Source organism: Streptomyces sp. NBC_01450 (assembly GCF_036227505.1).
Classification (GTDB): Bacteria; Actinomycetota; Actinomycetes; order Streptomycetales; family Streptomycetaceae; genus Streptomyces.
In genome coordinates, this window is record NZ_CP109480.1 from 1660184 (window position 1) to 1717040 (window position 56857).

51 protein-coding genes and 1 pseudogene (2 of these 52 cut by a window edge) are annotated in these 56857 nt (G+C 70.3%); 23 read left to right on the plus strand and 29 right to left on the minus strand.

Features of this window, described 5'->3' with window-relative positions; translation table 11 throughout:
• Positions 1-1342, plus strand: partial view of a dipeptidase gene (locus OG568_RS07535; protein ID WP_266632457.1) — the 3' portion only. It extends 14 nt beyond the left edge of the window; only the last 1342 of its 1356 coding nucleotides appear in the window; the start codon falls outside the window, past its left edge; the stop codon is at positions 1340-1342.
• Positions 1343-1426: 84 nt separating this feature from the next.
• Positions 1427-2491 carry a protein kinase family protein gene (locus tag OG568_RS07540; RefSeq protein WP_329530823.1) on the plus strand — a complete coding sequence of 355 codons (1065 nt, stop codon included), beginning with the start codon at positions 1427-1429 and terminating at the stop codon, positions 2489-2491.
• Between the two features lie 59 nt (positions 2492-2550).
• Here the strand turns inward: OG568_RS07540 and OG568_RS07545 are convergent, their stop codons facing one another.
• The 5 genes from OG568_RS07545 to OG568_RS07565 form a co-directional block, all read right to left on the minus strand.
• Positions 2551-3591: an NUDIX hydrolase gene (locus tag OG568_RS07545; protein ID WP_266588730.1), complete on the minus strand. Its 1041-nt coding sequence runs from the start codon at positions 3589-3591 to the stop codon at positions 2551-2553.
• 146 nt (positions 3592-3737) lie between these two features.
• Positions 3738-3932 carry a hypothetical protein gene (locus OG568_RS07550; protein WP_266588729.1) on the minus strand — a complete coding sequence of 65 codons (195 nt, stop codon included), beginning with the start codon at positions 3930-3932 and terminating at the stop codon, positions 3738-3740.
• A gap of 55 nt (positions 3933-3987) precedes the next feature.
• The gene (locus tag OG568_RS07555) at positions 3988-4917 is read right to left on the minus strand and encodes a carbohydrate ABC transporter permease (protein ID WP_329530824.1); all 930 of its coding nucleotides are present in this window, start codon (positions 4915-4917) and stop codon (positions 3988-3990) included.
• A complete protein-coding gene (locus tag OG568_RS07560; RefSeq protein WP_329530825.1) occupies positions 4914-5828 on the minus strand; it encodes a carbohydrate ABC transporter permease in 915 nt (304 codons plus the stop codon). Before OG568_RS07560 ends, OG568_RS07555 begins: the two co-directional genes overlap by 4 nt.
• A 21-nt stretch (positions 5829-5849) precedes the next feature.
• Positions 5850-7118 carry an ABC transporter substrate-binding protein gene (locus OG568_RS07565; RefSeq protein WP_329536293.1) on the minus strand — a complete coding sequence of 423 codons (1269 nt, stop codon included), beginning with the start codon at positions 7116-7118 and terminating at the stop codon, positions 5850-5852.
• A 267-nt stretch (positions 7119-7385) separates the two neighbouring features.
• Here OG568_RS07565 and OG568_RS07570 point away from each other — a divergent pair, with 267 nt between their 5' ends.
• Complete coding sequence (locus OG568_RS07570) at positions 7386-9416, plus strand: NPCBM/NEW2 domain-containing protein (protein WP_329530826.1); 2031 nt, start codon at positions 7386-7388, stop codon at positions 9414-9416.
• Positions 9417-9502: 86 nt separating this feature from the next.
• On the opposite strand, the gene OG568_RS07575 is transcribed toward OG568_RS07570, so the two are convergent.
• Positions 9503-10462, minus strand: a complete 960-nt coding sequence (locus OG568_RS07575; protein WP_266588725.1) for an ROK family protein — start codon at positions 10460-10462, stop codon at positions 9503-9505.
• A 199-nt stretch (positions 10463-10661) separates the two neighbouring features.
• Here OG568_RS07575 and OG568_RS07580 point away from each other — a divergent pair, with 199 nt between their 5' ends.
• The gene (locus tag OG568_RS07580) at positions 10662-11726 is read left to right on the plus strand and encodes a LacI family DNA-binding transcriptional regulator (protein ID WP_329530827.1); all 1065 of its coding nucleotides are present in this window, start codon (positions 10662-10664) and stop codon (positions 11724-11726) included.
• A 148-nt stretch (positions 11727-11874) separates the two neighbouring features.
• Here OG568_RS07580 and OG568_RS07585 read toward each other — a convergent pair whose 3' ends face one another.
• A complete protein-coding gene (locus OG568_RS07585; protein ID WP_329530828.1) occupies positions 11875-13179 on the minus strand; it encodes a DUF6986 family protein in 1305 nt (434 codons plus the stop codon).
• Between the two features lie 183 nt (positions 13180-13362).
• Between OG568_RS07585 and OG568_RS07590 the strand changes: the two genes are divergently transcribed.
• Complete coding sequence (locus OG568_RS07590) at positions 13363-14253, plus strand: endonuclease/exonuclease/phosphatase family protein (protein WP_329530829.1); 891 nt, start codon at positions 13363-13365, stop codon at positions 14251-14253.
• A 62-nt stretch (positions 14254-14315) separates the two neighbouring features.
• On the opposite strand, the gene OG568_RS07595 is transcribed toward OG568_RS07590, so the two are convergent.
• The 4 genes from OG568_RS07595 to OG568_RS07610 form a co-directional block, all read right to left on the minus strand.
• Positions 14316-15278 carry an electron transfer flavoprotein subunit alpha/FixB family protein gene (locus tag OG568_RS07595; RefSeq protein WP_266426946.1) on the minus strand — a complete coding sequence of 321 codons (963 nt, stop codon included), beginning with the start codon at positions 15276-15278 and terminating at the stop codon, positions 14316-14318.
• Positions 15279-15354: 76 nt separating this feature from the next.
• Positions 15355-16140 (minus strand): electron transfer flavoprotein subunit beta/FixA family protein, encoded by a 786-nt coding sequence (locus tag OG568_RS07600; RefSeq protein WP_329530830.1) that lies wholly within the window; start codon positions 16138-16140, stop codon positions 15355-15357.
• A 219-nt stretch (positions 16141-16359) separates the two neighbouring features.
• Complete coding sequence (locus tag OG568_RS07605) at positions 16360-16890, minus strand: flavin reductase family protein (RefSeq protein ID WP_266588722.1); 531 nt, start codon at positions 16888-16890, stop codon at positions 16360-16362.
• 206 nt (positions 16891-17096) lie between these two features.
• On the minus strand, positions 17097-17510 hold the full coding sequence (locus tag OG568_RS07610) for a TlpA family protein disulfide reductase (RefSeq protein ID WP_329536294.1): 414 nt from the start codon (positions 17508-17510) through the stop codon (positions 17097-17099).
• Between the two features lie 75 nt (positions 17511-17585).
• Between OG568_RS07610 and OG568_RS07615 the strand changes: the two genes are divergently transcribed.
• Both OG568_RS07615 and OG568_RS07620 read left to right on the plus strand, forming a co-directional pair.
• Entirely contained in the window at positions 17586-18002 is a 417-nt protein-coding gene (locus tag OG568_RS07615; RefSeq protein WP_266426955.1) for a DUF4395 domain-containing protein, read from the plus strand.
• Between the two features lie 185 nt (positions 18003-18187).
• A complete protein-coding gene (locus tag OG568_RS07620; protein WP_266426957.1) occupies positions 18188-18916 on the plus strand; it encodes a lysophospholipid acyltransferase family protein in 729 nt (242 codons plus the stop codon).
• Between the two features lie 4 nt (positions 18917-18920).
• On the opposite strand, the gene OG568_RS07625 is transcribed toward OG568_RS07620, so the two are convergent.
• The 5 genes from OG568_RS07625 to OG568_RS07645 form a co-directional block, all read right to left on the minus strand.
• The gene (locus OG568_RS07625) at positions 18921-19613 is read right to left on the minus strand and encodes a B3/B4 domain-containing protein (protein WP_329530831.1); all 693 of its coding nucleotides are present in this window, start codon (positions 19611-19613) and stop codon (positions 18921-18923) included.
• 22 nt (positions 19614-19635) lie between these two features.
• Complete coding sequence (locus OG568_RS07630; protein WP_329530832.1) at positions 19636-20208, minus strand: transglutaminase family protein; 573 nt, start codon at positions 20206-20208, stop codon at positions 19636-19638.
• A gap of 84 nt (positions 20209-20292) precedes the next feature.
• Entirely contained in the window at positions 20293-21366 is a 1074-nt protein-coding gene (locus OG568_RS07635) for a threonine aldolase family protein (protein ID WP_266426966.1), read from the minus strand.
• Positions 21363-22121, minus strand: coding sequence for an SDR family oxidoreductase (locus tag OG568_RS07640; protein WP_329530833.1), 759 nt, complete (start codon positions 22119-22121; stop codon positions 21363-21365). Before OG568_RS07640 ends, OG568_RS07635 begins: the two co-directional genes overlap by 4 nt.
• Before the next feature lie 35 nt (positions 22122-22156).
• A complete protein-coding gene (locus OG568_RS07645; protein ID WP_329530834.1) occupies positions 22157-23554 on the minus strand; it encodes a DUF6421 family protein in 1398 nt (465 codons plus the stop codon).
• 426 nt (positions 23555-23980) lie between these two features.
• Between OG568_RS07645 and OG568_RS07650 the strand changes: the two genes are divergently transcribed.
• Positions 23981-24664, plus strand: coding sequence for a glycerophosphodiester phosphodiesterase (locus OG568_RS07650; protein ID WP_266426975.1), 684 nt, complete (start codon positions 23981-23983; stop codon positions 24662-24664).
• 15 nt (positions 24665-24679) lie between these two features.
• Here OG568_RS07650 and OG568_RS07655 read toward each other — a convergent pair whose 3' ends face one another.
• Entirely contained in the window at positions 24680-25222 is a 543-nt protein-coding gene (locus OG568_RS07655; protein WP_329530835.1) for a GNAT family N-acetyltransferase, read from the minus strand.
• Between the two features lie 83 nt (positions 25223-25305).
• Between OG568_RS07655 and OG568_RS07660 the strand changes: the two genes are divergently transcribed.
• The gene (locus OG568_RS07660; RefSeq protein ID WP_329530836.1) at positions 25306-25698 is read left to right on the plus strand and encodes a VOC family protein; all 393 of its coding nucleotides are present in this window, start codon (positions 25306-25308) and stop codon (positions 25696-25698) included.
• 92 nt (positions 25699-25790) lie between these two features.
• A complete protein-coding gene (locus OG568_RS07665; protein ID WP_329530837.1) occupies positions 25791-26555 on the plus strand; it encodes a VOC family protein in 765 nt (254 codons plus the stop codon).
• 19 nt (positions 26556-26574) lie between these two features.
• Here the strand turns inward: OG568_RS07665 and OG568_RS07670 are convergent, their stop codons facing one another.
• The 3 genes from OG568_RS07670 to OG568_RS07680 all read right to left on the minus strand — a co-directional run bounded on the left by OG568_RS07670 (position 26575) and on the right by OG568_RS07680 (position 31915).
• Positions 26575-29139, minus strand: coding sequence for a cellulosome protein (locus OG568_RS07670; protein ID WP_329530838.1), 2565 nt, complete (start codon positions 29137-29139; stop codon positions 26575-26577).
• A 140-nt stretch (positions 29140-29279) separates the two neighbouring features.
• Complete coding sequence (locus OG568_RS07675; protein ID WP_266591618.1) at positions 29280-29771, minus strand: MarR family winged helix-turn-helix transcriptional regulator; 492 nt, start codon at positions 29769-29771, stop codon at positions 29280-29282.
• A 473-nt stretch (positions 29772-30244) separates the two neighbouring features.
• Positions 30245-31915 carry an FUSC family protein gene (locus tag OG568_RS07680; RefSeq protein ID WP_329530839.1) on the minus strand — a complete coding sequence of 557 codons (1671 nt, stop codon included), beginning with the start codon at positions 31913-31915 and terminating at the stop codon, positions 30245-30247.
• 198 nt (positions 31916-32113) lie between these two features.
• Here OG568_RS07680 and OG568_RS07685 point away from each other — a divergent pair, with 198 nt between their 5' ends.
• From OG568_RS07685 to OG568_RS07695, 3 genes are all read left to right on the plus strand, one after another.
• Positions 32114-32677, plus strand: coding sequence for a DUF5134 domain-containing protein (locus OG568_RS07685; RefSeq protein WP_329530840.1), 564 nt, complete (start codon positions 32114-32116; stop codon positions 32675-32677).
• A gap of 98 nt (positions 32678-32775) precedes the next feature.
• On the plus strand, positions 32776-33711 hold the full coding sequence (locus OG568_RS07690) for a M56 family metallopeptidase (RefSeq protein ID WP_266426996.1): 936 nt from the start codon (positions 32776-32778) through the stop codon (positions 33709-33711).
• 94 nt (positions 33712-33805) lie between these two features.
• A complete protein-coding gene (locus OG568_RS07695) occupies positions 33806-34501 on the plus strand; it encodes an HAD family hydrolase (protein WP_329530841.1) in 696 nt (231 codons plus the stop codon).
• A gap of 73 nt (positions 34502-34574) precedes the next feature.
• Here the strand turns inward: OG568_RS07695 and OG568_RS07700 are convergent, their stop codons facing one another.
• Positions 34575-34820: a DUF2630 family protein gene (locus OG568_RS07700; protein WP_266654180.1), complete on the minus strand. Its 246-nt coding sequence runs from the start codon at positions 34818-34820 to the stop codon at positions 34575-34577.
• 279 nt (positions 34821-35099) lie between these two features.
• Between OG568_RS07700 and OG568_RS07705 the strand changes: the two genes are divergently transcribed.
• The gene (locus tag OG568_RS07705; RefSeq protein ID WP_329361405.1) at positions 35100-35324 is read left to right on the plus strand and encodes a hypothetical protein; all 225 of its coding nucleotides are present in this window, start codon (positions 35100-35102) and stop codon (positions 35322-35324) included.
• A gap of 186 nt (positions 35325-35510) precedes the next feature.
• Positions 35511-36215 carry a TetR/AcrR family transcriptional regulator gene (locus OG568_RS07710; protein WP_266588707.1) on the plus strand — a complete coding sequence of 235 codons (705 nt, stop codon included), beginning with the start codon at positions 35511-35513 and terminating at the stop codon, positions 36213-36215.
• Here the strand turns inward: OG568_RS07710 and OG568_RS07715 are convergent.
• Positions 36203-37705, minus strand: coding sequence for an LVIVD repeat-containing protein (locus OG568_RS07715; RefSeq protein ID WP_329530842.1), 1503 nt, complete (start codon positions 37703-37705; stop codon positions 36203-36205). The two genes, OG568_RS07710 and OG568_RS07715, sit on opposite strands and share 13 nt — an antisense overlap.
• Positions 37706-37898: 193 nt before the next feature.
• Here OG568_RS07715 and OG568_RS07720 point away from each other — a divergent pair, with 193 nt between their 5' ends.
• The 3 genes from OG568_RS07720 (at position 37899) to OG568_RS07730 (ending at position 41700) form a co-directional block, all read left to right on the plus strand.
• Positions 37899-38579: a DUF305 domain-containing protein gene (locus tag OG568_RS07720; RefSeq protein ID WP_329530843.1), complete on the plus strand. Its 681-nt coding sequence runs from the start codon at positions 37899-37901 to the stop codon at positions 38577-38579.
• Positions 38580-38771: 192 nt separating this feature from the next.
• Positions 38772-40130 carry an FAD-dependent oxidoreductase gene (locus tag OG568_RS07725; protein ID WP_329530844.1) on the plus strand — a complete coding sequence of 453 codons (1359 nt, stop codon included), beginning with the start codon at positions 38772-38774 and terminating at the stop codon, positions 40128-40130.
• A 220-nt stretch (positions 40131-40350) separates the two neighbouring features.
• Positions 40351-41700 carry a nucleobase:cation symporter-2 family protein gene (locus OG568_RS07730; RefSeq protein ID WP_329530845.1) on the plus strand — a complete coding sequence of 450 codons (1350 nt, stop codon included), beginning with the start codon at positions 40351-40353 and terminating at the stop codon, positions 41698-41700.
• Positions 41701-41714: 14 nt separating this feature from the next.
• On the opposite strand, the pseudogene OG568_RS07735 reads toward OG568_RS07730, so the two are convergent.
• Together OG568_RS07735 and OG568_RS07740 are read right to left on the minus strand one after the other, a co-directional pair.
• Positions 41715-41819 (minus strand): annotated as a pseudogene (locus OG568_RS07735) (transcriptional regulator); the annotation flags it as partial.
• A 100-nt stretch (positions 41820-41919) separates the two neighbouring features.
• The gene (locus OG568_RS07740; RefSeq protein ID WP_329530846.1) at positions 41920-42477 is read right to left on the minus strand and encodes a DUF1062 domain-containing protein; all 558 of its coding nucleotides are present in this window, start codon (positions 42475-42477) and stop codon (positions 41920-41922) included.
• 496 nt (positions 42478-42973) lie between these two features.
• Between OG568_RS07740 and OG568_RS07745 the strand changes: the two genes are divergently transcribed.
• Complete coding sequence (locus tag OG568_RS07745) at positions 42974-43669, plus strand: hypothetical protein (protein WP_329530847.1); 696 nt, start codon at positions 42974-42976, stop codon at positions 43667-43669.
• Here the strand turns inward: OG568_RS07745 and efeB are convergent.
• Positions 43600-44883 carry an iron uptake transporter deferrochelatase/peroxidase subunit gene (gene efeB, locus OG568_RS07750; RefSeq protein ID WP_329530848.1) on the minus strand — a complete coding sequence of 428 codons (1284 nt, stop codon included), beginning with the start codon at positions 44881-44883 and terminating at the stop codon, positions 43600-43602. The two genes, OG568_RS07745 and efeB, sit on opposite strands and share 70 nt — an antisense overlap.
• Before the next feature lie 118 nt (positions 44884-45001).
• Positions 45002-47371: an iron uptake transporter permease EfeU gene (efeU, locus tag OG568_RS07755; protein ID WP_329530849.1), complete on the minus strand. Its 2370-nt coding sequence runs from the start codon at positions 47369-47371 to the stop codon at positions 45002-45004.
• 568 nt (positions 47372-47939) lie between these two features.
• Here efeU and OG568_RS07760 point away from each other — a divergent pair.
• The 3 genes from OG568_RS07760 to OG568_RS07770 all read left to right on the plus strand — a co-directional run bounded on the left by OG568_RS07760 (position 47940) and on the right by OG568_RS07770 (position 52487).
• Positions 47940-49865: a phosphatidylglycerol lysyltransferase domain-containing protein gene (locus OG568_RS07760; RefSeq protein WP_443077575.1), complete on the plus strand. Its 1926-nt coding sequence runs from the start codon at positions 47940-47942 to the stop codon at positions 49863-49865.
• Between the two features lie 109 nt (positions 49866-49974).
• Positions 49975-51333, plus strand: a complete 1359-nt coding sequence (locus tag OG568_RS07765; protein WP_329530850.1) for a histidine-type phosphatase — start codon at positions 49975-49977, stop codon at positions 51331-51333.
• Positions 51334-51461: 128 nt separating this feature from the next.
• Positions 51462-52487, plus strand: a complete 1026-nt coding sequence (locus OG568_RS07770; protein WP_329530851.1) for a sporulation protein — start codon at positions 51462-51464, stop codon at positions 52485-52487.
• Between the two features lie 63 nt (positions 52488-52550).
• On the opposite strand, the gene tatA is transcribed toward OG568_RS07770, so the two are convergent.
• The 3 genes from tatA to OG568_RS07785 all read right to left on the minus strand — a co-directional run bounded on the left by tatA (position 52551) and on the right by OG568_RS07785 (position 56052).
• On the minus strand, positions 52551-52829 hold the full coding sequence (gene tatA, locus OG568_RS07775) for a Sec-independent protein translocase subunit TatA (RefSeq protein WP_266431789.1): 279 nt from the start codon (positions 52827-52829) through the stop codon (positions 52551-52553).
• Between the two features lie 155 nt (positions 52830-52984).
• Positions 52985-55363: an FtsX-like permease family protein gene (locus tag OG568_RS07780; protein WP_329530852.1), complete on the minus strand. Its 2379-nt coding sequence runs from the start codon at positions 55361-55363 to the stop codon at positions 52985-52987.
• Positions 55360-56052, minus strand: a complete 693-nt coding sequence (locus tag OG568_RS07785) for an ABC transporter ATP-binding protein (RefSeq protein ID WP_329530853.1) — start codon at positions 56050-56052, stop codon at positions 55360-55362. Before OG568_RS07785 ends, OG568_RS07780 begins: the two co-directional genes overlap by 4 nt.
• 223 nt (positions 56053-56275) lie before the next feature.
• Here OG568_RS07785 and OG568_RS07790 point away from each other — a divergent pair, with 223 nt between their 5' ends.
• Positions 56276-56857, plus strand: the start of a protein-coding gene (locus OG568_RS07790) for a sensor histidine kinase (protein ID WP_329530854.1). 849 nt of this gene lie beyond the right edge of the window; only the first 582 of its 1431 coding nucleotides appear in the window; it begins with the start codon at positions 56276-56278; its stop codon lies off the right edge, out of view.

A 56857-nucleotide genomic window follows, 5' to 3' on the forward strand; every position in this document is an offset into this window, starting at 1 on the left:
GGTCGCCGAGACCGTCGCCTCGCTCATGCCCAGGGCGCAGGCGGAGCTCACCGAGCTGGTGGCCTTCAAGTCGGTGGCGGACTTCGACCAGTTCCCCAGGAGCGAGAGCGAGGGCGCCGCGAACTGGGTCGCCGACGCGCTGCGCGCCGAGGGTTTCCTGGACGTGGCGCTGCTGGACACCCCGGACGGCACGCAGTCGGTGTACGGCTTCCTGCCCGGGCCCGAGGGCGCCAAGACCGTGCTGCTGTACGCGCACTACGACGTGCAGCCGCCGCTGGACGAGGCGGCCTGGACGACCCCGCCGTTCGAGCTGACGGAGCGCGACGGCCGCTGGTACGGGCGCGGTACCGCCGACTGCAAGGGCGGGTTCATCATGCACCTGCTCGCGCTGCGGGCGCTGAAGGCGAACGGTGGCGTTCCGGTGGGCGTCAAGGTGATCGTCGAGGGGTCGGAGGAGCAGGGTACGGGCGGTCTGGAGCGGTACGCCGAGGAGCACCCGGAGCTGCTGACCGCCGACACCATCGTCATCGGCGACGTCGGCAACTTCCGGCTGGGTCTGCCGACGGTCACCGCGACCTTGCGCGGGATGACGCTCGTACGGGTGCGGATCGACACCCTGGAGGGCAACCTGCACTCGGGCCAGTTCGGCGGGGCGGCGCCCGACGCGCTGGGCGCGCTGATCCGCGTACTGGACTCGCTGCGCGCGGAGGACGGTTCGACGACCGTCGACGGGCTGACCGGGGACGCGCGCTGGGACGGGCTTCAGTACGAGGAGGAGGCGTTCCGCAAGGATGCCAAGGTGCTGGACGGGGTCGAGCTGATCGGCTCCGGCACGGTCGCCGACCGCATCTGGGCGCGTCCGGCCGTCACCGTGCTCGGCATCGACTGCCCGCCGGTCGTCGGTGCCACCCCGTCGGTGCAGGCGGGCGCGCGGGCGCTGGTGAGCCTGCGGGTGCCGCCGGGCGTGGACGCGGTCGAGGCGACCAAGCTGCTGCAGGCCCATCTGGAGGCGCACACGCCGTGGGGCGCGCGGGTGAGCACCGAACAGATCGGCCAGGGCCAGCCGTTCCGCGCCGACACCTCCAGCCCGGCGTACACGGCGATGGCCGAGGCGATGGCCGTCGCCTACCCGGGCGAGGAGATGCAGTCGGCGGGCCAGGGCGGCTCCATCCCGCTGTGCAACACCCTCGCCTCGCTCTACCCGCAGGCGGAGATCCTCCTCATCGGGCTGAGTGAGCCAGAGGCGCAGATCCACGCCGTGAACGAGAGCGTCTCCCCGGACGAGCTGGAGCGCCTCTCGGTCACGGAGGCGCTGTTCCTCCAGAAGTACGCGGCGAGCTGACCACCCGGCCGGGAGCACGGGCCGAGAGGGTCCTCGCCACACGGCGTGGGCCCTCTCCGCGTGCCGGGGCGGTAGCTTGGCCCGGTGGACAGCCCTGAAGCGACAAGCGCGTTACGTGCCGGGACGTACGGCGACGTCTCCACCGCACTCGCCCTGTACGGCGATCACGAGCTGGCGGAGCTCGTCGCCGGCGCGACGCCGCTCGGCCGGGGCATCGGGGGGAGATCGGCGCTGCTCGACGTCGACGGGACGCCCGTCTTCGTGAAGCGGGTACCGCTCACCGAGCGGGAGTCGCTGCCGGAGAACGTCCGGTCCACGGCGAATCTCTTCGGTCTGCCGATGTTCTGCCAGTACCCCATCGGCGGGCCGGGATTCGGTGCCTGGCGCGAGTTGGCCGTGCACACGATGACGACGAACTGGGTGCTGTCCGACCGGTTCGAAGGCTTTCCGCTGATGTACCACTGGCGGGTGCTGCCCGACGAGGTACAGCCGCTGCCCGAGGAACTGGCCGAGGTGGACGGAGTCGTGGCCTACTGGGACGGCTCTTCGCAGGTACGCGACCGGATCGAGGCCCTGCGCGACGCCACGGCGAGCGTCGCGCTGTTCCTGGAGTACTTCCCGCACAACGTCCACGACTGGCTGGGCGCCCGGGTACGGGACGACGAGCAGGCCCTCTCCCTGGTGACACGGGAGCTGGACGCGGGCGTCTCCTTCATGAACGCGCGCGGGCTCCTGCACTTCGACGCGCACTTCGAGAACATCCTCACCGACGGCCACCGGCTCTACTTCGCCGACTACGGCCTCTCGCTCTCCTCCCGCTTCCGTCTGTCCGGCGAGGAACGCGAGTTCTTCGACCGGCACGCGTCCTACGACCGGGTCTACACGGTGACGTATCTGGTGAACTGGCTGGCCGCCGCCCTCTACGGATACGGCAGGGACGAGCGGCAGGCGTTCGTGCGTGCCTGCGCCGAGGGTGAGCGGCCCCAGGGCGTTCCCCCGGCCGCCGCCGCCCTGCTCACCCGCCACGCGCCCCTCGCCGCCGCGATGGGGGAGTTCAACCGCAGGCTCCGGGGGGAGAGCCGGCGGACCCCGTTCCCGGGCGACGAGTTGCGCCGCTTCGGTCAGAGCAGTTCGACCGTCTTCGCGTAGTGACGGGCGACCGGGTTCCCGCCGCCCGTACTCGGGCCCCCGGCCGTCCGCCATCGACATCACCCGAGAGGTGTCCCGGCCTCCAGATAGAGCGCGGCGCCACGCTCCCGCGCCCGCAGGGCCCAGCGCAGCCGCTCGTAGCGCACCGGCGGCAGCAGGTCCGCCGCCTCCTGTTCGGTCACGAAGCGCCAGGCGCGCAGTTCGGGGCCGGGGAGCAGCAGCCGGCGGGCCTCGGCGGAGTCGAGGCGGCCTCCGTCGAAGAGGAGGCGCAGACCGCCGTAGCCGGGGGGTGCGGGCGGCTCCCAGTCCACCACCAGCAGGCCGGGGACGTCCTCGAGCCGTATGCCGGTCTCCTCGGCGACCTCGCGCATGCCCGCGCGCGCGGGAGCCTCCCCCGGTTCGACTACGCCGCCGGGAAACTCCCAGCCCGCCTTGTAGGTGGGATCGACGAGCAGCACCCGGTCCTCCTCGTCGAAGAGGAGGACTCCGGCGGCGACGGTCTCGGAGGTCGGTTCGGGGGTCTGCACGATGTCGCACGCGGACGCGTCACCGGTGCGTACGGCTTCGGCGATACGCAGTGCGCTGTCGTACGGGGTGAGGTCGCTGGTGTCGACGGGGTGGGCGTCGGCGGTGAGCCAGGAGGCGAGCGCCGCACGGTAGGGCTCGATGTGGTCGTAGGACCACTGGCGCACACGTATCTCCCCGTCGGGGAGGCCCTCGGGTATCTCCCGGTCGGCTATACGCGCCCGCAGGATCGTTTCCGCCGGGGCGAGGAGGACATGGCGTACTTCGATCCGGCGCGAGGCGAGGCCGCCGAAGATCTCGTCACGGTACTCCTGGCGCAGTAGGGTCATGGGAACCACGAGAACGCCGCCGAGCTCCGCGAGCAGGGCGGCCGCGGTGTCGACCACCAGGCGCCGCCAGATCGGCAGGTCCTGGAAGTCGCCGACCTCGGCGAGGCGTTTGGCGGGCAGCAGGTGCGTGAGTTCGCCGCCGATCACCTCGGGGTCGAAGAGCGTGCTGTTCGGGATCAGGTCGATCAGTTCCCGTGCGGTGGTGGTCTTCCCCGCACCGAACGCACCGTTGATCCAGACGATCACGGTTCCCCCTCTTCTGTTGGCCCCCTGTGGCTTGCCCGCTTCACCCTGCCACGGAAACCAGCCGCTGATGAAAGAGCCGACGGCGTGGCGCCGGTGCCCCGTCCCAAAAAAGGGGGGGCACCGGCGCCGCGTGTCCGCCCCGCGCCTCAGCCGTTCTGGCCGAGCGCGGTGTCGTCCACGCCCAGGTTGTCGCTGCTGAGCGTGTGGTCGAGGCTGCTGAGCGTGTCCTTGACGGGCAGGTCGCCCAGGGAGTCGCCGTCGACGGCGTGGGACGGGGTGATCGCCGCGACGACGAACCCGGTGGCGAGGGAGGCGATGGCGAGCATGCTGCGCTTCTTCATGCCCGGTTCAACTCCGAATGCGGCAAGGAGTCACGGGTGGCGAGTGACGCCCTGATCAGCCCTTGGTGGACCCCAGTGTCAGGCCCGCGACGAAGTGCCGTTGCAGGAGCAGGAAGACCAGGATCGTGGGGAGGGCGACCAGGACGGAGCCCGCGGCCAGCAGGTTGTAGTCCGTGAAGAACTGGCCGCGGAGGTTGTTGAGGGATGACGTGACCGGGAGCTTGTCGGGGTTGGAGATGAAGATCAGGGCCCAGAGGAAGTCGTTGTAGATCCAGGTGAACTCGAGGGTACCGAGGGCCGCGAGGGCCGGGCGGCACAGCGGGAGCGTGATGCGCCAGAACTGGGTCCACACGCCCGCGCCGTCGACGATCGCGGCCTCGAGGATCTCCTGCGGCAGCGTCCTCATGAAATTGGCCAGCACGAAGACGCAGAAGCCCATCTGGAAGCCGATGTTGACGATGATGACGGCCCAGTAGGAGTCGTACATCGTCAGCGAGTCGGACATCCACCACGGCAGCGGGATCTTGTTGAACAGGACGTACAGCGGGGTGACGATGACCTGTTGGGGCAGCAGGTTGCCCGCGGTGAAGAACATCAGCAGGACCAGGCCTCCGCGCAGCTTCAGCCGGGACACGGCGAAGGCCACGAACGAGGCGAGGAAGAGGGTCACCAGGACGGCGGGCATGGCGATGAGCAGGGTGTTGGTGAAGTACTTGCCCATACCGGATTCGCTGTAGGCGCGGCGGTAGTACTCGAAGGACAGGTGCTTCGGGAAGGAGAAGTAGCCGTTCTGCGCCGTCTCCTCGTAGGGCCGCAGCGAGGCGTAGACGGCGAGCAGGAGCGGCGCGAGGAAGGCGAGCGAGACGCCCATCAGGAAGATGTGGACGCCGAAGCGTCCGGGACGCGGCCGGCGACGGGGAGCGGGCGTCTCGTCCGGAACGGGAGCCGGGCGCACGGGGGCACCGGTGCGGATGTCGGCGGTCATCGTTCGCGCGCACCTCGCAGCTCTTGGACCAGGAACGTCACGATGAACCCCAGGGAGACGGTGAGCAGGACGACCGCGATGGCGGAGCCGAATCCGATCCGGCTGGCTTCCCCGATGATGTTGTCGGTGATCAGGACGGAGAGCAGTTCCAGGCCATTGCGGCCCTTGTTGACCGCGTAGACGATGTCGAACGCGCGCAGCGCCTCAATGACGGTGATGACACCGACGATGACGTTGACCGGGCGCAGCGTCGGGAAGACGACGCGGAAGAAGGTCTGGCGGGCGTTGGCGCCGTCGATCGCTGCGGCTTCCTTCAGCTGCGGGTCGACGGACTTGAGTCCGGCGAGGTAGAGGATCATGACGTATCCCGTGTGCCGCCAGCTCGCCGCGATCATCATCATCCAGATGTTGAGGTGCGCGTCGCCGAGCCAGTCGACCGGGTTCTCGTGGTTGTCGAGGATCGTGTTGACCACGCCCTGGTCGGTGCCGAGGATCAGCTGGGCGATGAAGCCGACGATGGCGAGCGAGAGCACGACCGGCAGGTAGATCACGGACTGGTAGAAGCGGCTGAAGCGCACTCCGCGGTCGATGAGCACGGCGAGGAACAGTCCGAACGGGGTGGCGATCAGGCCGAGGAAGAGCAGCCACAGGACGTTGTGGCGGACGGCGGGCCAGAACGCCGGGTAGTTCTCGAAGAGGTTCTTGTAGTTGTCGCCGCCGGCCCAGTGGACGTCGCCGACGCCGTCCCAGGAGGTGAAGGAGAGCCCGATGGAGGCGAGGGCCGGGCCCCAGACGATGACGATGTCGAGCAGGACGGGTATACCGAGGAGCACGCCGAGGACGACGGCGTCGCGGCGGGAGAACCGCCGCAGCCGTCGTCGCCCGGCGCGCCGTGGGATGTTGAGCGCCACGGAACGTCTTCCCCCAGATGTTCAGCCGACAGGCGACGAGAAGATGGTCTTCTTCTGTCGTTCGATGCTGTTGCAGAGACCGTCGACGTCCTTCGGGTTGCCGATGAAGTCCTGGATCGCCTTAATCATCACGGTCGAGGCGAAGTCCGGACGGGTGTCGCGGTCCATGAACTGCGAGATCTGCTTGGCGCCGGAGACGAGCTGGGCCGACTTCTTCTGCAGGGCGCTGTACTTGGCGGTGTCGGCGCCGTCGTTGACGGCCACGTTGTTGGGGTCGAGGGCGAGATAGGTGTTCTCGGCGGTGGGGGTGCCCAGCCAGGTCAGCAGGGCCTTGGCGCCGGTGAGGTTCTTCGACTTCTTGGCGACCAGGAATCCGTCGATGGGCGCTTCCACGGCGTCCTGCGCGTACTGGGGGTCGATCTCGGGGAAGGCGAAGAAGTCGATGTCGTCGCGTTCGTTCTCGGGGAACTGGGTGCCCGGGTGCGGCATTCCGAAGACCGCCATCCCCGTCTTGCGCTGCTGCAGGCTCTGCCCGGCCTCCTCCCAGGTCCGGCCGAGGGCGCCCTTCTGGTAGTACGGCATGACCTCGCGCCAGGTGTCGAAGACGTTCTTGACCTTGGTGTCGGTCCAGGACTCCGTGCCGGCCATCAGGGACTTGTGGAAGTCGTATCCGTTCAGCCGCATGTTGATGTAGTCGAAGGTGCCCATCGCGGGCCAGCCGTCCTTGTCGCAGAAGGCGACGGGCGTCCCGTCCTTCGACATCCGCTTGGCCAGCGCGATGAAGTCGTCCCAGGTCTTGGGCTGTTGGTAGCCCTTGGACTGGAAGAGGCTCTTGCGGTGGAAAACGGCCCACGGATAGTAGTAGTACGGCACGAAGTACTGCTTGCCGGAGTGGGTGGACTGCTCCTTCAGGGCGTCCGAGAATCCGGTGAAGCCGCTCCACACGTCGCTGATCTCGTGCAGGAGCCCCTTCTCCGCGAAGTACTGCATGCGATACCCCGCGAACCACATGAAGACGTCGTCGGGCGTGCCCTGGAGATAGCGGTTGATGTTCTCCTGGAAGTCGTTGTGGTCCTTGGTGTTGACCTTGACCTTCTTGCCGGACTTCTTCTCGTACGCCGAGAAGGCCGCAGCGTACGCCTCCTTGGGGACGGGGTCCGAGGCGTTGGACCCCACAGTGACTTCGTTCTTGTTTCCGCCGGGTCCGTCGCCGCACGCGGACAGCAGGGCGGGGAGCGTGAGCGCGCCGGCCCCGACGGCCGTACCGCGCAAGAGATTTCGCCGGGACATCCGATGACCTGACGTGCCTTCGGGCATGACGGTCCCCTTCAACGATGACTGTGCCATGTCCCCCTCCTCGGGGTGCCACCCAACACAACCGAACGCGAGGCTTGGATCTCACTCCCATGTCGGAGTGTCGTCAAGGGTTCTGACGGGATATCGAACAACCGTTACCACTTCTCTTCCAACAGAGTTGGACAGGTCCTAACGTAAGCGCGCACCCTTGTCGCGGACATGAAGTCATCCTATCTTTCGCGAGTTCGGAGGAACGTAACGATGCGTCACCTTCACACCCGCACAACCCGCCGAAGAGTGGTCGGAGCACTCACGACGGCCCTGTTGTGTACGACCGCCCTGGCCGCCCCGGAGGCCCTGGCCGCCCCCACCCCCACCGAAGCCCCCGCGACCCCGGCCCTGGCCGGCGGCCTCGCGCTCACCCCTCCGATGGGATTCAACAACTGGAACTCCACCCACTGCCGTGCCGAGTTCAACGAGAGCATGGTCAAGGGGATCGCGGACCTCTTCGTGGAGAAGGGTCTCAAGGACGCCGGGTACCAGTACGTCAATCTGGACGACTGCTGGGCCCTGCCGAAGCGGAACGCCGACGGCAAGCTGGTGCCCGACCCGGCGCGCTTCCCGAACGGGATCAAGGCGGTCGCCGACTATGTGCACGCCAAGGGGCTCAAGCTCGGCATCTACACCAGCGCGGGCACGAAGACGTGCGACAGCGTCGGGTTCCCGGGGGCCCTCGGCCACGAGTACAGCGACGCCCGACAGTTCGCGGACTGGGGCGTCGACTACCTCAAGTACGACAACTGCAACAACCAGGGCGTGGACGCCAAGCTGCGCTACACGACCATGCGGGACGCGCTGAAGGCGACCGGGCGGCCCATCGTCTACAGCCTCTGCGAATGGGGCCAGAACAAGCCCTGGGAGTGGGCTTCGGACGTCGGACATCTGTGGCGCACGACCGGTGACATCAGCGACAACTGGGGCTCGATGCTGTCGATCCTCAAGCAGAACCTGCCCCTCGCCCCGTACGCCGGTCCCGGTCACTGGAACGACCCGGACATGCTGGAGGTCGGCAACGGCGGCATGACCGACACCGAGTACCGCTCGCACTTCTCGATGTGGTCGGTCATGGCGGCTCCGCTCCTCATCGGTTCGGACCTGCGCAAGGCGTCCCCGGCCACCTTCGACATCCTCGACAACAAGGAAGTCATCGCGGTCGACCAGGACCCGCTGGGCAAGCAGGGGACCGTGCTCTCCTCCGAGGGCGGACGCTGGGTCGTCGTCAAAGAGATGAAGGACGGCAGCCGGGCGGTGGCACTGTTCAACGAGACCGGCAGCGCCCAGCACATCGCCACGACCGCGCGGGCCGTGGGGCTGCCGGCCGCCCCCGCCTACACCCTGCGCGACCTGTGGCAGCGCCGGAGCTACAACACCGCGGGCGCCATCTCCGCCACCGTCCCCGCACACGGCACCGTCCTCGTCCGCGTCTCGGCCGACCGCCACTGGGCCAAGAACCCGCCCGCCGTCGAACTCGGCCTGGACGGCAGCCAGCTGGTCGAGGCGGGCAAGCCGGTCTCCCTGACGTCGAACGTCACCGACCTCGGCCGTACGTCCGCGAGGCGCGTCTCGGTGGCGCTGAGCGGGCCGACGGGATGGACGGTCGCGACCACCTCACCGACCACGGCGGGCACGGTACGCACGGGACGTTCCCTGCGTACGAAGTGGCGGGTCACCGCATCCGAAGGCACGGCCCCGGGATCGTACGACCTGACGCTCAAGGCCACGTACCGCTCACCGACCGGGACGCACGCCACGAGCGTGCTCCCGCTGACGGTGTCGGTGGTGACGGCTCCCCCGTCGGGCGTCTCCTACCTCGGCGACCTGCCCTGGTTGTCGACGACCAATGGATTCGGGCCGGTCGAGCGCAACACCAGCAACGGCGAGAGCGCCGCGGGTGACGGTCATCCGATCACTCTCGGCGGAGTCGTCTACGCCAAGGGGCTCGGTGCGCACGCCCCGAGCGCCGTCGAGTACTACACCGGCAAACGGTGCCGGACCGTCACCGCGGACGTCGGCGTCGACGACGAGAAGGGCGCCAACGGTACGGTCGCGTTCGAGATCTGGGCGGACGGCACGTTGGTCGCCTCGACCGGGGTCCTCACCAACGCGATGCCGGCCCAGCCGGTCTCGGCCGACGTGACCGGCGCCGAGGTGGTCCGCCTCGTGGTCACCGACGGCGGCGACGGTGTCGACTCGGACCACGCGGACTGGGCGAACGCCCGGCTGACCTGCTGATCGGTGCGCCGAGCCGGGGGTCTCCTCCGGCTCGGCAGCGGGCGGCGACCCGGCCCCGACCGATCAACCGCGGCCCGGGGTGACTCTCAGCCCGCGACCCGCTCCGCGGTCGCGCTCGGCTGCCTGCTGAGTGCGGCGGCCGCCGCACCGACCAGACCCGCGTCCGTGCCCATCAGCGCGGGCGCCACGGTCAGCCGTTGCACGAAGGACAGGGTGGCGTAGTCGGCCAGCGCCTTGCGGAGCGGGGCGAAGAGCACGTCTCCTGCCTTGCCCACTCCCCCGCCGATGACGGCGATGTCGATCTCGACGAGGGTCGCGGTCGCCGCGATGCCCGCCGCCAGCGCCTTCGCCGCGCGTTCGAACGAGGCCACCGCCACCGGGTCGCCCTCGCGCGCCGCGGCGGCCACCGCGGCCGCCGAGGTGTCGCCGTCGGGCCCCGGCTGCCAGCCGCCCTCCAGCGCCCGCCGCGCGATGTTCGGACCGCTCGCGATGCGCTCCACGCAACCGCGCGAACCGCACGGGCAGGAGTCACCGTCGAGGTCCACGCTGATGTGCCCGATGTGGCCCGCGTTGCCCGTGGGGCCGGGGTGCAGCTGACCGTTCAGGACCAGCCCGCCACCGACACCCGTCGAGACCACCATGCACAGCGCGTTGTCGTGGCCGCGCGCGGCACCCTGCCAGTGCTCGGCGGCGGTGATGGCCACCCCGTCGCCGATCAGCTCGACCGGCAGGCCCCCGGTCGCCGCACGGACCCGTTCGACGAGCGGGTAGTCGCGCCAGCCCGGCACGTTCACCGGGCTCACCGTGCCCGCGGAGGCGTCCACCGGTCCCGCGCTGCCGATGCCGACGGTCCCCGCACGGCCCCACAGCGGTGACCCGGTCAGCTCGCCGAGCACCTCCTCGACGGCCCCCATCACGGTGTCGCCGTCCTCCCGCGCGGGCGTCGCGCGCTGCGCGCGCAGAAGGATGCGGCCGTGGTCGTCCACCAGCGCTCCGGCGATCTTGGTGCCGCCGATGTCGAGCGCGGCCACGAGGTCGGTGTGCATCAGTGTCAGTTCTCCCGGTGAACCTGGTGAAAGGGGCAGACCGGTCTCGCGGTGGGGGGCGCAGGCCGGAGAATGCGGTGGACAGTGTCTCCCGCATCTGACAACGTTGTCCAGGCTCTATGCTCGACGCCACATCCTCATACACCCCCATGGACCGCCGCACCCCCGTGGACAACAGGACCCGTGGACGACGGGAACCGTGGACGACAGGACAGGACAGCGCATCGTGGCAGAGACCGCCCGCCGACCCGAGAACCGCTACGGCAACCGTCCGACCATGAAGGATGTGGCGGCACGAGCCGGGGTGGGCCTCAAGACGGTCTCGCGAGTCGTCAATGGTGAGCCCGGCGTCACTCCGGACACCGAACGCCGCGTCCAGGAGGCCATCGACGCGCTGGGCTTCCGCCGCAACGACAGCGCCCGGGTCCTGCGCAAGGGCCGCACCGCGAGCATCGGCCTCGTCCTGGAGGACCTCGCCGACCCCTTCTACGGCCCCCTCAGCCGCGCGGTCGAGGAGGTGGCCCGCGCCCACGGCGCGCTGCTCATCAACGGCTCCAGCGCCGAGGACCCGGACCGCGAACAGGAGCTGGCCCTCGCCCTGTGCGCACGCCGCGTGGACGGGCTGGTGATCATCCCGGCCGGTGACGACCACCGCTATCTGGAGCCCGAGATCAAGGCGGGCGTCGCCACGGTGTTCGTGGACCGCCCGGCGGGCCAGATCGACGCCGACGTGGTGCTGTCCGACAGCTTCGGCGGGGCCCGCGACGGCGTCGCCCATCTGATCGCCCACGGCCACCGCCGGATCGGCTTCATCGGCGACATGCCGCGTATCCACACCGCCGCCGAACGGCTGCGCGGCTACCGGGCGGCCATGGAGGAGGCGGGCATACCCGTCGAGGACGACTGGATGTCCCTGGGCGTCACCGACCCACAGCGGGTGCGCAGGGCGGCCGAGGACATGCTGTCCGGCCCCTCCCCCGTCACCGCGGTCTTCGCCGGCAACAACCGCGTCACCGTCACGGTCGTCCGTGTCATCGCCGAGCGCGGCCGCCCGGTCGCCCTCGTCGGCTTCGACGACATCGAGCTCGCCGACCTCCTCGAGCCCGGCGTCACCGTCGTCGCCCAGGACGCCGCCGCCCTCGGCCGTACCGCCGCCGAGCGCCTCTTCCGCCAGCTGGAGGGCACCCTCATCACCCCGGAACGCATCGAACTCCCGACCCGTCTGATCACCCGCGGCTCGGGCGAACTGCCGCCCGCGGACTGAGCCGTGGCCGAGCCGGACCCGCGCTCGCCCCTCGCCGGGTCGGCGCGGCTGCGCGAGTTGTTCGGGGAGAAGCCGGAGGAGTTCTGCGCGCGGGCTCGCGGCGGAGCCGCACAGTGTCACAGCCCCGCGCCCCTAAAAGCAGGGAGCTTCACTTCCCCGAGATGCTCAGGTCGCCGCGCCTCGGCACAGCGAAACCCTCCAGGTCCGCCCTCGTCAGACCCGTCACCCTCGCCACCTCCGCGATATCCAGGGCTCCGCAGTCCAGGCCGCGCAGGAGGTAGCCGCTGAGGGCCTTGGCGGTGGCGGGCTCGTCCATGACGTCGCCGTCGGTGTGGCTGGCGTAGCGCGCGAGGCGGGCAGCGGCCTGTTCGAAGCCCTCGCGGTAGAAGGCGAAGACGGCGGCGTAGCGGGTCGGGATGTGGCCGGGGTGCATGTCCCAGCCCTGGTAGTAGGCGCGGGCCAGGGCTCGGCGGGTGAGTCCGTAGTGGAGGCGCCAGGCGTCGTGGACCTTCTCGGTGGGGCCGATCGGCAGGACGTTGGTGGAGCCGTCCGAGACGCGTACGCCGGTGCCCGCGGCGGCGACCTGCATGATCGCCTTGGCATGGTCGGCGGCCGGGTGGTCGCTGGCCTGGTAGGCGGCGCTGACGCCGAGGCAGGCGCTGTAGTCGAAGGTGCCGTAGTGCAGACCGGTGGCGCGGCCCTCGGCGGCCTGGATCATCCGGGCGACGGTCGCGGTGCCGTCGGTCGCGAGGATGGACTGGCTGGTCTCGATCTGGATCTCGAAGCCGATGCGGCCGGGCTCCAGGCCGCGTGCCTTCTCGAACTCCTCCAGGAGCCGGACCATCGCCGTGACCTGCTCGGCGTACGTCACCTTCGGCAGGGTCAGCACGAGCCCTCCGGGCAGGCCTCCCGCCTCCATCAGTCCCGTCAGGAAGATGTCGAGCGTACGGATGCCCCGGTCTCGTACCGGCGCCTCCATGCACTTCATGCGGATGCCCATGTACGGGGCGGCCGTACCGTTCTCGTACGCCTCCGCGATCAGCCGGGCCGCGCGGGCCGCCGCCTCGTCCTCCTCGGCGTCCGGGCGCGGGCCGTAGCCGTCCTCGAAGTCGACGCGCAGGTCCTCGACGGGTTCGCGCTCCAGCTTGGCCCGTACGCGGTCGTACACGGGCTCGGCGAGGTCGTCGGTGAGGCCGAGGACTGCGGCGAAGGACGCGGCGTCGGGGGCGTGTTCGTCGAGGGCCGCGAGGGCCCGGTCGCCCCAGGAGCGGAGGGTGTCGGCGGCGAACACGTCGCCGGGGACGTACACGGTGTGGACGGGCTGCCGGGTGCCGGGGTCTCCTGGGTAACGCCGCGTCAGCTCGGCGTCGACCGGGGCGAGGGAGGCACTGATCTCCTCGCTGACGGCGCCCGCGAGGCTCATCGCCACGTGCTCCTGCCGGCCCTGACCCATCCCACACCCTCCAGCTTTCCGCTCCACGGAATCAACAATCCGTAGAGTGAAGTTATCCATGGTGCTTCCCGGTGGTCAACACCTGTCCGCGGCCTGGTCCGTCGGGGGCACTCCTGCCCCACGCCTTCTTTCGCGTCACGGGGCACACCCCTCATGCTGGCCCCGAGGGGGAGGGGATCACACATGTCGAACACCCACAGAGTGACCCGGCGCATGGGCCTGCGGACGGTGGTGGCCGCCGCGGTCGCCATACCCCTGCTCACCACGGCGTCCGCATCCGCCAGCCGGCGCGGTGGCCACCGTCTGGAGGTCATGACGTTCAACCTGCGCTTCGCGAGCACCGCCGAGCCCAACAGCTGGGCCGTGCGCCGCCCGGTGATGCGCGAGTTGTTACGCCAGGAGTCGCCCCACGTCATCGGCACCCAGGAGGGCGTCTACCAGCAACTGCGTGACGTCGAGTCCGACCTCGGACCGCACTACGACTGGATCGGCACGGGCCGCAAGGGCGGCAGCCATGACGAGTCGGTGGCGATCTTCTTCGACACCCGCCGGCTGGCCCCGGTCGAGCACGACAGCTTCTGGCTCTCCGACACCCCCGAGCTGATCGGCTCGAACACCTGGGGCGCCGCCTTCCCCCGCATCGTCACCTGGGTCCGCTTCCGCGACCTGCGGGACGCGCGGGAGTTCTACGCCCTCAACACCCATCTGGACCACGCGAGTCAGTACGCGCGCATGCGTGCCGCCAGTCTGATTTCCGAACGCATCGCACGCTTCGACCGCGCTCTGCCGCTCGTCGTGACCGGCGACTTCAATGCCGTCGCCCACCAGAACCCGGTGTACGCGGCGATGCTGGGCGCCGGGCTCGTCGACACCTGGGACACGGCGGCCGAACGCGGCACGCTCTACGGGACCTTCCACGGCTACCAGCCGTTGACGCCGGACGGCGACCGCATCGACTGGATCCTGGTCGGACCCAGGGTGCGCGTGCACCGGGCGGCCCTCAACACCTTCTCGGTGGACGGCCAGTTCCCCAGCGACCATCTGCCCGTGCAGGCCTCACTGAGCCTGACATGAGCGAGGCCCCCGTGACCGCGCGGGCGGTCACGGGGGCCTCGTACGGCCGGAGCCGGACTCGATCAGCCCTTGCGGGTCTTGATCTCCTCGGTGAGCTGCGGGACGACCTCGAAGAGGTCACCGACCACGCCGTAGTCGACCAGGTCGAAGATGGGCGCCTCGGCGTCCTTGTTGATCGCCACGATCGTCTTCGACGTCTGCATACCGGCGCGGTGCTGGATCGCGCCGGAGATGCCGGAGGCGATGTACAGCTGCGGCGAGACGGACTTGCCGGTCTGGCCGACCTGGTTGGTGTGCGGGTACCAGCCGGCGTCCACCGCGGCACGCGAGGCGCCCACGGCCGCGCCGAGGGAGTCGGCGAGCGCCTCGATGATCGAGAAGTTCTCGGCGCCGTTGACGCCACGGCCGCCGGAGACCACGATCGCGGCCTCGGTCAGCTCGGGGCGGCCGGTCGACTCGCGCGGGGTACGCGCGGTGACCTTGGTGCCGGTGGCCTTCTCGGAGAAGGAGACCGCGAGGGCCTCGACGGCGCCCGCGGCCGGGGCGGCCTCCACGGCGGCCGAGTTCGGCTTGACCGTGATGACCGGGGTGCCCTTGGCGACACGGGACTTGGTGGTGAAGGAGGCGGCGAACGCGGACTGCGTGGCCACCGGGCCCTCGTCGCCGGCCTCGATGTCGACGGCGTCGGTGATGATGCCGGAGCCGATGCGGACCGCGAGACGGGCCGCGATCTCCTTGCCCTCGGCGGAGGACGGGACGAGCACGGCGGCCGGGGAGACGGCCTCGTACGCGGCCTGCAGGGCGTCCACCTTCGGGACGACCAGGTAGTCGGCGTACTCGGCGGCGTCGTGCGTGAGGACCTTGACCGCACCGTGCTCGGCGAGCGCGGCGGCGGTGGCCTCGGCGCCGGAGCCGAGGGCGACGGCGACGGGCTCACCGATGCGGCGGGCCAGCGTCAGCAGCTCCAGGGTGGGCTTGCGGACGGCGCCGTCCACGTGGTCGACGTAGACGAGAACTTCAGCCATGGGACTTCTTCTCTCCTGCTTACGAAAGATGAGGGGCGGTCAGCGAGTGGAGGTTCGACGAGCCTCGAACGGGCCTTTAGATGAACTTCTGGCCCGCGAGGAACTCGGCGAGCTGCTTGCCGCCCTCGCCCTCGTCCTTGACGATCGTGCCGGCGGTGCGCGCCGGGCGCTCGGTCGCGGAGTCGACCTTGGTCCAGGCGCCCTCGAGACCGACCTCGTCCGCCTCGATCTCCAGGTCCTCCAGGTCCCAGGACTCCACCGGCTTCTTCTTGGCGGCCATGATGCCCTTGAAGGACGGGTAGCGCGCCTCACCCGACTGGTCGGTCACCGACACGACCGCCGGGAGGGAGGCCTCCAGCTGCTCGGAGGCGCTGTCGCCGTCACGACGGCCCTTGACGACCCCGTCCTCGACGGAGACCTCGGAGAGCAGGGTGACCTGCGGGACGCCCAGGCGCTCGGCCAGCAGGGCGGGGACGATACCGGCGGTGCCGTCCGTCGAGGCCATGCCGGAGATGACCAGGTCGTAGCCCGCCTTCTCGATCGCCTTCGCGAGCACCAGCGACGTACCGATCGCGTCGGTGCCGTGCAGGTCGTCGTCCTCGACGTGGATGGCCTTGTCCGCACCCATGGAAAGCGCCTTGCGCAGCGCGTCCTTGGCATCCTCGGGGCCGACGGTCAGCACGGTGATCTCGGCGTCGTCCGCTTCGTCGGCGATCTGCAGCGCCTGCTCCACCGCGTATTCGTCGAGTTCCGAGAGCAGACCGTCCACGTCGCCACGGTCCACGGTCAGGTCATCGGCGAAGTGCCGGTCGCCAGTGGCGTCGGGCACGTACTTCACAGTGACAACGATCCTCAAGCTCACGCCGGCTCTCCTACTGCATCGTCATTTCTGGGCTGCCTTCTTTCAGGCAGCATAGGCGCCTGAAGCGGCCGATCCCGGTCGGGGCGGCCCGCGCTCCGAACGAAATATTACTCGCCAGTACACCCAGTTCCTGCCCACTAAGCAAGCGCTTTGAACTGTGACGTTGGCAACGCTGCGTAACCGGCGAGTAGGACTCACCGGTAGGACCGGCGAGTAGCTTCAGTCGCGCAGGCCGTTGAAGCGTCCCTGGTGGTACAGCAGTGGACGGCCCGCGCCCGACGGGTCGCCGAGGACGACCTCGGCCAGCACGATGCGATGGTCCCCGGCCGGCACCCGCGCCACGACCCGGCAGACGAGCCAGGCCAGCACGTCGTCGAGGACGGGAACACTTTCCGGGCCCTTACGCCAACGGGTGGGGGCGCCGAAGCGGTCGGCGCCGCTGCGGGCGAAGGTGGCGGCGAGTTCCTGCTGGTGCTCGCCCAGTATGTGGATGCCGACGTGGTCGGACTCGGAGATCGCGGGCCAGCTGGAGGCGCCGACGCCGACCCCGAAGGAGACGATCGGGGGCTCGGCGGAGACCGAGGTGAGCGAGGTGGCGGTGAAGCCGACGGGGCCCCCGTCGCCCTGGGCCGTGATCACGGCGACACCGGCCGCGTGCTGCCGGAAGACGGAGCGCAGCAGGTCGGGTGAGGCGAGTTGCGCATCGGGAGAGGCGAGTCGAAAAGTGTCCAGGTCGGGCGTGGCCGTCATGGAGTCGTCCTTCTGCGAGTCGTAGCGAGCAGGTCCGTCGGTGCTCAACAGACCGGACAGCGCGCACTCGCGGTGCGGGCCAGGTCCACGTGGACACGCTCGAAGAGAAGGAGTTCCGGGGGCATACGGTCAGGTTGACGATAGGTGGTGCGTGCAGTCAAGTACGTCCGGTCATCTGCGAGATGCCTCACCATGATCGCCACGGGTCAGACGGCCTCTCCCAGCGCCGCGATCACATCCGCCTTGCGCGGCTGCCCGGTCGCGCGCCGCACGATCCGTCCGTCGGCGTCGAGGACGAGCACGGTCGGGGTCTTGAGGATCTCGAGTTCACGGACGAGCTCGAGCCGGTCCTCGGCGTCGATCTCCACGTGGCGCACCCCCGGGACCATGCCGGCCACCTCGGTGAGCACCCGCCGGGTGGCCCGGCAGGGGGCGCAGAAGGCGCTGGAGAACTGGACGAGCGTGGCCCGTTCACCGAGCCCTTCCCCCAACTCCGCCGCGCCGAGCCGCTTTCCACCGTCACGCCCGCGCACTCTCACCCTCCCGTTCCGCCGCCGTTGCAGCACTCCGAACGCGCTCGCCGCCACGAGCACCACCACGAGCACCACAAGTCCGGTCATCTCCAGCACAAGCATTCACGAGACCGCAAAGATTCCCGGGTTCGTGAACCGCCCTTCATACGGAATGCTTGATTCATGGACATTGACGCAAGAGGGCCGCGGTTCGGCGCGGCCGTGACGACCGTCGTACTGGCGGCCGTTCTCATCACCGGCGGCACCTGGCTGTTGGCCTGGCAGGTGCTGGCGTTCGCGCTGGGCGCCTCGGGCGGCGTGGCGCGCTCTCCGTACGGCTGGCTGTTCCGGAAGGTCGTACGCCCCCGGCTCGGACCGCCGGCACAGTTCGAGTCGCCGCAGCCGCCGCAGTTCGCGCAGGCCGTCGGGCTCGTGTTCGCCGTGGTGGGTCTCATCGGCTTCACGGCGGGGCCCGACTGGCTGGGGCTCGCGGCGACCGGCTGCGCACTGGCGGCCGCTTTCCTCAACGCGGCGTTCGGGTACTGCCTGGGCTGCGAGATGTACGTGCTCGTACGTCGGGTGACGGTACGCGCCCAGTGACGGTGAGTGAGAAGTCCGAGGTCGATCAGGGGACACGTGACGAGGATCTCGCCGCATCGCGGCACCAGGACTGGCCCCTCGTCCGTTCTTGGGGCACCATCTGCGCAATGCCGTAAACCTACGGCTGCGTAACTTTCCCGCCGGGAGACCCCTTCCCGAGCAGAGAGAAAGGGTCCACCCCGTCCATGGCAGAGCTTGTCTACCGTCCCGTCGTCGGTCTCGCCCAAGTGTTGTTCAAGGCCTGGGACCTCAAGATCGACTGCAAGGGAACGGAGAACATTCCGCGCTCGGGCGGGGCCGTGCTGGTCAGCAACCACATCAGCTATCTCGACTTCATCTTCGACGGTCTGGCCGCCCTGCCGCAGAAGCGCCTGGTGCGTTTCATGGCGAAGGAGTCGGTCTTCCGGCACAGGATCTCCGGTCCGCTGATGCGGGGCATGAGGCACATCCCGGTGGACCGCACGCAGGGCGAGACGGCGTATCAGCACGCGCTGGATTCGCTGCGGTCCGGCGAGATCGTCGGCGTCTTTCCCGAAGCGACCATCTCCCAGTCCTTCACCCTGAAGAGCTTCAAGTCCGGTGCCGCGCGCATGGCCCAGGAGGCCGGCGTCCCGCTGATCCCGATGGCGCTGTGGGGCACCCAGCGGCTGTGGACCAAGGGCCACCCGCGCAACTTCAAGCGCAGCCACACCCCGATCACCATCCGGGTCGGCGAGCCGGTGGAGGCTCCGCAGGACCAGTACGCGGGCGCCATCACCCGGCGGCTGCGTGAGCGCGTCCAGGAGCTCCTGGAGGCCGCGCAGCGCGCCTATCCGGTCCGCCCCAAGGACCCGGACGACACGTGGTGGATGCCCGCACACCTCGGCGGCACGGCGCCGACCCCCGAAGAGGTGAAGGCGGCCGAGGCCCGCTGAACCGTCACACCGGGGCGTGGACGGTGATCCGCGCCCCGGGACTGAACTTCTCCAGGAGTTCGGCGAGTTCGGCCCCCGCGCGCTCGATGTCGGCCACCGGCATCGGCGCCAGCCCCTCCAGCAGGAAGATCGCGGAGGTGGACTCCTCCGTGAGCCGGGTGCGCGGACCCTGGCGCCAGTTCCAGCGACGGCAGGTCACGCCCACCTCGTCGCGCCACACCACCTCGCCCGCGTCGGGGTGTTCGACGCTCTCCTCACCGCCCGCGACGGTCACGAAGCCCTCCTCGCCCGTGGCGCGCACGAGCCGCATCCCGCCCCGGACCTGGTCGACGTCCTCGCCGCCGACCGGAATCAGATGGGCGACGCTGATCGCGTTGTAGACATCGACCAGCACGTTGATCCGGGGCAGTCCGGCGTCCGAGAGCGCCCGCCTGGCCAGCGCCTCCGCCGAGTTGCGGGTGCGCGAGGGCTTCGACCCGAACGACGTGTAGACCTCCCGCCAGGCCGCCATGTGCGGGTCCTCGTGCGGGGCGCGCCCGTCCAGCCGTACGGCGAGCCGGCGGGCCGCGTCGTCGAGCAGCACCGAAGTGCCTTCGGTGCTGGGCCCGTTGACCAGCCCGTACGCCTCGATGGCGACGTGGGTGAAACCGGGCGCGAGAGCGCGCACCTCGTCGGACACGGTGAGTGTGAGCGTCATGGTGTGCCTGGCCTGCCTTGTCTCAGAGCGTGGTGGGGAGCGTCTCCCACAGGTGCGGCCGGTCGGGGGCGGCCTTGAGGACGCTCAGCACGACCGGGTGAGGTTCAGCGTACAGGACTGGATAGTCCAACTCATTGAACTCGGGGTCGGGCGTGAAGGCCAGCCGCTCACCGTCCAGGGAGAACTGCGCGTCCACCCCCGGCTTGTTGCCACGGGGGTCCTGCCGGTGCCAGGCTCCGTTGAACCGCACGGCGACGAGCCCGTGCACCTCGTCGAACTTCTGGTAGCAGAACGCCGTCGGGATGTCCTCGGCCCGCAGCAGCGCGGCAAGGGCGTGAGCCTTGGCGTAGCAGATGCCGGTGCGCCGCTCCAGCACGTCGGAGGCGCGCCAGGTGACCCGCAGATCACCGGAGTCGTACGAGTGCGGGATGGCGTCACGCACGAATTCGAAGGCCGCTCGCGCATAGGCATACGAGTCGGCGGCTTCCTTGGCGAGCCGCGCGGCCGTCTCCCGCACCAGCGGATGGTGATGGTCGACGACCTCGTCGGCGGCCAAATAGGCGGACAGGTCAGCGGTGTTCTGGATCAGCTCCATGCCCGTAGAGCATAGGAATGCGATCACCCGAGAGTCAATGACTTTTCAGGTGACCGCATATCTATGCACGCACTGATGTTCGGGCTACGAGTGAGCCATCTCCTCCTTGAGCGCCGCCACGAACCCGTCGACGTCGTCCTCGGTGGTGTCGAAGGAGCACATCCAGCGGACGTCGCCCGCCGCCTCGTCCCAGAAGTAGAAGCGATAGCGCTTCTGGAGCCGCTCGCTCACGTCGTGCGGAAGACGTGCGAAGACCGCGTTGGCCTGGACCGGGTGGAGGATCTCCACGCCGTGCACCGCGCGCACGCCCTCGGCCAGCCGCTGGGCCATCTGGTTGGAGTGGCGGGCGTTGCGCAGCCACAGGTCCTTGGCGAGCAGCGCCTCCAACTGCACGGAGACGAAGCGCATCTTGGAGGCGAGCTGCATGGACAGCTTGCGCAGGTGCTTCATGTGACTGACCGCGTCCTGATTGAGGACGACGACGGCCTCGCCGTACAGCGCGCCGTTCTTCGTCCCGCCGAGACTCAGGAGGTCGACGCCGACCGCGTTGGTGAACGTCCGCATGGGGACGTCCAGGGAGGCGGCCGCGTTGGCTATCCGGGACCCGTCCAGGTGCACCTTCATGCCGTGCGCGTGGGCGTGGTCGCAGATCGCGCGGATCTCGTCGGGCGTGTAGAGGGTGCCCAGTTCGGTGCTCTGGGTGATCGAGACGACCTGTGGCATCGCACGGTGCTCGTCGTCCCAGCCGTAGGCCTGACGGTCGATCAGTTCGGGGGTGAGCTTGCCGTCGGGCGTGGGCACGCTGAGCAGCTTGAGGCCGCCCATGCGCTCGGGGGCGCCGCCCTCGTCGACGTTGATGTGCGCGCTCTCCGCGCAGATCACCGCGCCCCAGCGGTCGGTGACCGCCTGGAGCGCGACCACGTTCGCGCCGGTGCCGTTGAAGACCGGGAAGGCCTCGGCGGTGGCGCCGAAGTGGCTGCGGATGATCCGCTGGAGGTTCGCCGTGTAGTCGTCCTCGCCGTACGCGACCTGATGCCCGCCGTTGGCCAGGGCCACGGCGGCGAGCACCTCGGGGTGGGCCCCCGCGTAGTTGTCGCTGGCGAAGCCGCGGACGGTCGGGTCATGGTGACGCCGGGCGTCGGTCTTCGCAGGGTTCACGGCTTCTCGGTCAGCCACAGACGGTTTCCGTTCACTTCACCGGCGGGCCGCGACCAGACGCCGGCGATGGCCTCGGCCAGATCCTCGACGTCCGTGAAGCCCGCGAACTTCGCGTTCGGGCGCTCGGCGCGCATCGCGTCGTGCACCAGTGCCTTGACCACCAGGATGGCAGCCGCGGAAGTCGGGCCCTGCTCGCCCCCGGCCTTGCGGAAGTAGTCGGCCATGGCCAGCGTCCACGCCTCGGCCGCGGCCTTGGCGGCGGAGTAGGCGGCGTTGCCCGCGGTGGGCTTGCTCGCGCCGGCGGCGCTGATCAGGAGGTACCGGCCGCGGTCGCTGCGCTGCAGCGCCTCGTGGAACGCGAGGGAGGTGTTCTGCACCGTGCGGATGAGCAGCAGCTCGAGGAAGTCCCAGTCGTCGAGACTCGTCCTGGTGAAGGTCTCGCTGCCCCGCCAGCCGCCGACCAGGTGGACCAGGCCGTCGACGCGGCCGAAGTCCTTCTCGATGCGGACGGCCCAGTCGCGGGTCGACTCGAGATCGAGCAGGTCGACCGTGTCGCCGATGACGGTGGCGCCGCCATGCCCGTAGCGAGCCGCGTCCACGGCCTCCGCGAGCCGCTCGGGGTCGTTGTCCGAGCCGATGACGGTCGCGCCCGCGTCGGCGAGCCGTGCCAGCGTCGCGCGCCCGGCGGGTCCACCCGCTCCGGCGACCGCGATCACCGCGCCGCTGAGAGGTCCGTTGCCGTTTCCGTGTGCCATCGCCTTCGCCTCCTGAACATCCCCGGTACGAGCGCTCACGCGGCGGCCCGCTCGGCGCTCGTCGCGGTGATGCCCTTGGTGGAGGCGATCACGTTCTTCAGCTTCTTGGAGAGCGCCTCATAGAACATGCTCAGCGGAAACTCGTCCGCAAGCACGTCGTCGACGAGCTTACGGGGCGGCTGGGTCAGGTCGAGGGCATCGGGGCCCTTGGCCCAGCGCGAGCCGGGGTGCGGGGCGAGATAGCTGGAGACGAGCTCGTACGCCTTGAACCAGTGGACGAGCTTGGGACGGTCGATGCCCGCCCGGTAGAGGTCCTCGATCTCGGCGCACAGCTGGTTGGTGATCTGCGGGGCGCGCTGCCAGTCGATGTGCAGCTTGTTGTCGGTCCAGCGGACGACGTCGTGCTGGTGCAGATAGGCGAAGAGGAGCTGGCCGCCGAGACCGTCGTAGTTGCGGACGCGGTCGCCGGTGACGGGGAAGCGGAACATCCGGTCGAAGAGCACCGCGTACTGCACGTCACGGCCGTGCTGGTGGCCCTCGGCCTCCAGCTTCACGGCCTCCTTGAAGGCGGTGAGGTCGCAGCGCAGCTCCTCGAGGCCGTACATCCAGAACGGCTGACGCTGCTTGATCATGAACGGGTCGAACGGCAGGTCACCGTGGCTGTGGGTGCGGTCGTGGACCATGTCCCACAGTACGAAGGCCTGCTCGCAGCGCTCCTGGTCATGGACCATCGCGGCGATGTCCTCGGGCAGCTGAAGGCCCAGGACGTCCACGGCCGCGTCGGTGACGGCGCGGAAGCGGGCGGCCTCCCGGTCGCAGAAGATGCCACCCCAGGAGAATCGTTCCGGCGCCTCGCGCACGGCGATCGTCTCCGGGAAGAGGACGGCCGAGTTGGTGTCGTAGCCCGCCGTGAAGTCCTCGAAGGTGATGCCGCAGAACAGCGGGTTGTCGTAGCGGGTGCGCTCCAGCTCAGCCAGCCACTCCGGCCAGACCATGCGCAGCACGACCGCCTCGAAGTTGCGGTCCGGGTTGCCGTTCTGCGTGTACATCGGGAAGACGACCAGGTGCTGGAGGCCGTCCTCGCGGTGCGCCGCGGGCTGGAAGGCCAGCAGGGAGTCCAGGAAGTCGGGCACCTGGAACCCGCCGTCGGCCCAGCGGCGCAGGTCCTTCACGAGCGCCTCGTGGTAGTCGGCGTCATGCGGCAGCAGCGGGGCGAGCTGCTCGATGGCGTCTATGGCACGGCGTACGGCCAGATCGGCATCGGCCGTGTCCGGGGCGCCCTCGGCCTCGAAATCGATCGACCCGTCCTTGGACTGCCAGGGCCGGATCTCCTCCACGGCATCCTTGAGCACGGGCCAAGCCGGGTGCTCCACCACCCTGCCCACGGGAGGAACCTGCTCCTCCACACCCACTGACACAAGAATTTCCGTCATCTCTCACCCTCCACGGGAGAACCTCGCGTATGCACACCGTATGTATACGAGGTTCCTTCCCGCAAGGGGAGACTCGATAGATTATCCTGCACCACCCCCACCTTCACCGCTCTTTTTCCTGTCGGACACCGTGGAGTCGACTACTTCCGCTGTGCGGCGCCGGGTACACGGGCATCCGTGCAAGCACCGGGAAGTGGCAGGAGCAACGACTCGGGGACGCTCAAGGTCAACCGCCGGGAGACTCGCCCACGCCCGGGTGACACACCACGGCGGCACCGGCCCGCTCTCCCCTTGCGGCAGACACGCCCTGCCCGGCGTACGAGCGGGTACATCCAGTGGCGGGACGATTAGGCTGCGGCCTTGCCGCGTGGGTGCCGCCGGAACCACGCGCGAGCCGAGCCGCCGTCGACGGAAGCGAGTCGAATCTTGAACTTCCTCACCATCGGTCATCGCGGAGTGATGGGTGTCGAACCCGAGAACACCCTCCGTTCCTTCATCGCCGCCCAGCACGCGGGCCTCGACCTGATCGAACTCGATCTGCATCTGAGCAAGGACGGCGCGCTGGTCGTCATGCACGACGCGGACGTGGACCGTACGACCGACGGTTCGGGGCCGATCGCCGAGTTGACCCTCGCCGAGCTGCGCACCCTGGACGCCGGGCACGGTGAGCGCGTGCCCGTCTTCGAAGAGGTACTGGACGCCGTCAGGGCGCCGCTGCAGGCCGAGATCAAGGACACGGCGGCGGCGCGGGCGCTCGCCGAGGTGATGCACCGGCGCGATCTGGTGGGGCGTGTCGAGGTGTCGTCGTTCCACGACGAGGCGATCACCGAGATCACCCGGCTCGTACCGGGCGTCCGTACGGCGCTCATCGCGAGCCGCTATGGCACCGATGTCGTGGACCGCGCCGTGGAGGCCGGGGCCGCCACCGTCTGCCTCAACATCCGCCGGCTGACCCTGGAGGTCGTCGAGCACGCCCGTAAGGCCGATCTCAGGATCATCGGCTGGGTGGTGAACACCCAGGACCACCTGCGGCTGGTGCGCGCCCTGGAACTGGACGGCGCGACCACCGACTACCCCCAGATCAAACGCACCGGCCGCTTCACGGCCTGAGGATCGCTCCGGCGGTCACGCCAGGGGCTTGACCAACAGCTCGAACTGCAGGTCGGCGCGCTGCGGAATGCCGAAGCGCTCGTCGCCGTACGGGAAGGGGGTCATCTGTCCCGTACGGCGGTAGCCGCGGCGCTCGTACCAGGCGATGAGGTCGTCGCGTACGGAGATCACGGTCATGTGCATCTCCGCGACCCCCCACGTCTCGCGGGCGTGCCGCTCCGCCTCGGCGATGATGACCTTGCCGAGGCCGCCGCCCTGGAGAGCGGGGCTGACCGCGAACATACCGAAGTAGGCGTGGTCGCCGCGGTGTTCGAGCTGGCAGCAGGCGACGACGACGCCGTCGCGCTCCACGGTCAGCAGGCGGCTGTCCGGCGACTTGATGACGGCGAGCACGCCCTCCGGGTCGGTCCGCTGCCCTTCGAGGATGTCCGCCTCCGTGGTCCAGCCGGTCCGGCTGGAGTCCCCGCGGTAGGCCGACTCGATCAGCACGACGAGGGCGTCCACATCGGCGTCGGTGGCGTCGCGGAAGGTCAGTCCGGTGGAGGCGGCGGTGTCCATGGAGCGGTTCTCCGAAATCTCAGGCGCGGCACGGGCACCGCTGAGCGTAACGCGCCAGTTGTCGACACCCTAGGCTCCAGGTCATGGTGCACGTACTGAGCAGCCGGATCCTTCTGCGGCCCACCGACCCGGAGCGCTCCCGCTCCTTCTACGGCGAGCGGCTGGGCCTCGCCGTCCACCGGGAGTTCGGGACGGGCCCCGAGCGCGGCACGGTCTACTTCCTGGGCGGCGGTTTCCTGGAGGTCTCGGGCCGCGCCGAGACCCCGCCCTCGCCCGCGCTCAAGCTGTGGCTCCAGGTGGCCGACGCCGACGCGGCGTACGAGGAGCTGGTGGCGGCCGGGGTCGACATCCTCCGTCCGCCGCTGAAGGAGCCGTGGGGGCTGATCGAGATGTGGATCGCGGATCCGGACGGTACCGAGATCGTGCTTGTGGAGATCCCGGCGGATCATCCGCTGCGCTACCGCCCCGGAATCTGAGAGCGCGGAGCCCTCCGCCGAATAGCCACGGCCGGGGCACGGGCATAGCGTGCTGGAGGGGGCCTGGCCTGGCAAAAGGGCGGAGGAACGTCATGAAGCTCGACAAGCCGGTGACCGGCGGTCCGTGCTGGACCGAGCTCGGGACCAGTGATCTGGAGGCCGCCAAGCGCTTCTACGCCGATCTGTTCGGCTGGCGCCCGGAGACCGATCCACGCCAGGAGGCGGGCGGGTACACGGTCGCGCACCTCGGCGACGCGCCGGTCGCGGCGATCTCCCCGCTGTACCAGGAGTCGCAGCCGGTGGCCTGGAACGTGTCGTTCGCGGTGGCCGACGCGGATGCCGCCGTGGACGCGGTGCAGGCCGCGGGCGGCACGGTCGTCCTGGGCCCGATGGACGTGTTCGACGTGGGTCGTTTCGCGGTGGCGTTCGACCCGACCGGCGCGGCCTTCCAGCTGTGGCAGGCGCGGGCCTTCCCGGGCGCGGGACTGTTCAACGCGCCGGGCGCGCTCGGCTGGGTGGAGCTGCTGACGCGCGCCCCGGACCGGGCCGTCGAGTTCTACACCACGGTGTTCGGCTGGACCGTGAACCCCTCCGAGCACTACACGCAGTGGGGCATCGACGGGGCCGACTTCGGCGGCATGGTGACGATGGACGACAACTTCCCGCACGCGGTGCCACCGCACTGGCTGCCCTACTTCGCCGTCGAGGACGTGGACGCCACCGCGAACGCCGCCGTCGGAGCGGGCGGCAGCATTCTCATGGAGCCCACGTCCGTGCCGGACGGCCCCCGGATCGCCGTACTACGGGACCCGCAAGGGGCGTTCTTCGGGGTTCACGTGGTGGGCGAGGAGGGCTAGCCCGACGCTCGAACGGAACTCATGCCAGGGGTGTCACCGCCACCTGGTCGATGACCGGCGCGTACGCGGAGCGCTGTTGGTGGGCGTTGGTGGTGTCGCCGTCGAAGTCGGGCCGTTCGTCGGCGGTGAAGGTGAGGGTGTTGGTGCCCTCGTTCAGGGTGACGGGGACGGTGAGGTCCCAGAAGTTGTTGAAGTGGAAGGTGGTGGGGAAGAGGATCCGCTGTGTCGGCGCTCCGTTGACGGACAGGTCCGCGTGGCGGCAGACCGGATCGGGGTTGTAGTGGGTGGCCGGGGGCTGCTCGCCGTTGGAGTAGCGGACGGTCAGGGCATGGCGTCCGGTGCGCGCCGCCGCGACGGTCAGGGTGAGGGCGTTGTCCGGCCCTCTGCCGATTCCCTCGACCGCCTTGCCGCCGGTGGCGAAGGTGTGGGCGCCCGTGACCCTGGCCTCGCCCGTCACCGTCCCTTCTTCGGCGGGGTACACGGTGGTCCTGAGGCACCCGGTGCCCTGCCCCACGCGCAGCCGGTCGAGGACGAGGCGCTCCGAAGCGCCGGTCACCGTCAGCTTGTTGATACCGCCGGAGAGGAACAGTGGGATCCCGCTCCGGTCGAGGCCCCCCACCTCTTCCCCGTTGACCGTCAACACCCCTTCTTCCGCGCCGAGCTGATCGACCGTCACAAGTGTCTCGCCGTCGATGGCGGCGTGCACCCAGAACGTGGCGGTACCTCCGCGCGGCAGCAGCGCGGCCCCCGGTCCGCAGGCGCCGCGGTGCTCGTACGTCACATGGGCTCCGGCGCCGAGGCCCGCGTAAGCGGCCTCGTACAGCGCCGGCGCGGTCACGTGGGTGTCCCGGAGGACGAGGTCGATCCGGTCGATGATCGCGTCGCCCTTGGTGGCGCCGAGCGCCGGGTCCCGTGCGGACAGGGTGAGGGTGTGCGCGCCCGCCGTCAGCTCCACCCGGGTGTCGGTGTGCCCCCAGACGACCGGCTTGTAGCCGAGGGGGAGACGCAGCTCCTGGGGGTCCGCGCCGTCGACACGCAGGAACACGTTGGTGGGGCCCTGCTCCTTCACCAGTTCGTGGAGGTTGTGGGAGTTGGCGAAGACGCCGAGGTCGTACGTCCCGTCCTGCGGGACCTCGACGGAGAAGGCGAGGACGAGGTCGGAACCGGTGCGCAGTCCGCCGACGTGGTGGGTGCCCGAGGTGGCGAACCTGTCGACGTCGGAGGGGGATCCCTCGGGCCCGTTCCTCGAGTGACCCTCGCCCGTGTGGCTCGCGTCCTGCGCGTGGTACGACCGGCGCCAGCCGATCGAGGGGGGCGCGAGGACCCTGTCGCCGCCGGGCGAGAGGATGAGCTCGTAGGCGGACATCTCGTCGAGGTCGGCGAGGGGGAGAACCACCCTGCCCGCGTCGACCGGCAGTTCGAGGTCCTTGACGCGCAACGGCTGTGCCGAGGCGCCGACCTGGCCGGTCCACGGGATCTCGTGGAGCCTTACGTGCACCGTGCTGCCGAAGATCTCGGCGGCGATGTTCTCGAAGACGATGTCCACGGCCCCGGCGCCGCCGCCGAACAGGGCGCGGGCCTGACGCTTGTCCCGGTCGAGGGTGGCGACGCCCTGCAGGGTGTACTGGACGTTGGGGTGCGGCGCCCGCACCTGGACCGTGCGGCCGGTCATCCGGCCGTAGGTGTGGAACAGCCACCACTGGCCGTTGCCCTTGTTCGCCTCGACCGCGGAGTCGTTGAGGTTGCCGTCGATGTTCCAGTACGCCATGTCGGCGTCGATCTTCGACTCCTCGATGGCGGAGATCCACTGGATCATCTGCCCGGGCACGGAGAGGTGGTAGTTGTGCGCGTACTCGTTGATGTTGACGGGGAGGGGACCGATTCCCAGGTCCCGCTCCATGGCGCGGTACTTGGCGACGTTCGTACGGATCGCGGCGGGCGTGGACAGTTCGTGCCAGGTCACCACGTCCGGGAGGACGTCGTGGGACTTGGCGAACTCCAGGAAGCCCCGTACCTCGTCGTAGAGGACGCAGGTGTTGGGACCCGCGATGCGCGCGTGTGGGTCGAGGCCCTTGATGAGGTGGTGGAGGTCCTTCCAGGCGGCGAAGTAGTGCCGCGGGTCGGTGTGCCAGGAGGTCCGGTCGTAGCTCCACTCCCCCGTGCCGAACATGTTCCCTTCGGGTTCGTTGAAGGGGACGTAGACGATGTGGGATTTGAGGGCGCCCATCGTCAGGGCCTGCCTGACCTGCTTCTCCACCCTGGCCCGGTAGTCGGCGAGGCGTTCCTCGCCGGTGGCGCCGGGCCACTGGTAGGGGAAGCCGCGGTAGATGTCGGTCATGTAGAGGTAGACATCCCTGCCACCGCCGTCCACGAAGGAGGGCAGGATTTCGAGGGCGTCGGCGCCGGGGTGCTGGGTGCCGTCCTGGGCCTTGGTCGACACCGTACGGACGTACATGCCCTCGACCACGTTGCGGCTGGGGACTCCGTCGCCGTACAGGCCGTAGAGCGTGCCGCTCGCCCCGCCGTGGAAGGCGCCGGTGTCGGTGCCGAGGTCGATGGTGAGCGTCTCGGTGTCTGCTGCCACTGCGCCTCCGCGGTCGCTCTCTTTGTTCGATATTCCGTACGTCAGCCGGAACCACGAACCGGGCGAGCTGAACGTAGGAGCGGCGCGCGGGTCGTGTCAACGGCGAACGACCGCGAAGTACGCGGGGCTCCGGGCTCGGCTCAGACGTGTGGCATCCCCAGACGACCTTCGAGCTGACCGAGCAACTCACCCAGCAGGTCGGCGAGTTCACGCTGGCGGGCTAGGTCGATCCCGGACAGGGCCGTCGTCTCGTAGGCGAGCTGCTGGGGCAGGACGGCGTCGACGAGGTCGCGCCCCGCGTCGGTGAGCCGGACGTGCGCGACCCGGCGGTCGCGGGTGTCGCCGCGGCGCTCGACCAGGCCGCGTTCCGTCAGTTGCTTGAGGCGCTTGGTGACGGCGGCGCCGGAGGCGAACGTCTCCCGGGCGATCTCGCTGGGGGTCAGCTCGTGACCGGTGCGACGCAGGGTCCCGAGGACGTCGAACTCCGGACGGGTGAGCCCGGCCCGGCGCAACGGGGCGTCCTCGGCCTGCTGGAGCAGCGCGGCCGAGCGGTTGATCCGGCCGATGATCTCCATCGGCCCGGTGTCGATCCCGGGGTGTACGGCCTGCCACTGCCGCACCACGGCGGCCATGGTGTCGACCGGGGGCGGGGTGCCGGCGGGCACCGCGGTGGGGGTGCCTTGGAAGGCCGGGGCGCCTTGGGGGGCCGGGGTACCCGCAGGGGCCGGAGTACCCGCAGGGGCCGGAGTACCCGCAGGGGCCGGGGTACCCGTGGGGGCCGGAGCAGGCCGTCGCGCCGGGGGATTCCCGCCTCCGTCTCCGCCGGCCGGGACACCGGTGCCGGACTCGGCGGACATGCCCGCGTGGCCCTGCGCCGGGGTAGACCCCCGCGGGGATCCGTCCGCATCCGCCACTGCCCCGACCCGGACACCGGCGTCCCCCGCGCGTGCGGACGCGGAACCCGACTCCGTCGACGCGGCCGGACCCACCGCGGGGGTGCCCGCCGGGATCGTCCGCCCTCGCGGCGCACCGCGCCGAGGGGTCGTCGGCGTCGGAGTACCGCTCTGGCCGAGTGCCGCGTCCGTCGCGCGCCCATCCGCTGCCGTCATGCCTGTGCGCCCTCCAAGGAGTGCAGTCCCTGCCGTCGTACCGTCGCCGCGAGCGTACGGTGTCCGGACTGCTCGGCCCGCATCACCCGCTCCTCCGGCAGGGCGCGTTGCCACCATTCGCCGGCGGCTGCGTCGGCGGTGGCGCGCAGTTCGACGACGGCGGCGGACAGCCCGCGGCGCGCGGACTCCAGGGCGCCGGGCTCGGGGCGCTCGGCGTCCAGCAGGCCCGCGGCGCGTTCGCGGGCCCGCTCGACGGCGTCGAGGGCGTCCTCGATACGGTCGCCGACCCGTCGGTTGGTGACCGCGACCGCCGCGGCGAAGCCGACCAGTGCGCCCACCAGGGTGTCGGCGACCCGGTCGGTCATCAGTTCGCCGGACTGCTGGACACGGGCGAACTCGGTGACGAGCAGCGCCATGGGGGTCACGCAGATGCTGCCGAGCCAGTAGTTGCTGCTCATCAGGGCCTCGGCGCCGAAGTTGAGGGCGAGGCAGAGCAGAACGAGGACCGCCTGGTCGACATGGGCCAGCGGGGCGAGCGCGGCGAAGACGAGGACGCCTATCAGGTTGCCGACGACGCGCTGCACTCCCCGGCTCCAGGTCAGGGTGACGTTGGCCTGGTAGAGCGAGGCAGCGGTGACCAGCGCCCAGTAGGGGCGGCCCACACCGAGCGCGAGCGAGGCGTATCCGGCGAGGGCGCAGCCCAGCGCGGTGCGCAGGGCGATGGGGGCGAGTGGACGCAGGCGACGGAACAACGGGCTTGGCGTGCGGGCGAGTTCGACTTCCACGCCGAGGAGTTCGTCGGCGGCTTCCCCGAGGTCGCCCGGACGGGGTACGGGCCCCGTGCGCCGTACCTCGCGCGCCCACGCCCGCAGCCGCTCGGGCTCCGTGTCGGCGGGCGCGGCGATCGCGACCTCGGCGCGTACGACGAGTCGCTCCAGGGCGCGCCGGGGCGCGGTGCGGGCGCCGGTGGAGAGCAGCGACTGCCAGGCCCCGTGGACGGCGGCGGCCGCGGCGGCGCGGGCCCGGGCGGCCCCGTCACCGCCGCCTTCCGTCTCGGCGTACGCGGCGGCGGCGTTCAGCGCGTGCGCCGTCGCGCGGCGCTCGGGCCCGTGCGGTCGGACGATCCCGGGGGCCATGCCGACGATCCACGCCCAGGCGCCCGCGGCGGCGCCCAGCGCGAGATGGCCGGGAACCTGGCCGAGTGTCTGCGGCACGAACAGGGACGCGGAGCTGATGAAGGCGAGGACCACGTGGGCGGGCGGCCCGATGCGCGTGGCGTCGCACAGCGCCTTCTGCGTGGCGGCCAGCAGTGCGCCGACGGTGACCAGCACGACGGCGTTCGTCGTGAGGGCGGCCGTGGTCAGCGCGACGGCGAGGCCGCCGAGCATGCCGAGGACGACCCAGGCGAGCGCGCGGGCGCGGGCGGCGTAGGGGCGGTTGTGGGCGTAGAGCGCGCAGAGCGACCCGGCCATGGTGTACATCGCCAGGTCCAAGCGGCCGAGCGCGAGGAGCGTCAGATTCGGCGGGGCGACCGAGGCGACCACGCTCAGCGCGGGCTTGAACCAGATGTCGGCGGGTCGGCCGAGCCGCAGCACGCCGGCCAGCGGCAGGCGACGTCCACGCGGGCGGCGGTGTGCACGGGGAATCCGGGGTGTCGCACTACTCATACCTACAAGATTAGCAGGTGTTTTACTCGTGAAATATATCTTCCCGGTCGCCGCCCACCGGCGCTCACCTGCGGTGCACTCCCGCACGCTCCCCCGCGTACACCTTTGCGCTCGCTTGCGCACCGCCCGGCCCGGGCATGCCTTCGGTGACTGTCCGACATCAACGACTGTCCGACTCCGTCGAGCGGGAGGTACGCGGTGCACGGACCGGCGTCACCAGGCTGGCTGCTCGTCGCGCTGTGCGCGGCGACAGGGGCCTACTGCCTGTTGCGGATGCGCAGCCCCGTCGAGGAGCAGCGCCGCACCGCGGGCGCCGAGGCGCTCATGGGATTCGGCATGGCCGCGATGGCCGTGCCCGCGGCGGCGGCCACTCCGCCGCGCTGGACCTGGTTCGCGTACGCCGCGGTGTTCGGCGCGGCCGCCGTGCGCGCGCTGTGGTCGGCCCGTACGAGCCCGCACCATCTCCACCATCTGGTCGGGGCCTGCGCCATGGTCTACATGGCCGTCGCGATGGCCACCTCCCCCGGGCACCACGGGCACGCCGGCGGTTCCGGGATTCCCCTGATGACCGGGGCGCTCCTGCTCTACTTCGCCGGGTACGTGCTGCGATCCGGGGCCCGGCTGTTGCCGGCCACGGCCGGGGGCTCGGGAACGCTCGGCGGCACTCCCCGTACCCTCGGCTGGGGCGACCGCCCCGAGTTGTCGCAGGCATGCCGTTTGTCCATGGGGATCGCCATGGTGGCCATGCTCGTCACGCTCTGAGAACCACCCCGGCACCACCCGCGTGAAACCGTGGCGTACGTCACTTTGCCGTCGCGGGCCGTATCGCCCGGCGACGCTCCGCTCATAGGCTTCACCCCATGATGGTCCCCGCGGCACTGTTGCTGCTCGGCGCCCTGGCCGCCGTGGTTGCCCCACGGCTGCTCGCCCGGGCGGACTGGCCGGACCGTGAACCCGTGGTCGCCCTGTGGGTGTGGCAGTGCGTGGTGGCGGCCGTTCTGCTGTGCTGCGTGCTGTCGATGACGCTCAGCGCGGCCGCCGCTTGGGTGGCGGTACGCGGCCATGTCTTCGGTCCCGCCCCGCACTCCGTGGTGGACGCCTACGCGCTGAGCGACGGAAGTCCCTGGGCCGCGGCGACCGCCGTGGCGCTCGCGTGCGGCGGTGCCTGGACCGCGGCGATGCTGGTCCGCGAGGTGCTGCGGGCCCGGGCCCACCGTCGGCACAGCCGTGACGAACTCCTCGTACGCGCACCGCTGTTGCCCGGCGAGGAGCCGGACAGCGGCCGGCTGGTGGTACTGGAGGGCGAGCGTCCGGACGCCTGGTGGCTGCCCGGGACCGCTCCCCAACTGGTCGTCACCACGGCCGCGTTGCGCCGTCTCAAGGGGCGTCAGCTGGATGCCGTACTCGCCCATGAGCAGGGACACGCGCGGGCTCGGCACGACTGGCTGCTGCACTGCTCGGCCGCGCTCGCCGTGGGTTTCCCGCAGGTGCCCGTGTTCGCCGCGTTCCGCGACGAGATGCACCGCCTGGTCGAACTGGCCGCCGACGACATGGCCTCCCGCCGCTTCGGCCGCCTGACGATCGCCCTCGCCCTGGTGGAACTGAACGAGGACCGGGGCGTCTTCGGCCCCGGCGCCACGCCGCAGGCCCACGTCCCCCACCGTGTGAACCGCCTGCTGACTCCCCCGGACCGGCTGACGCCGTCGCATCGGCTGCGACTGACGGCGGCAGCCACGCTGGTGCCGGTGATCCCCCTGCTGGTGACGTTCGTACCGGGCCTGCGGGCGCTCGGCTAGGACCTCCGTATGCGCTCCCCGTGACGGCCTACGAGCGCCGGTTCGGCCCGGAGCGTGCTTGACTGGCCGGACCGCGCCCCGAAGGATCTCCCTCATGACGATCAAAGCCGTGCTCTTCGACTTCTCCGGAACCCTGTTCCGTGCCGAACCGACCGAGTCCTGGCTGCGCGCGGTGCTCAAGGATGCCGATCTCGACCTGCCGGAGCGGGAGTTGACGGAGGCGGCGGGCGACCTGGAGACGGTGGGCGCCATGCCCGGCAGTGGCGTCGCGCCCCGACTGCCGGAGGGCTCGGAGGAGTTGTGGCACAGACGGGACGAGAGCGCCGAGCGGCACCGGGCCATGTACACCGCGATCTCCCGCCAGGTGCGGCTGCCCGATCCCCGGCTGCACGACGCGCTGTACGACCGGCACATGCTCCCGGCCGCCTGGGGGCCCTACCCCGACGCGGCCGAGGTGCTCGGTACGCTGCGTGAGCGGGGGGTCGCGGTCGGGGTGGTCAGCAACATCGGCTGGGATCTGCGGCCCGTCTTCCGTGAGCACGGCCTCGACCCGTGCGTGGGCGCGTACGTGCTGTCGTACGAGCACGGCATCCAGAAGCCGGACGCCCGACTGTTCGCGACCGCCTGCGACGCGCTGGGCGTCGCCCCCGAGGACACGCTGATGGTCGGGGACGACCGCCGCGCGGACGGGGGTGCGGCGGCGCTGGGCTGCGCGGTGCACTTCGTGGACCACCTGCCCACGGCGCAGCGCCCGGACGGGCTGCGGCCGGTGCTGGACCTGGTCGGCTGACCCGCCCGGCCCCCGAGACGCCCGCGGTCCCGACAGCCGTCGATGCCGGCCCGGACACGGACAATGCTCGACGTCAGCCTTGATAGTCCTCGACCTGCGAAGACGGTCGTACGCGCGCCTCGTCCGGGTTCTCCCCGAACTCGGACTTCGCGCGCCGCTGGCGCAGCAGGTCCCAGCACTGGTCGAGCGCCCGCTCCAGCTCCCCGAGCCGTTCGTGCTCCGTGGCACTGTCGATCCGCCCCGATGCGACGGCGTCGCGCAGCCGTCGTTCGTCGTCCACCATCGCCGCGATCCTGGCCAGGATCTGCTCTTGATCCATGTCCACCCGCCTCCCTCGCCACTCCAGCCCACTCTAAGGAGGCCACGGCGGCTGTGCGACTCGCTCGGGGAATCCCGCTCGGCTCGTGCCCGTCCCCCACGGTGCCGCGCCACTCCGGGCTCCTTGGGGGGCGAGGTGGATCTGACAGACGTGGACGCTGTGATCCTCGGTGGCGCCGACCACCTGGATCGGGACCGTGACCAGGCCGAACGAGGCCGCGCGTGGCTGTGAGCCCGTGGTCAGGATGCGTATCCGGGCGAGCCGGGCGAGTCTGAAACCATGCCTGGAGAGCTGCACGTGATCGTGTACCCGCCATCCCCGACCGACGGCAGCCGGCGGGTGCGCGTCAACGGGGAGCTCCTCGGCACCGCACACTCACTGCGCGACCTGGCCGCCTTCCTCCGCTACGCCGGGCTGGAGGGATACGACGAGGTCGACGTGGCCAACTCGGAGCTGATCGAGTGGCACGGCGGCGGGCCCGAAGCGTGGTCGCGACCGAAGTGACGCCACTACTGGGCCGGCTGCGCACCTGAAGGCGAGTTGATCGCTCAGGAATCTCGCCCGTCCGCCTGAGACGATCCCCCGCGTCGCCCCAGGCGGACGGCAGCCCGGGGCCTCCCCCGCGAAGGGCCATGGCCCGGACGCTCTGAGTATAGTTGGCTGGCAGCCAGTCAACACAGGAGTTTCAGCATGTCCCCGCGCAGCCCGTCGGTCAATGAAGAGTTGCGGCGGCGTTCCCGGGAGCGGCTGCTGCAGGCCGCGGTGGAGCTGGTGAACGAGCGCGGCTACGAGGCGACGACGCTCGGGGACATCGCGGATCGCGCGGGATCCGCACGCGGACTCGTGTCGTACTACTTCCCCGGCAAACGCCAGCTCCTGCAGTCCGCCGTGCATCGCATGATGCACCGCACTCTGGAGGAGGGGCTGGAGCGCGAGCCGCCTACCGAGGACGGCCGGGAGCGGCTGGCGAGGGCCATCGACGCGATTCTGGGCCTGGCCCGGGACCGGCCGGTGCTGATGCGTCAGCACATGGCCGGGATATTGCAGGGCGAGGGGTTCGTGCAGTGCCCGGAGCAGCAGCGTCTCGCGCAGCTCCTGCGGGAGACCGTCGCCCGGTACGGCTCCCAGGACGCCGACACCGACTACCCGATGCTGCGGGCGGTACTCATGGGTGCGGTGTACGCGGCCCTGGTGCCGGGTGCGCCGATGCCGGTCCCGAGGCTGCGGGCCGAGCTGTTCGAGCGCTACCACCTCGACTGGGAGATGGGTGTCCCGCCGGACACCGAGGTGCCCGGCGGGACGTGTGAGAGCGATCTGTCACGGTTCTTCGCGACCGGTCGGCGACCGGATGAACAGGGGCCGGACGACCGGCGGCCGGAGGATCAGTCGAAGTAGTCCGGCTGCGTCTGGACGTTGAGTTCGCGCAGATGGACCCGCTTGGCCGGGTCGGTGCGCCGGTCGCTGAGCTTGAGGACGTCGAAGCCCTTGGCGATGTCGTTCGAGTAGATGTAGCCGTTGTAGTAGTACGCCGACCAGGAGCCGCCGACCGTGAGCGTGCCGGTGGTCAGTGGTCCGCGCTCGAAGTAGGCGATCTCCTTCGGGTTCGAGGAGTCGGTGAAGTCCCAGACGGAGACGCCGCCCTGGTACCAGGCCTGGACCATGAGGTCCTTGCCCTTGACGGGGATCAGCGAGCCGTTGTGGGCCACGCAGTTCTCGGTGTCGGCCTGGTGGCGGGGGATCTTGTAGTAGCTCTTGAAGACGAGCTTGCGCCTGTCGCCCTTGCCGACGATGTCGTAGATGCCGTCGGCACCGCGGTTCGGACCGATGGCCGCGTTGCAGGTGGCCGCGCCACCGCCGCCCAACTCGTCGGTGAACACGACCTTGTCGGCCTTCTGGTTGAAGGTCGCCGAATGCCAGAACGCGAAGTTGACGTTGTCCTCGACCTGGTCGATGACCTTCGGGTGCTCCGGGTCCTTGATGGAGAACAGGATGCCGTCGCCCATGCAGGCGCCGGCGGCCAGGTCCTTGGAGGGCAGGACCGTGATGTCGTGGCAGCCGGTGGTCTTGGAGACGCCCGGGTTGGTGGGCGCGCCCGGGTTGCCGCCGCCGTCCGGTCCCTCACCCGGGAACAGCACCGGGAAGTTCACCACGGCCGCCTTCTCAGGGGCGCCCCGCGGCACCTTGATGACCGAGATGCCGTCGTGCGGGGGCTGGCAGTCGGGGAAGGTGGCGCTCGGCGAGTACGAGGCGACGTAGATGTAGACGTTCTTGCGCTCGGGCACCAGCGTGTGGGTGTGTGAGCCGCAGGCGGTCTCGACGGCGGCGACGTACTTCGGGTTCGCCTTGTCGGTGATGTCGAAGACCTTCATGCCCTCCCACGAGGACTTCTCGGTCGCGGGCTGCGTGGTGCTGTTGCAGGAGTTGTCGCTGCGCGAGGAGTCGGTGGACAGGAAGAGCAGGTTGCCGGAGACGGACACGTCGTTCTGCGAGCCCGGGCAGAGCACCTGCGACACCGTCCTGGGCGCCTTCGGGTTGCTGATGTCGAAGATGCGGAAGCCGTCGTAGTTGCCGGCGAAGGCGTACTTGCCCTGGAAGGCGAGGTCCGAATTGAGGCCGGTGAAGGCCTCCTTGGGGACATTGGCGAGGTGCTCGATGTTGTCGGAGTGGACGATCTCGTCCACTCCGGGTATCTCGCCGCTCGCGATCGCCGCCTTCGCCTCGGCGGAGTCACTCCTGGACACCTTCTCCTGCACGGCGGGGCCGTCCCCGGGATCGGGGGTGGCGGCCGCCGGGCCGGCCGTGAGCAGCGTGGCCAGGAGTCCGGCCGCGGCCGCGGCAACTCCCAGGCGTCTGCGCCGCGTTCGGGGGTCGATCAACAGGGTCACTGCGTCCTCCCTTGTAGCCGTTCGCAGTTGAACGGTTCACGGACCCCAGAAGTATCGTCCGCCCCATGCACTGATCAACAGATGGCAACGCACTCGTAATGAAAGTTTTTGATCAGTAACGTTCACCGACGTGCTAGGACGGTCATGAACACCCGTGAGATGTCCGGCGATTCATGTGCCCCAGGAGGTCGATGTGCTGCCCCGTCGTACGTCCCACGCGTCCCGTACGCCCCGCACTCGCCGTGCGCTCCTGGCCGCGGCGTCGCTGACGGCTGCCGTGCTCGCGCTCGGGGCCTGCGATTCCGGATCGGCTTCCACACCCAAGTCCGCCGGGACGAGCGGGCCTTCGGTGATCGCCCCCGGCAAGCCGGGCGAGGCGGCCGAGACGCTCTCCGCCGCGGACGCCGCGAAGCGGCGCGGCGAGGACGACTCCCCCAACACGGCGGACTTCGCCTACGCGCGGATGATGATCGAGCACCACACCCAGGCCCTGGAGATGACCGGTCTCGCCGCGAAGCAGGCCGCGTCGGGCCCGGTGAAGCGGCTCGCCGCGCGGATCGCCGCCGCACAGGGGCCGGAGATCACCACGATGAAGGCCTGGCTCACGGCCCACGACGGCGACAAGCGGGCCACGGAGCACCAGCACGAGGCGATGCCCGGCATGGCGACCGAGGCGCAGCTGAAGCAGTTGCGCGCGGCGCGGGGCAAGGCCTTCGACACACTCTTCCTGAAGCTGATGATCACACATCACGACGGGGCGATCTCGATGGCCACGGACGTGAAGGCCCAGGGCAACAACATCCAGATCGAGGAGATGGCCGACGACGTGATCGCCCAGCAGACGAGCGAGATCAGCAGGATGCGCGAGATGTAGCGACGCCCGGCGAAGCGCCCGGAGACCCATTCGACCGATCACCCCACGCGTTCGCGTCGTGATTTTCCGTACGGATGAACACGCACACGCGTGCCGCGCGCCGCACCCTGTCAGCGGGGGCGTCGGTGGTGCGATGCTGGAGCCATCAGCGATCTCCTCGAGCTGTTCGGCTTTCGGATTGGGAGTTCCGCCGTGTTGCATGTCGCCGTTGTCGGATCGGGGCCCAGTGGGGTCTACACCGCCCAGTGCCTCGTCCAGAGCGGGCTGTCCGAGGTCCGGGTGGACGTTCTGGACCGGCTTCCGTGCCCGTACGGCCTGGTGCGCTACGGCGTGGCACCCGACCACGAGAAGATCAAGTCGCTGCAGAACAATCTGCGGGCGGTCCTGGAGGACGAGCGGGTCCGGTTCCTGGGCGGTGTCCAGGTCGGCCCGGGCGGGGTGCCGGTGGCCCGGCTGCGGGAGCTGTACCACGCGGTGGTCTACTGCGTGGGCGCCGCCACCGACCGCCACCTCGGAGTGCCGGGCGAGGAGCTTTCGGGCAGCTGGTCGGCGACCGACTTCGTGTCCTGGTACAGCGCGCATCCCGATTCCGTCTCCGGCGGCTTCGCGCTCGGCGCGCGCTCGGCCGTGGTCGTCGGCGTCGGGAACGTCGCCGTGGACGTGACCCGGATGCTGGCCCGCGGCGCCACCGAGCTGAGCCCCACCGACATGCCGCAGGCGGCGCTGAGCGCGCTGGCCGAGAGCAACGTGACGGAGATCAGCATGATCGGGCGGCGCGGACCCTCGCAGGCCCGGTTCACCACCAAGGAGCTGCGCGAGCTGGGCGCGCTGCCGGACACCGAAGTCGTGGTGGACTCCGAGGAGTTGGCGCTCGATCCGCAGTACGTCGACCCGTCGGCCTTGCCCGCCGCGCAGCGCCGCAATGTGGAGGTGCTGCGGGGGTGGGCCGCCGCGCCGCCCCAGGACCGGCCCCGCCGGATCCGGCTGCGCTTCTTCCTGCGCCCGGTCGAGCTGCTTCCCGACGAGGGTGACCGCACCCGGGTGGGCGCGGTGCGCTTCGAACGTACGGCGCCCGACGGACGCGGCGGGGTCATCGGGACGGGACGGTACGAGGACATCGAGGCGCAGTTGGTGCTGCGCTCGGTCGGCTATCGGGGCGTCCCGCTCGAAGGGCTGCCCTTCGACACGGACCACGGCACGGTGCCGCACCTCGCGGGTCGGGTACTGCGGGACGGCGTGGTCACCCCGGGCGAGTATGTGGCGGGCTGGATCAAGCGGGGCCCGACCGGCGTCATCGGCACCAACCGGCCGTGCGCCAAGGAGACCGTGACCTCGCTGCTCGAGGACGCCCCCGAGCTCGTACGACGGGACGTGGCGCAGGAGCCTCTCGCGGCGCTGCGGGCGGCCGGGGCGGCGCCGGTCCCATGGGCCGGGTGGGAGGCGATCGAGCGGGCGGAGGCGGAGCTCGGGGCCTCGCTCGGTCGGCGTGTGGTCAAGCTGCCCGACTGGACGTCACTGCTGGCGGCGGCACGGACGGCGACTTCGTCCTAGGGCCCGTCCGGTGGACGGGTCCCAGGGCCTGTCCGGCGGATCATGCCGGGAACGCGGGGCGGGTCCTAGCGGAGTCGAGCGGGACTCCGTGGGCATGACACATAGCGGCAACAGACCGGAAATCAACAAACTGTTCAAGCCGCTTACGGTCTCGTGCTGTCCGGACGTACCTCACGCCGTCCGGCGGTTCCCGTCCCCACCCGCCGCTCCTGGAGTGCCCATGGCGACCACCGCACCCGTGCATCCCGTCGATGAGGTCCCACCCGTACGCCACCTGGTCGCCTTCGGGCTGCAGCACGTGCTCGCGATGTACGCGGGAGCGGTGGCCGTGCCACTGATCGTGGGCGGTGCGATGAAGCTCTCGCCCGCCGATCTCGCGTATCTGATCACCGCGGACCTGCTGGTCTGCGGTATCGCGACCCTCATCCAGTGCGTGGGCTTCTGGCGTTTCGGTGTACGACTGCCGATCATGCAGGGCTGCACCTTCGCGGCGGTCTCACCGATGGTCCTGATCGGGACGACCGGAGGCGGACTGCCCGCGATCTACGGATCGGTGATCGTCGCGGGGCTCGCGATCATGTTGCTGGCGCCGGTCTTCGGCAGGCTGCTGCGCTTCTTCCCGCCGCTGGTCACGGGCACCGTCATCCTGATCATCGGGGTCTCGCTGCTGCCGGTGGCGGGCAACTGGGCGGCCGGCGGCGTGGGCGCGAAGGATTTCGGGGAGCCGAAGAACCTGGCGCTCGCGGGCTTCGTCCTGGCCGTGGTGGTGGGTGTACAGCGGTTCGCGCCGGCCTTCCTGAGCCGGATCGCGGTGCTGGTCGGCATCGCGGTGGGCCTCGCCGTGGCGGTGCCGTTCGGATTCACGGACTTCGGTGGGGTCGGGGACGCCGACTGGGTCGGTATCAGCACGCCGTTCCACTTCGGCGCGCCGACGTTCCACGCCTCGGCGATCGTGTCGATGCTGGTCGTGGCACTGGTGACGATGACGGAGACGACCGGTGACCTCATCGCGGTCGGCGAGATGACCGACCGGAGGGTCGAGCCGCGCACGCTGGCCGACGGTCTGCGCGCCGACGGTCTCTCCACGGTTCTCGGCGGTGTGTTCAACACCTTCCCCTACACCGCGTTCGCTCAGAACGTGGGTCTGGTCGGCATGACCCGGGTGCGCAGCCGCTGGGTGGTCGCGACCGCGGGCGGCATCCTCGTCCTGCTCGGTCTGCTGCCCAAGCTGGGCGCGGTGGTCGCGGCGGTGCCGGCGCCGGTGCTGGGCGGCGCGGGCCTGGTGATGTTCGGGACGGTCGCCGCCAGCGGGCTGCGGACGCTGGCCGAGGTGGACTTCAAGGGCAACAACAACCTGACAGTCGTGGCCGTCTCGGTCGCCGTGGGCATGCTGCCGGTCGGGGTACCGACGGTGTACGCGAAGTTCCCGGACTGGTTCCAGACGGTGATGAACAGCGGGATCAGCGCCGGATGCCTGACGGCGGTCGTCTTGAACCTGCTCTTCAACCACCTGCCGGGGAAGCCGGGTTCGGCCGATGTCGCCACCGAACCGGAGGCCGCCTCGGCCTGAGCCCCGCCGGGCGCTCAGTCGGTCGGCCGCTCGATCGCGGCGAGGACGCTGTCGAGGAGCCCGGGGAACAGGGTGTCCAGGTCGGGTTTGCGCAAGGCGTTCATCTCGGCTGTTCCCCGCGCGTCAGCGCTCGACTGTTCCCCGCGTGTCAGCGAATGCCGACAGGCCAGGGGCCTGTCCGGCGGGTCTTGCCGGACAGGCCCCTGGGCCCGAGGAGGCTCAGCGTTTGAGCGTGAAGGTGAAGTCGCCGGAGAGCTTGCCGCTCAGCCGGACTGCCGAAACGAGTTTCCCCTCCGTGATCAGTCTCTCGACCTCGGCCCGCGAAAGACCGCAACCTTCAGCGATCAGTCGCACCGGCCGGACAGGGATCCGCGCCGCAAAACGGACCGATACATCGATCACATCGATCACCTCGCGGTCCAGGTGATCCGATCCGCCGGTGTCGAGGCGCCAAGCGTTGTCCCAGTCGAGGGCGATGCGATTACGGCGCCGCACGACCGGATCCTGGAGCAGCTCAGCTGTCAGGCCGAGGTCGTTGTCATGCAGCCGGTCCAGCAGATCAGGTCGTACGGAGCGCACATTCATCCGCTCCAGGACCGTGAGCTTCGCGGTTTCCCCGCACGCGGTACAGAGCGCGAGGAGCCAGGCGTCGATGAGCTTGTGGTTCGCGTTGACGCGAAATTTTCCGCTTGCCCGGAAGCGCTCGGACGCGCACGCGTGGCAACGGCGGAGAACGAGCGGCAGGCAGGTGGGCATGACCACCCAGTTTTCGAGCACAGAAGTACACCGGTTTCAGTGAGAAGTCCGCAGCAAAAAGGAGCGCGGCGCACATGCGCGACGCGCGACGATTCAGCGCTCGGGAGGTCTCACAGGGTGTACAACGGCACGTCCTTGACCAGACGACTTGGTTCGGCAGCACGGTAATGGCGCACAGCGGCGCCGCTCCACTGGTTTTCGAACTCCTCACCGCCAGGTTCTGTCCGGCGGATCAGGGACGAAGCCAGAGCCGGATCGCGGCGACGGTGACGGTGGCGTGGAAGACGCGGGCCCGCTTGATGCCCCTTTGGATGTCGAGCGGCCCGACCGGCGTGCTCCAAGCAGTTGCTGACGCGGAGAGGCGAAACGCCTGAGCAGTTCTTGCGCCATGACGTGACCGGGATGACACAGATCCGCGACCCGACGAAGACCCGACAGCGAACCGGTCGACGAACGGAAACCCTACATACTGTAGGGTTTGGCACATCGTGAGCCTCTTACGTCTCGGGGGACCCCAATGAAGGAACGTGACGCCGGTCCGGCGGCGCCGAGGGACGGCGCCTTCGAGCGGATCCTGGACCGCGCTCTCGATTCCCCCGAGATCATGGCAGCCATGGAGCATGTGGGCGTGGCGGACACGCGCGAGCGCCTGCGCGCCGAAGCCCTTCAGGCGCGCCCCGCGCTCTCCCGGGCCGCCGCGGTCGAGTACGACCGGTACCTCCGGCTACGCGCGTCCGGACGACATGACGGTCCCTCAAAGGAAGCCTCCGGTACGGAAGATGGGTCCGTGTCCGTCTCGGCGTTGCTCGCGCCGAGTCTCGGTGTCGTCGCCGCGGGCGTGTACGTCCTGAGCGGGTTCGATCTGCACGCCCTCGATGTACGCCCGCATCTGAACGACGGACTGATCATGGTGGTGGTGATCCTGGCCGCCGTGACGGCGGGCGCGGCGCTGGGCGACCTTCTCTGGTCGCTGACGACGCGCGGCCGCCCCACCTCGGAGGACCGCGATCCCGAGCTCAGACACGCCCATGAGGACTGGCAACTGACCCTGCTGGAGCGGGGAGTGATGCCGTTTCTGCTCGGACGGCTGGAGGGGACGGCCTCGGTCCAGCCCCCGCTCCAGCCCGCTCTTCAACCTTCGCTTCAGCCCTCGACGAGGGAGCGGCCCAGCCAGTCGGACTTGTCCTTCGCACCGGGCAGCGCGAAGAAGTAGCCACCCCCGGTGGGGCTGATGTAGTCGACGAGCGGCTCGTCGATAAGACGTGTCTGCGTCGCCTCGAACTGACGTACCACGTCCTGCTGGTAGGAGCAGAAGGCCAGGCCCATGTCCAGGTTGCCCGCCGTGTCGACACCCCGGTCGTAATTGTAGCCGCGGCGCAGGATCCGGGTCGTGTCGGTCTTCGCCGTACGGGGGTTGGCGAGCCGGATGTGGGCGTCCAGCGGGATCGCCTCGCCCTTGGGGTCCTTGGTGTAGCGCGGGAGGTCGGTCTCCTGGGCACCGTCCAGCGGAGCACCGGTGTCACGGCGGCGGCCGATCATCTTCTCCTGCTCGGTGAGCGAGACCCGGTCCCAGAACTCGACCAGCATGCGGATGATCCGGATGACCTGGTAGCTGCCTCCGACCGCCCAGGACGGTTCGCCGTCGGCCGCAGTGACCCAGACCAGTTCGTCCATCTCGCGGGACGAGGTCGTGTCCGGGTTGGCGATGCCGTCCTTGAACCCGAGGAAGTTGCGCTGCGCGCCGGTCGGACGCGACGGGTTCTGGAAGCCGTCGATGCGCCACTTGACCTGCATCGCGCCGCGCGTGTGCCGGGTGATGTCGCGCAGGGCGTGCAGCACCGTGTCGGAGTTGGCGGCGCACAGCTGCAAGGACAGGTCGCCGTGGCACTCGGCGGCGTCGAGGTTGTCGTTGGGGAAGGTGCGCATCGGCCCCAGGTGACGCGGTATGCGGTCGGCGAGTCCGTAGCGGCCGTCGAAGAGCGAGGCGCCGACGCCCACGGTGACGGTGAGGTCGTCCGTGGGCAGGTCCGGCCCCAGCAGGCCGCTGTCGGAGGGTGGTGCGCCCACGCCGAGGTCGACCGGGGTGCCGCCGGTGGTCAGGAAGCGGGCCCGTTCGGTGATCGTGCGCAGCAGGGCGGCCAGTTCGCCCCGGTCCTTGGCGATGACGTCGAAGGAGACGAAGACGGCGGCTCTGGGCGCGGGAGTGGTGATGCCGGCCTGGTGGGCGCCGTGGAAGGACACTTCGCCCCCGCCCGAGTCGGCCGCCGCGGCGGGGGTGCTGCCCGCGGCCGTTTGGGCCCCGACGAGCCCGGCGCCCGCCAGGGCGGCTCCGGCCACGCCGACACCGACAGCGGTCTTGGTGAACGTACGGCGGCCGAAGGGGCAGCCACCCGGCGCGGCCTGGTCGTCCTGGCTCGGGGTCGTCATCGGGGAGGTCCTCTCCTGTGGGCGCATGGTCCCGGTACAGCGGGGGCGGTGGTACGGCGCGGGTGGGCCGACGCGTTGGGGTCGGCGCCGCTGGGCTGCTCAAGCGGCCTTTGGCGGCTCACGCGGCCTTGCGGATCTCCAGGAGGTCCGGGATCGGGGCGAGGTCTTCCAGTAGCTGGCTGACCGTGCCGTCGAGGCGCTGCCGGTCAGTGTCGGACAGCTTGTCCAGCGGCGTCCAGGTGCCGTCCTCGGCCCGCTGGGCGAGCACCAGTTGCTCGGTGCGCCGCATCCACGCGTCGACAGCAGGGAGCACCTCGGCGTTGCGCTTGTCGATCAGCGGGCGGAGCAGGGTGAGCAGTTCGCGGGTGCCGTCGAGGTTGGCCTCGGTGGTGGCGAGCTCGGTACCGCTGCCGTAGTCGGCGTTGCCGCTCAGTTCGCGGTGCAGGGTGTTCTCGAGGATCTCGTGGGTGCGCAGCGGGAGGTCGGCCGGGTCGAAGTCCTGCTTCGGAAAGTCCTTGCGCAGGGCGTCCACGTCGGCGGCGAGCCGCTTGGTGTACGGCGCGAGCGTGGCGGCGGACTGGCCGTGCCACAGGCCGTACTCGATGCGGTGGAAGCCGGTGAAGGCCGGGTCCTCGACCCCGCCCGCGAGTCCGGCCGTACGGCCGTTGATCTTCGCGTCGAAGTCGGCGAAGGTGCCGTAGGCGGCGCCGAGCGAGGCGTACCGCGTGTGCGCGGGCAGCCAGTCCTTGCGGGCCCGGTCGAGCTTGCCGGCGTCGATGTCGCTCCGCAGGGTGCGCGTCTTGGTCTGCAGGTCGGCCAGGCCCTGGTCGACATAGGCCCGGTAAGCAACCAGCGGTGCGGCGAGGTCCTTCTCGGAGACCGGCAGCACGGCCTGAACGGAGCCGCCGCCCGCGCTGACGCGCACGGCTGCCGAGGTGACGGCCTTCCCGCCGTTGGGTACACAGCGCCAGGCGTACGAGCCCGTCCCGACGGTGGCGATCAGGGCGCGGGTGGTGCCGGGGGCTATGCCCTCGACCTCGCCGTAGACGGCGTTGCTGACCGGGTCGATCAGATAGATCTCGGAGGTACGGGAGCCGGTGTTGCGCACCTGGAAGGTCTGCCGGCCCGGTTTGGGCTCGGTGAAGCCCCTGCCGCAGTCGGACGCGGACACCTCGACGACAGGCGTCCCGGACGCGGGCTTTCCGCCGCTGGCGGCGATGGTGATCCCCGCGATGAGCGCGGGGGCGGCGACGAGAGCGGCGGGGACCGTCCAACGGGGGAGGCGACGAGGGGTGGACGGCTTGGCCGCGGGGGGCTCGGTGGGAGCGGACGCCTTCTCGCGGCTGGAGGAAGCGGGTTCGGCGGGCTTCTCGCCCACGGTGGCGAGCGTGGCGGAGTGCTCAGCCTCGGTCACGGCCGACGCGGTCGGCGCGGCGACAGGTTCCGCGGCCTGCGTGGCAGTGGGTCCCGCGGTCTTCTCCGCCTCTGCGGAGTCGAGCGGCGGCGCGGACATGAGCTTGGCCGCTCTCGCGACGTCCGTTGCGGCGAGCACCGCCGCCTTCGTGCCCTCAGCGAGCGGGGACGCCCCGGACGGCGACTCGGCAGGCTCGTCGGCCACCGCGCCAGCGACCCCCGCGGGCACCGAGCCGTCCGACGTCCGGGCCCGCGCGACGGCGGACCCGCGGACGCCGCGCACGAACAGCGTCATCACGATCGCCAGGTACGCGCCGTAGACGCCGACCTGAAGCCAGGTCATCTGCGGGGTGAGGTTGAGCGTGCCCTGGACGACGGTGACGTACCAGGAGGCCGGGTCGAGATGCGCCGAGAGATCGAAGGCGTACGACGTGCCGCCCGGGATCACCGTGGCTTCCTGCAGATCGCGCATGCCGTATCCGAGAACGCCCGCGGCGATGACGATGAGCACGGCGCCGGTGATGGTGAAGAACCGCGTGAGGTTGATGTGCAGCACACGCCGGTACAGGCCCCAGCACAGCGCCGCGGCGATCAGCAGCCCGGCCGCCGCTCCGGCGGGCGGACCCGAGGAACTCCCCGCGGCCTGCGCGGTGGTCCATAGAAACAGCGCGGTCTCCAGGCCCTCGCGGCCGACGGCGAGGAACGACGTGGCGATCAGTACACCCGCGCCCATGCCCAGCGCGGCGGTGACCTTCTGTCTGATCTCGCCGGAGAACGTACGGGCCGAGCGCCGCATCCAGAACACCATGGCGGTGACGAACACGACCGCGACCAGACTGAGCGTGCCGCCGAACGCCTCCTGCGACTTCCCCGACAGGTTCGCCGCGGTGAACGTCAGGACCGCGCCGAAGCTCGTCGACAACCCGATGGCGGCGGCAACTCCCGTCCACACATGGGGCAGTCGGGCACGCTGGTCGGACCGTACGAGTGTGGCGACCAGAACCGAGACGATCAGTCCCGCTTCCAACCCCTCACGCAGACCGATCAGAAAGCTGGGAAACGCGTCGTCCCACACCTCGGGCCTCTCTCCGATACAGCGAATACCAGGCCGGGCGGCCAAGGGCGGGGCTTAGTGTAGGCATGCCTAACTAAGCGTCAAGAGAGCGCACAAATCGCGACACAGTGGACGTGATCGGCGGCCCCGGACCGCGTCGGCCGCATCGAGGGCTGATCGGCCGATCAGCCGACGCCACAGCCGCACAGGGTCGGCATCACGCCTCTGACCTGTGGCTATGCGAGGGCGGAAGAGCAATGAACCCGGCGTCCGCGGCCCTTCACGGGGCGCACCGCGACGGCCCGGCGGCGTAACCAGACCCTCGCCCGGGACCTTCTCTCCGCGCTTCGATTCTTACCAGCCCCTTACCGCGCGGCACCGCCCGGACCAGGCAGTCTTTCCCCACAACGCCGTCGACCACCGCTCGTTAAGACCCTCGGCGGCAATCCTCACCGCGACCACAACCCTCCTTTCCCTTACAGCGTGTAGGGTTTCCCCGCTCTGCCCTTCGTAGGGAACGCACAGGGTTTCCCCACCTCCGCTCCCGCTGCCCTCCCCCACCGCCCTCTCCCCAAGGTGATGCTCCACCGTGTCTGCCCAACAGCCAGTACTCGTCCCGGAACAGCGGAACTCGAAGTCGCGCCGGACGGACCCGACCGGACGGCAGGCCATCGGTGCCCGGCTGCGACCACGGGCGGCCGCGGCCACGGTCTGGTACCTGCGACTGCTCGCGCTGCTCAACGTGGTGGCGGTCACCTCGCTGCCGTTCCGCGAAGAGGTGCACGAGCACAACGGAGGTGAGTTCTTCACCCCCTACCTGGCCACCGCCGGGCTGGTCTCGGCCGCGCTGGCACTGTTCCTGGCCCTGGTGATGCGGCGCCGCAAACGGGCCGCGTGGATCTTCAACATGCTGCTGGCGGGACCGCTCTTCGGGCTGTACGTCCTGGCCCTCACGCAGGAGCAATGCCGAAGGCACGGCTTCAACTGGTTCTCGACCCTGTTCACCGGGCTCTTCGTCGTCGCGCTACTCGTGGGACGGAGGGAGTTCCAGGCCGTCGGGGACCGCTCCAACCCCCGGCTGGCGCTGGCCGTCGGCGCCGGCGGCATCCTGGTCAGCGGCACCCTCGGAACGCTGCTGGTGAGCGCCACCAACAAGGTGTCCGGCGCGCCGCTGAGCGACCGGATCGCGTACACGCTGCTGCGCGGGATCAGCGTCGGCCCGCTCGCCGACCACCTCGACTCCGTGGTCGCACCCCGCTGGGTGGACGTCATCATCAACATCCTGATGGCGGCGTCCTTCCTGCTCGTGCTCTACGCCTGCTTCCGCGCGCCGCGTGGGCGTGAACTCCTCGGCGAGGACGACGAACGACGGCTGCGCGGGCTCCTCGCCAAGCACGGTGAACGGGACTCACTGGGCTACTTCGCGCTGCGCCGCGACAAGGCCGTCATGTGGTCCCCGAGCGGCAAGGCGGCGATCGCCTACCGGGTGGTCGGCGGGGTGACCCTGGCCTCCGGCGACCCGATCGGCGACCCCGAGGCCTGGCCGGGCGCCATCGAGGCGTGGCTGCACGAGGCGCGACGGCACGCCTGGACGCCGGCCGTGATGGGCGCCAGTGAGGAGGCCGGCACCATCTACGCCCGGCACGGCCTCGACGCCCTCGAACTCGGCGACGAAGCCATCGTGGACCGCGCCGACTTCACCCTCGAAGGGCGCGCGATGCGCGGAGTGCGCCAGGCGCACAAACGCATCCGCCGGGCCGGGTACACCGTCGGCATCCGCCGCCACGAGGACATCCCGGAGGCCGACATGACCACCCTGATCGACAAGGCGGACCACTGGCGGGACGGCGATACCGAGCGCGGGTTCTCCATGGCGCTCGGCCGACTCGGCGACCCGGGCGACGGCCGGTGCGTCATGCTGGAGTGCCGCGACAGCCAGGACGAACCGCGGGCCGTGCTGAGCTTCGTGCCGTGGGGCGAGAAGGGGCTGTCGCTCGACCTGATGCGCCGGGACCGGAACTCCGAGAACGGACTCATGGAGTTCATGGTCATCGAACTCCTGCTGCGCGCCCAGGAGATCGGGGTGCAGCGGGTCTCGCTGAACTTCGCCATGTTCCGTTCCGTCTTCGAACGCGGCTCCCGGCTGGGTGCCGGCCCCGTGCTGCGTCTGTGGTGCACGGTGCTGACCTTCCTCTCCCGCTGGTGGCAACTCGAGTCCCTCTACCGGGCCAACGCCAAGTACCGGCCCGTCTGGGAACCCCGCTACCTCCTGTTCGAGAAGAGCAGCGACCTCCCCCGCATCGGCGTCGCCGCCGCCCGTGCGGAGGGCTTCCTCACCCCGCCCGCCCTGCCCGCGCTCGGCCGCCGCCCCCTCCTGCGGGCACCGGGTGGACAGAGACAGCCACCGCACAAGGGCGCGCTGATCCCCGGACAACAGACGCGCGCGGACGACGAGACGACCCCGGACGCCCGAACCGACGCGCAGACCAACACTTCGTCCACCACCACCTCTTAGAGCGGCGCCTCCACCCGGCGCCCGCCATGTCATGGTCACCCGACGTTCATGTCGTCCGGAAACGATGCGGCCGATCACCGAGCCCGCTCCCGGACGAATCGACTCCCCCATGAAACGCATCGCGGCCGCCCCCGCCCTGGCTCTCGCCCTCTCCGCGCTCTCCGTCCTCCTCGTGTCCCCGCTCCCGGCGCAGGCCGCCGGCGGGGCGTCGGAAAGTTATGGGTCGAAGACGCCGTACGCGCCGCAGCAGGACGCCCGTACGTACCAACGGGCGCCGAAGGGCTTCGTCCCGGTCTTCACGGAGAACGTGTCCCGGCACGGTTCGCGCGCTGCGACGAGCGGCGAGGACGGCCAACTGATCCTCCAGCTGTGGGACAAGGCCGAGAGCGAGGGCGAACTCACCCGGGCCGGTGCTCAGTTCGGACCGCGGGTGCGCTCGCTGCTGGCGGCGATGGAGAAGGTCGGGTACGGCAACCTCAGTGGCCGGGGCAAGCGGGAGATCCAGAACACGGCACGGCGTATGGAGCGGCGGCTGCCCGGACTGTTCACACGCATCGCCGAGGACTCAGAACCGATCGACGTGGTCAGCTCGGGCCAGGGCCGCGCCGTCGACAGCGGCACCCTCTTCGCCTCGGCCCTCGCGGACGCCGACCCGGCCCTCGGCCCCCTCATCGGCCCGGCGCGCACCGACCCCGACCTGCTCTACTTCCACAAGTCCGCGGGCGGTGCCGCCTACCGCGACTACATCGCGAACGACCAGCGACTGGCCACCACCCTCAAGAGCATCACCGAGCAGCCGGCCACCCACCGCGCGGCCCGCGACGTCCTGAAGAAGATCTTCACCCCGGCCTTCGTCCGGCGGATCTCGGCCGGGGAGTTCGCCGCCATCGGCAGCGAGGTGGACGCGGCCCAGGCGGTCTACAACCTGTACAGCATCGCCCCGTCCATGAGCGACGAGGGCAGGTGGCACCTGGAGCGCTACCTCGCTCCGCGCGACGCCGCCTGGTTCGCCTATCTCGGCGACGCCGAGGACTTCTACGAGAAGGGGCCGGGCTTCGCGGACAGCGACATCACGTACAAGATGGCGGACGTCGTGCTCGACGACTTCTTCAAGAAGGTCGAGGCCAAGCGCGACGGGACCAGCGACCTGGGCGCCGAGCTGCGCTTCACCCACGCCGAGGAGATCATCCCGCTCGCCGCACTCATGCGCCTACCGGGCAGCACGAAGCCGGTGACGACGACTCAGCCGTACACCTATGCGGACAACCCGTGGCGGGGCGGCACGGTGGCTCCGATGGCCTCGAACGTCCAGTGGGATGTGTTCCGCAAGGGCGACACCTACCTGGTGCGGATGCTCTACAACGAGAAGGAGACCGCGTTCAAGGCGGGCTGCGCGCCCGTGGCGAAGGGCAGCGCCTTCTACGACCTGGACGAGCTGGAGCGCTGCTTCGGGCGCACGAAGTCGTGAAAGGTGCCTCCGTCCAGGTGACTTGGGAACTTCTTTACGGATGCCGTCAGTTCTGATCACACCGGCTCGGTGCTCGCTCCGAGCCGGTTCGAAGCGATGAGTGCGATCAGTGAAGGAGCCACACCGACATGGTGTTCAAACGGCTGCTCGGGGCGATGGGTGCAGGCGGCCCCTCGGTGGACACGGTTCTCGACGGCGGCGCGGTGGCGCCCGGCGGGATCCTGTCCGGGCAGGTCCACCTCCAGGGTGGCAGCGCGGACGTGCAGATCGAGCACATCGGGCTCGAGCTGATCGCCCGGGTGGAGGCCGAGCACGAGGACGGGGAGAGCGAGGGCGCCGTCGTCTTCGAAAGGTTCACGGTCGGCGGCGGTTTCCGTCTCGCCGAGGAGGAGCGGTACAGCGTTCCGTTCCGTGTGTCCCTGCCCTGGGAGACACCGGTCAGCGAGCTGTACGGGCAGCCGCTGGGCATCGTCCTCGGCGTGCGTACCGAGCTCGCGGTGGCCGGTGCGAGGGACAAGGGCGACCTGGATCCGCTCGCGGTGCGCCCGCTGCCCGTCCAGGAAGCGGTCCTGGAGGCACTGGGCCAGCTGGGCTTCGGCTTCAGGTCCGCCGACCTCGAGTACGGCCACATCGGGGGTACGGGGCAGCAGTTGCCCTTCTACCAGGAGATCGAGCTGACGCCCGCGCCGCAGTACGCGCACGTGGTGAACGAGATCGAGCTGACCTTCCTCGCCACCCCCGCAGGTATGGAGATCGTCCTGGAGGCCGACAAGCGCGGCGGGCTCTTCGAGTCCGGGCAGGACGCGCTCACCCGCTTCACGGTGAGCCATCACGATGTCGAGGCCCGCGACTGGAACAGCGAAGTCGACGGCTGGATCAAGCAGTTGGTCGAGCACCGGGCGTCGTACGGCTCCCACGCCACGTACGGTCACGCCGATCCGTATGCCGGGGGAAGCTCGTACGGGCATCACTCGGGCCATGAGTCGGGCCATGAGAGCCACCGCTCCGGGCCCGGCGTCGGTACCGCGGTCGCGGTCGGCGCGGCGGGGCTCGCGGTGGGGGTGGTCGGCGGCCTGGTCGCGGCCGAAGTCGTCGACGAGGTGGGCGACTTCTTCGAGGGCGACGAGGACGACGAAGGCGGCGAAGAGGACTGAGTCCTCAGGCGGGTCCGTGTCCTGGGGCGGTGCGCGCCGTCCCAGGACACGGACCCCGGGGGCTCAGTGCGCGGCGCCCGGAACCTCGGTCGTCACGCGCGGGGCGTCCTGCTCGGCGGAGTTCCTGATGACCGCCGTGGGGGTCACCGCAGCCGCGTCCTTTTCGGCGGTGGCGGCGGACGCGGGGTTCTCGTCCTTCATCGCCTTGGTCTCGCTCTTGAGGATGCGCATCGACTTGCCCAGTGCCCGGGCGGTGTCCGGCAGCTTCTTCGAGCCGAACAGCACGATGAACAAGATCGCCACGATCAGCAGGTGCCAGGGTTCCAGTCCGTTGCGGAGCATCGCGCGCCCGCCCTTCTTCGCCTCGGTCGAGGGCGCGCGTCCCACTGGCCGCCACCCGCTTGAAGATTGCTGCTTTGCGCAACAGTACAACCATGGGGTCGGATCGGACGTCTCCCGGCTCCCTCTTCTGCTCTTGTTCCGCTCCTGTTCCGCCGCTATTCCGTGCGCAGCGCGGTGGCGGTTCGCGTCCGAGCGGCCCAGCCCGCGGGCAGCAGCGCGCCCAGGACGGCGATCAGCAGGCCGCCGAGGGCGAGCAGGATCAGTTCGGGCGTGCGGTAGACGGCGATGACGGACTCGGGCAGCTCCAGCCCGGCGCTGTGCCCCATGGCCGGCATGACCCAGCCGTGCAGGGCGACACCGAGCGGGACTCCGAGGGCGCCGCCGACGAATCCGGTGACGACGACCGAGGTGACGACCATGGCGACGGTCTGCCGCGGGGTCATCCCGAGGGCCTTGTGGATGCCCAGGTCGCGGACCCGTTCGCGGGTGTCGAGAACGACTCCGTTCAGCACGCCGAGTCCGGCGACCGCGACGAGCATCAGGGTGAGGACGGCGGTCAGTGAGTTCAGGACGGTGACCGTGCTGCTGTTGTCGCCCACCCGACCGGTCTCGGCGGTGACGCCCAGCGGCCGCAGTACGGCGTTCAGCCGGGTGGCGTAGGCCGTCACGTCCGTGCCGGATCTCACCGCGATCTGGTGGCTCTCGACCTGGAGGTCCGGTTCGGCGGCGGCGAGGGTCGCGCGGTCGGTGAAGACCTCCATGCCCTGGTGGTGGGTGTCGAGGACCTCGCCGACGATCCGGACCGTGACGGCCGTGCCATGGTCGTTCAGGGTGACGGTGTCGCCGACCCGGGTGCCGGTCGCGGTCAGGAAGGGGGTCGGCACAACGGCCTCACCCGACCTCGCGATCCACCGCCCCGACACCATCTCGTAGCCGCCCCAGGAGGCGTCCCCGGTGAACGCGACGACGTTGACGACACCGGCCGCCCCGGAGACGGTGGCCTGGGTCGTGGCGACGCCGTAGTACTTCCCGGTGCCCGGCTGGGAGTCGATGGCCGCCGTGATCGCGGCGGGATCGGCCGCGGCCGCCTTCGCGGCACCCGGACTCCTGGCGCCCGGTGCCGCGGGGCCCCGCGGTTCCCTGACTTCGACGGTGACGTCGGCGGCGTCGTGCGCCCGCGCGGCCATCACCTCGGCGAGCGACGAGGAGAGGCCGACGGCGAAGGTGACGGCCACCGCGCCGAACACGACGGCCGCGCCCATGGCGGCCGAGCGGGCCGGGCGTGCGAAGGGACGCGCCAGCCCGAGGCCGACCGGCCTCGGGAGCGGCAGCAGTGCGCTCACCCGGGCCGCCGACCGTCCACGCCCTGGGGACGCCGTACGGCCGACGGCGAGCGCGTCCACCGTGCGCAGCCGTCCCGCCCGCCACGCGGCAGCCCAGGCGGTGACCGCCACCAGGCCCAGCGCCCCCGCGATCACGGCGAGGTCGACCCAGGGGGTGACCGCCAGGCCGCCCGTTCCGTAGACGTTCGCGGTCTCGGACAGCACCGGGACGGCGGCGAGGTTGCCCGCGACGACACCGAGGGCGGTGCCGATCGCGGCCGGGACCAGGGCCTGGCCGACGTACGCCCGTACCACCTGGTGCGGGGTGAATCCGATGGCCTTGAGGATGCCGATGCGCCGCAGCCCCGCGCCGACCGTGCCCGCGACCACGTTGCCGACGATGAGCACCGACATGACCAGGCCGAGGACGCCGAACGCGAGCAGGAAGGGGACAAACAGCGCGGTCTCCCGGTCGGCCGTCTTCTTGACGGTCAGCCAGGACTGCGCCCCGGTCACCGCCCCCGCGGGAACGACCGCGGTCACCGCGCGACGGCCCGCGGCGAGCTGGGCGGCGGTGTCCGCCCTGGTGAGGCGGTAGAGCATCTCGTAACCGGCGCTCCGGCCCTTCGGCGTCAGCGCGGCGATCTGGGCGGGCACGACCCAGGCGTCACCGGTGCGGCTCGCCGACCGGGCCAGGCCGACCACCTTCAGCGTCGGCCCCCCGGGCAGTCCGGGGAACGTGAGCCGCCGCCCGAGGCTCGGGAAGGGCTGGGATCCGTCGGAGACCACGATCTCGCCGGGGCGCTCGGCCCACCGTCCCTCGGTCAGTGCGACCCGGTCGACACCGGTGTGCGGCTCGGCGCGGCCGACGACCGTCATCGGCACCCCGTCGATGCCGCCGGCCACGCCTTCGATCTCGGTGTGCGGGGTGAGCGTCACGGTCCCGAACGGGCCGGACGCCTCGGCCACCCCCGTGGCGTCCGCCGAGGCGGACAAACGCGCCGCCGTGGCCCTGCGCGCGTCGAACTGCACGGACAGGTGCGCCCCGTGCTCCCGGGCGAAGGCGTGGTCGAAGGGCGCGCTGGAGGCCACCAGGAGCGATCCGCCGAGGACCGCCGCGGTCACGGCCATCATCATCGTCAGCCCGATCACCAGGGTCTGCACCCGGCGGCGGCCGACGCCCGAGCGGACGACCCGGTCCAGCGCGCTCATCGGACCGCCTCCGGCCTGACGTCCTCGGCGATCCGGCCGTCGACGAGCCGAACGGTGCGGCTGGTGCAGGACCGGGCCAGCGCGAGGTCGTGGGTGACGACCACGATGGTCTGGCCATCGGCGTTGAGGTCGGTGAGCAGTTGGCCGACGTCCTCCCCGGAGGCGCTGTCCAAGGCGCCGGTCGGTTCGTCGGCGAGCAGCAGGGACGGACGGTTCATCAGGGCTCTGGCCACGGCGACGCGCTGGCGTTCGCCGCCGGACAGCCGCCCGGGGTAGGCACGGGCGTGCCGGTCGACACCGATCGTCTCGAGCAGTTCCGCGGCGCGCCGGTGCGCCTCGGCGCGTGGCATTCCGGCGAGTTGGGCGGGCAGGACGACGTTGTCGGCGACGGTCAGGTCGTCGAGCAGGTTGAAGAACTGGAAGACCATCCCGATCCTGTCCCGCCGGTAGCGCGCCGAGGCGGCCTCGCCGAGTTCGTCGACCCGTACACCGTCCACGGTGACCGTCCCGGTGTCCGGTCGGTCCAGGCCGGCGATCAGGTTGAGCAGGGTGGACTTGCCGCTGCCGGACGGTCCGAGGATCGCGACCGCCTCGCCGGCCCGGACGGTCAGCGACGTGTCGTGCAGTGCGGGCGGCCCGTCGTCGTACTTCCGGCTCACCTCGCGCAGTTCGATCAGGGGTGTGGTCATGGAGTCTCCCTCGGTCCCGCCCGCCGGTCGGCCGGTCTGCCCGGACGCTAGGTGCGCCGCCGCTTCGGGCGCGTCGGTCGGCCGAGTCATTTCCGCTACCGCGTCCGGATGAGGCCGTACCGGGTCATCCCTGCGATGTAGGCGAGCGATGTAGGGGGAGGTCGCGCCGGGGTCGGCAAGGAGGATGCCGCGGTGGGCGGCGCGCGGCGAGAATGGCCCGGTGATGAACGCGTCGATCGGGCACTCCGCGCCCGACCCGGTGGCGGTCCTGGACCATCCGCGGTCGGACGCGGCCGAACCGCCGGAACGCCTCCTGTGCCCAAGGCACCTGCTGAGGCGGGTGATCGGCCTGCGCAAGGGCTTCTTCGCCCACTCCCGGCCGTTGCGCACCACCCTCGGACACCTGAGCCTTCAGACGGGTCCGCTCCCGCGACCGACCCGCCGGAACCTCGCCTTCGACGTCATGCTGACGCTCGTCCTCGCGGGTGCCTTGACCGAGTGGGCCGTGGAATCCGGTGCCGGTCGGGTGCGCCACGCACACGACGGCATCGCCCCGTTCGTCGGCTCGACGCAGACAGGCAGTGTGATCGTGGCGCTCGCGCTGGCGGGCGTCGCCACGCTGCCCCTGGCGCTGCGCCGCCGTTACCCACTGGCCGTGCTGTGGATCGTGACGGGCGCCGCGGCGCTGACACCGCACGACGCGCAGCGGCTCGTCTTCTACCCGTGTGTCGTCGCCGCCTACAGCGCGGCTGCCTACGGCCCCTACCGCGTGGCCACGTTGGCGAGTCTGCCGGTGACGGCGGTC

Bases quoted from the DNA above. Each gene is read 5' to 3' on its own strand.
- OG568_RS07550 (WP_266588729.1), bottom strand. From the start codon at position 3,932: ATGAAGAAGCGCAGCATGCTCGCCATCGCCTCCCTCGCCACCGGGTTC.
- OG568_RS07555 (WP_329530824.1), bottom strand. From the start codon at position 4,917: ATGACCGCCGACATCCGCACCGGTGCCCCCGTGCGCCCGGCTCCCGTT.
- OG568_RS07565 (WP_329536293.1), bottom strand. From the start codon at position 7,118: ATGTCCCGGCGAAATCTCTTGCGCGGTACGGCCGTCGGGGCCGGCGCG.
- OG568_RS07570 (WP_329530826.1), top strand. From the start codon at position 7,386: ATGCGTCACCTTCACACCCGCACAACCCGCCGAAGAGTGGTCGGAGCA.
- OG568_RS07575 (WP_266588725.1), bottom strand. From the start codon at position 10,462: ATGCACACCGACCTCGTGGCCGCGCTCGACATCGGCGGCACCAAGATC.
- OG568_RS07585 (WP_329530828.1), bottom strand. From the start codon at position 13,179: ATGGGTCAGGGCCGGCAGGAGCACGTGGCGATGAGCCTCGCGGGCGCC.
- OG568_RS07590 (WP_329530829.1), top strand. From the start codon at position 13,363: ATGTCGAACACCCACAGAGTGACCCGGCGCATGGGCCTGCGGACGGTG.
- OG568_RS07595 (WP_266426946.1), bottom strand. From the start codon at position 15,278: ATGGCTGAAGTTCTCGTCTACGTCGACCACGTGGACGGCGCCGTCCGC.
- OG568_RS07605 (WP_266588722.1), bottom strand. From the start codon at position 16,890: ATGACGGCCACGCCCGACCTGGACACTTTTCGACTCGCCTCTCCCGAT.
- OG568_RS07610 (WP_329536294.1), bottom strand. From the start codon at position 17,510: ATGACCGGACTTGTGGTGCTCGTGGTGGTGCTCGTGGCGGCGAGCGCG.
- OG568_RS07615 (WP_266426955.1), top strand. From the start codon at position 17,586: ATGGACATTGACGCAAGAGGGCCGCGGTTCGGCGCGGCCGTGACGACC.
- OG568_RS07620 (WP_266426957.1), top strand. From the start codon at position 18,188: ATGGCAGAGCTTGTCTACCGTCCCGTCGTCGGTCTCGCCCAAGTGTTG.
- OG568_RS07625 (WP_329530831.1), bottom strand. From the start codon at position 19,613: ATGACGCTCACACTCACCGTGTCCGACGAGGTGCGCGCTCTCGCGCCC.
- OG568_RS07630 (WP_329530832.1), bottom strand. From the start codon at position 20,208: ATGGAGCTGATCCAGAACACCGCTGACCTGTCCGCCTATTTGGCCGCC.
- OG568_RS07640 (WP_329530833.1), bottom strand. From the start codon at position 22,121: ATGGCACACGGAAACGGCAACGGACCTCTCAGCGGCGCGGTGATCGCG.
- OG568_RS07645 (WP_329530834.1), bottom strand. From the start codon at position 23,554: ATGACGGAAATTCTTGTGTCAGTGGGTGTGGAGGAGCAGGTTCCTCCC.
- OG568_RS07655 (WP_329530835.1), bottom strand. From the start codon at position 25,222: ATGGACACCGCCGCCTCCACCGGACTGACCTTCCGCGACGCCACCGAC.
- OG568_RS07660 (WP_329530836.1), top strand. From the start codon at position 25,306: ATGGTGCACGTACTGAGCAGCCGGATCCTTCTGCGGCCCACCGACCCG.
- OG568_RS07665 (WP_329530837.1), top strand. From the start codon at position 25,791: ATGAAGCTCGACAAGCCGGTGACCGGCGGTCCGTGCTGGACCGAGCTC.
- OG568_RS07675 (WP_266591618.1), bottom strand. From the start codon at position 29,771: ATGGCCGCCGTGGTGCGGCAGTGGCAGGCCGTACACCCCGGGATCGAC.
- OG568_RS07680 (WP_329530839.1), bottom strand. From the start codon at position 31,915: ATGAGTAGTGCGACACCCCGGATTCCCCGTGCACACCGCCGCCCGCGT.
- OG568_RS07690 (WP_266426996.1), top strand. From the start codon at position 32,776: ATGATGGTCCCCGCGGCACTGTTGCTGCTCGGCGCCCTGGCCGCCGTG.
- OG568_RS07695 (WP_329530841.1), top strand. From the start codon at position 33,806: ATGACGATCAAAGCCGTGCTCTTCGACTTCTCCGGAACCCTGTTCCGT.
- OG568_RS07700 (WP_266654180.1), bottom strand. From the start codon at position 34,820: ATGGATCAAGAGCAGATCCTGGCCAGGATCGCGGCGATGGTGGACGAC.
- OG568_RS07705 (WP_329361405.1), top strand. From the start codon at position 35,100: ATGCCTGGAGAGCTGCACGTGATCGTGTACCCGCCATCCCCGACCGAC.
- OG568_RS07710 (WP_266588707.1), top strand. From the start codon at position 35,511: ATGTCCCCGCGCAGCCCGTCGGTCAATGAAGAGTTGCGGCGGCGTTCC.
- OG568_RS07730 (WP_329530845.1), top strand. From the start codon at position 40,351: ATGGCGACCACCGCACCCGTGCATCCCGTCGATGAGGTCCCACCCGTA.
- OG568_RS07745 (WP_329530847.1), top strand. From the start codon at position 42,974: ATGAAGGAACGTGACGCCGGTCCGGCGGCGCCGAGGGACGGCGCCTTC.
- efeB (WP_329530848.1), bottom strand. From the start codon at position 44,883: ATGACGACCCCGAGCCAGGACGACCAGGCCGCGCCGGGTGGCTGCCCC.
- OG568_RS07765 (WP_329530850.1), top strand. From the start codon at position 49,975: ATGAAACGCATCGCGGCCGCCCCCGCCCTGGCTCTCGCCCTCTCCGCG.
- OG568_RS07770 (WP_329530851.1), top strand. From the start codon at position 51,462: ATGGTGTTCAAACGGCTGCTCGGGGCGATGGGTGCAGGCGGCCCCTCG.
- tatA (WP_266431789.1), bottom strand. From the start codon at position 52,829: ATGCTCCGCAACGGACTGGAACCCTGGCACCTGCTGATCGTGGCGATC.
- OG568_RS07780 (WP_329530852.1), bottom strand. From the start codon at position 55,363: ATGAGCGCGCTGGACCGGGTCGTCCGCTCGGGCGTCGGCCGCCGCCGG.
- OG568_RS07785 (WP_329530853.1), bottom strand. From the start codon at position 56,052: ATGACCACACCCCTGATCGAACTGCGCGAGGTGAGCCGGAAGTACGAC.